The sequence below is a fragment of the Erythrobacter sp. genome (genome assembly GCF_040217515.1).
GTDB lineage: Bacteria > Pseudomonadota > Alphaproteobacteria > Sphingomonadales > Sphingomonadaceae > Erythrobacter.
The window spans coordinates 388382-442896 of record NZ_JAVJPT010000005.1; the positions used below are offsets into that span (position 1 = coordinate 388382).

A 54515-nucleotide genomic window follows, 5' to 3' on the forward strand; every position below is an offset into this window, starting at 1 on the left:
CCCGATACGCGCTCGGGCAAGGGCGAGGTCGACGAAGAGGCCGACGAGCAATTGCTCGCGCTGCGCAAGGCGGGCGAGCTGCGCCCCGAAATCCGCGCCCGGGCGCTGTCCGTTGTCGCGCTGTTATGGGCAGGCGCAATCGCGGTGGTGGTCACTTTCATGGTCATGTCGCTCGCCTTCCCGCCGGAGGAGCGCCCGAACCCGACCGAGTTCACGCTCAATTTCGGGCCGTGGATCATCGTGGCGACCGTGGTCATTCCCGCTCTGATCGCGGGCTGGCTGGCGGCGCAGAAGCGTGACGGGACGAACCTGCTCAGCCGCGACGAGCCGCCTTCGCAAGGGGCGGGTTTCGTGATGGACCACCTCTACCGGGCGCTCGTCCTGCCGCTGGTCGAATTCGTCGGGCGGATGGGGTGGAGCCTCGTGCTGATCCTCGCGCTGGTGCTGACCTATCGCATCTGCGACCAGATCTGGGGGACTTTCGCCTATCCCTTCTATCTCGGCGAGCTCGAATATTCGAACGACGAGGTCGCCTTCGCCTCGAAATTCTTCGGCGTTTTCGCGATCCTTGCAGGGCTTGCCCTCGGCGGTTTCCTGCTGACGCTGATCGGGCGCATGGCGACGCTGACGATCGGCGCGCTGCTCGCCGCGCTCACCAACCTGCTCTATGCCGATCTCGCCGTGGGCGGGGCGAACATGCAGGCGGTGAGCGATGCGGTCGGCTTCACCTGGGCGATTTCGCAGGTTCCCGCGATCGGCAGCGCGAGCCTTGCCAAGCTGACCTTCACGATCTTCTTCGAGAATCTCGCCATCGGCATCGCCGGGGCGGCCTTCGTCGCCTATCTCTCCTCGATCGTGAGCAAGCGATACAGTGCGGTGCAGTACGCGCTGCTGTCCTCGCTCACCCTGCTGGTGGGCACTCTGGGACGCGGGGCGCTGGGCGAGATGATCGAGGAGCGCGGCTATTTCGACGTTTTCGTGCTGACGACCTTCATCGGGCTGGTCGCGGTGGTGCTGTGCGTGGCCGAATGGTGGCGGCAGGCGCGGGCCGGGCGTGAAAGCGGGGTGGTCACGCCCGAGGTGCAGCCGGCGGAATAGCTCAGTCGGGGAGTTCGTCGTTGAGGCGCAGGGCTTCGCCCGCGAGGTAGAGCGATCCGGCAATCAGCACCGGCAGGCCGTCACCGGGGATCGCGGCGAGTGCATCGGCGAGGTCGGCGGCGGCCTTCGCGTCCTCGCCGAAAGCCTGCGGCGGATGCGCCTCGTGCCCCGGCACCGGGACAACGGTGAGCGAGGCGATGCTGTCCATTAGCGGCTCTATGAGCGCGCGGGGATTCTTGTTCGCCAGCATTCCGAGGACGAGGTGCACGCTGGCCCCGGCGAAATGCGCGGCCAGCATCGCCCCGGCGCTCGGGTTGTGGCCGCCGTCGAGCCATGTCTCGCGCCCGTTCGTGAGCGGCCCGGGGCCAAGCCTTTGCAGCCGTGCGGGCCATCTGGCGGTGCGCAGCCCTGCGGCCATCGCCTCCGCCGACACCGCGAGACGCCCCTGATGGCGCAGCATGGCGACGGCCAGCCCTGCATTATCGACCTGGTGCGCGCCGGGGAGCGCGGGAAGCGGCAGGTCGAGCGTCCCCGCCGTATCGCGATATGCCAGCCGCCCGCCTTCTGCGCGCGCCTCCCACTTTTCGCCCTGCGACACCAGCGGCGCCCCGAAACGCTGCGCCTGCGCGGCGACCGTGCCTGTGGGTTGCGGACCATGGGCCAGCGTCACCAGCGGCACTCCCGCCTTGGCAATCCCCGCCTTCTCGAACCCGATCCGCGCCATGGGCTCTTCCGGCGTGCCTTCCTCGGGGGCGAGGAGGAACTTCTCATGGTCGAGCCCCAGCGCCGCTATTCCGCAGGCGGCAAGCGCATCGGGCTCCAGCACGTTGGTCGCATCGAAGCGCCCGCCCATGCCGACCTCGACAACGCAGGCATCGGCGGGGACGCGCGAAAAGGCGGTGAAGGCGGCGGCGATGGTGACCTCGAAGAAGCTGGGGTGGAGATCCTCGCCCGCATCCAGCACTTCTTCGAGCAGGTCGGCCAGCATGCCATCCCCGATCAATTCCCCGGCCAGCCGGATGCGCTCGTTGTAGCGCACGAGGTGGGGGCTGGTGGTGACGTGGACGCGGTAACCTTGCGCCTCCAGCATCGCGCGCAGCAACGCGCAGACCGAACCCTTGCCATTGGTCCCGGCGACATGGAACACCGGCGGCAGGGCGCGGTGCGGGTTGCCGAGCCGCTCCATAAGCGCGCGGATCGTGTCGAGCCCCAACCGCCCCTGCGGGACGCTCAGCGCCGAGAGACGGTCGAGTTGAGCCTGGACGCGCGGATCGTCGGACCGCCCGAAATCGAGCATGGGCGCGCTACGCCGCTTTCACCGGCTGGAGGTAATCGAGTACGGTCGCCAGCTGCGCCTTCAGGTCGCGGCGAGGCACCACCATGTCGACCATGCCGTGCTTCAGGAGATATTCGGCGCGCTGGAATCCTTCGGGCAATTGTTCGCGGATCGTGTCCTGGATCACCCGCTGGCCGGCAAAGCCGATCAGCGCGCCGGGCTCTGCGATCTGCACGTCGCCGAGCATGGCATAGCTCGCGGTGACGCCGCCGGTCGTCGGATCGGTGAGGACGACGATATAAGGCAGCCCCGCCTGCTTCAGCCTGCGCGTCATCACGGTCGCGCGCGGCATCTGCATGAGGCTGAGGATCCCCTCCTGCATCCGTGCGCCGCCCGCTGCCGTCACGACGACATAGGCGCAGCCGCGATCGAGCGCCTTTTGCGCGCCATTGATGAAAGCCTGGCCCACCGCCATGCCCATCGATCCGCCCATGAAGGAGAAATCCTGCACACCGACGACGGCGGGCCGTTCCTCGATCGCGCCGGAGCCGACGACGAAGGCGTCGTCATGCGGGTTCGCCGCGCGTGCGGCCTTCAGCCGGTCGGTGTATTTCTTCGAATCGCGGAATTTGAGCGGGTCCTCCGTGACCTTCGGCAGGGGCAGGAGCTCGTATCCCTCGTCGAGCAGCAGGCGCAGTCGCGCATCCGCGCCGATCCGGCCGTGATGGTCGCAGCGGGGGCAGACTTTCAGGTTCTCCTCATACTCGGCGACAAAGAGCATTTCCTGGCAGTTGGAGCACTTGATCCACAGATCCTTCTCGGTGCTCTTCTTCTCGGCGGAAAAGCCAAGCGAATTGCGGACGCGGGTGAACCAGCTCATGTTTCTTGCCTCTCGCGCGCGGATTTGATCGCGCCCACCATTGCCGAAGTCAGCTCTTCTAGCCGCTTCGGCGCCTCCTTGCCAAATTCGCCGACCAGATCGACGAAGGCCGAGCCGACAACGACCCCGTCGGCGACCCGGGCGATTTCGGCGGCCTGCTCGGGCGTCCTCACGCCGAATCCGACCGCGACGGGCAGGTCGGTGGACTGCTTGATCCGCTCGACATTGGCCTCGATGCTTTCGATCTGGGCCTGTTGCTTGCCGGTGATGCCCGCGACCGAGACGTAATAGATGAAGCCTTCGCTGCCTGCGATCACCGCCGGCAGGCGCGCTGCATCGGTCGTCGGCGTGGCAAGGCGGATGGGCGCGATGCCCCGTTCGCGCAGGGCGGGGCCGAGCGCCTCGTCCTCTTCGGGCGGGATGTCGACGCAGATGACCCCGTCCACGCCTGCCTTTTCGCACTGGTCCGCGAACCATTCCGGCCCGCGCCGGATCATCGGATTGGCATAGCCCATCAGGACAAGCGGGATGTCGGGATGCCGCTCGCGGAACTCGGCGGCGATGCGCAGCACGTCGGCACTCGTGGTCCCCGCGCCCAGCGAGCGCAGGTTGGCGTTCTGGATCGCGGGGCCGTCGGCCATGGGATCGGTGAAGGGCATCCCCAGCTCGATCACGTCCGCGCCCCCGCGCGCGAGCGCGTCGAGATTGGCCGCGGTGTCGCCATCGCCAGCGGTGATGAAGGCGACGAAGGCGGGGTGGGGCTTGGAGAAGGCGTTGGAGAGGCGGGTCATTTCAGAATTTTGGTCTCAGGCGCGAAAGCGCGAAACAGGGTATCCGCGAAGCTGGCAGCGACACCCGCGCTTGCTCCGATGATGCCAGTCCAGACCAAACTGCGTGGCTCGATAGCGGTAAACGCAAGGAACTGAACAGCGATAAGGGCGGCGGGGATGGCGAGCGCTACCCGAATTGCGATCATTGAAAGTCGGCGTCTCACATCTCCACTCCCAGCTTCTCGGCCACGGTGAAGATGTCCTTGTCGCCGCGTCCGCACAGATTCATCAGGATGATATCGTCCTTGTTCATCTGTTTCGCGCGCTGTGCCACCGCCGAAATCGCGTGGCTCGGCTCGAGCGCAGGAATGATCCCCTCGGTACGGCAGAGCAGTTGGAAGCCTTCGATTGCCTCGTCGTCGGTGACGGCGGTGTATTCGACGCGGCCCGATTCCTTGAGCCAGGCGTGTTCTGGCCCGATGCCGGGATAATCGAGGCCGGCGCTGATCGAGTGGCCCTCGGTGATCTGGCCGTCCTCGTCCTGCAGGAGGTAGGTCTTGTTGCCGTGCAGCACGCCCGGCGCTCCGCCGAGCAGGGATGCGGCGTGTTCGTCCCCGTCGAGCCCGTGGCCCGCCGCCTCGACGCCGAGCATCTTCACATCGGCATCGTCGAGGAAGGGGTGGAACAACCCAAGCGCGTTCGACCCGCCGCCGATGCAGGCAACGAGGAGGTCAGGCAGGCGCCCGACCCGCTCGAGCATCTGCGCGCGGGCCTCGGTCCCGATCACGCTCTGGAAATTGCGCACCATCTCCGGATAGGGATGCGGGCCGGCCGCGGTGCCGATGATGTAGAAGGTGTCGTGGACGTTCGCGACCCAGTCGCGCAAGGCATCGTTCATCGCGTCCTTGAGCGTCCCGCGACCGCTGGTGACGGGGACGACTTCGGCGCCAAGCAGCTTCATGCGAAAGACATTGGGCGATTGCCGCCGCACGTCCTCGGCGCCCATGTAGATGACGCAGGGCAGGCCGAAACGCGCGCACACGGTTGCGGTCGCGACCCCGTGCTGGCCCGCGCCGGTCTCGGCGATGATGCGGGTCTTGCCCATGCGCTTCGCCAGCAGGATCTGGCCGATGCAATTGTTGATCTTGTGCGCGCCGGTGTGATTGAGCTCGTCGCGCTTGAACCACACCTGCGCCCCGCCAAGCGCTTCGGTGAGGCGCTGGGCGAAATAGAGCGGGGAGGGGCGGCCGACATAGTGTTTCATCAGGTCGTCGAATTCGGCGGCGAATTCCGGATCGGCCTGCGCGGCGCGGTATTCCCGCTCCAGATCGAGCACGAGCGGCATCAGCGTTTCGGCGACATAGCGCCCGCCATAATCGCCGAAATGGCCGCGTTCGTCGGGCAGCGTGCGGAAGGAATTGGGAATGGTTTCGTTCATCATGTCTCTCGTGCTGAACGCGCCGCGTGGCAGAAGGCCGCGATTCTGTCCACGTCCTTGACCCCGGGCGCGCTTTCGAGGCCGGAGGAGGCATCGACCAGCGGCGCGCCGGTCGCGCGGATCGCCTCGGCGACGTTATCGGGGTTGAGCCCGCCCGCGAGGCCCCAGGCCACGGCGTGATCGTGGCGTGCAAGCAAGGTCCAGTCGAAGCCCACGCCATTGCCGCCGGGCAGCGCGCCCGCGGCCTCGGGCGGAGGCGCGTCGAACAGCAGGCGGTCGACCGCGCCTTTGTAGCGCGCCGATTTTTCCAGCGTCTCGGCGCTCCTTACCCCGATCGCGCGCCATGTCTCCACCCCCGTCTTTTCGCGCACGAGGGCGATCCATTCGGGCGTTTCCTTGCCGTGAAACTGGATCACGTCGGGCCGCACCGTCTCGATCGCTTTTGCGGTCGTCTCGATATCGGCGTTCACCAGCAGGAGCACCGCTTTGACCCCGGCAGGCAGGTCCGCGCGCAGCGAGGCGGCCTGTTCGAGGGTGACGTGGCGCGGGCTCGGCTCGAAATGGACGAAGCCGACATGGCTCGCGCCCGCCTCCACCGCGGCGGCGACGGTTTCAGGGGTGGAAAGCCCGCAAATCTTGATATTGGTGGTCATGCAAACAGCGTCAGTCGTTCTCGATCAGGCGGATGAGCGTTCCGTCCTTATCGACCATGTAGGCGATCGTCAGCCCGCTCGCTTCGGTTTTCGGCGCATGGAAGCGCGGAATGCCCCTCCCCGCCCGTGGCACGTCGCTCGCCTCGAGCAAGGTGACCATGGCCGCAAGGTCGTCGAGCCGGATGCAGCACGAAAACCAGCTCTCCTCGGGCACCAGGTCGGGGTGCGGGAAGAATTCGAGCACGGCGCGGCTGCCCTTCGGCCCACGATGGAGGATCATCCAGCCTGCGTCGCGATAGCCGCATTCGAAGCCGAACTGGGCGTAGAAGGCCCGTGTCGCGTCGAAATCGTGCGAGGGCAGGTTGGGGGTGGCGAAGTCGGGCATGGAGATCTCCTATCGCCCGGACTGAGCCACCGCCGCACCGGGTTACAGCTCGATTCGCCCGGCGCCGGATCGCTTTCGACCGGCGATGCACGGCGCGGTGCCTACAACGTCGCCTCGATCGCCCGCGCCGCTGCCACGGGGTCCTCGGCGCGGCTGATCGGGCGGCCGATCACCAGCACGCTCGCCCCCGCATCGCGCGCCGCGCGCGGGGTGACGACGCGTTTCTGGTCGCCCGTGCCGCTGCCCGGCAGGCGCAGGCCGGGCACGACGAAGAAGCCGTCCTTCCACGCCTTCCTCACCCGGCCGACCTCGTGGCCCGAGCACACGATCCCGTCGAGGCCGGCTTCGTGCGCGAGTTCGGCAAGGCGCATGACCTGCGTCTCCTCGCTGCCGTAAATGCCGGTCTTGGCAAGGTCGTTCGTATCGAGGCTGGTGAGCATGGTCACGCCCACGACCTTGCAGCCTTCGGCCGCCGCGGCCTTGGCATCCTCCATCATCGCTCGCCCGCCCGATGCGTGAACCGTGACGATGGCGGGTTCGTAGACATGGATCGCCTGCATCGCGGCTGCGACCGTGTTGGGGATGTCGTGGAATTTGAGGTCGAGAAAGATCGGCAGGCCCATGTGAGCGATCTCATGGACTCCGTGCGCTCCGTGCGCGCAGAAGAATTCGAGGCCGAGCTTGACCCCACCGATATGCGCTTTCACTCTCGAAAGCAGCGCCTTGGCCGGTTCGACCTGGGGTACGTCGAGAGCGAGATAGACCGGATTGCTCACATTCCCTCCGCCGGTTTTCCCGAGGCAGGATCGCGCCCCGCCGGGGTCAGCGTGTCGCCGCTCGCCGCCTCGCTGTCCACGGTTTCCGGCGTGGAGGCCGGGGCGGGAGCGGGCGTGCCGTCGTCCTCCTTGCCCGGTTCATGCCGGCGCGAGAGCGCATTCGACTTGATCGAGTTCTCGAGGCTGCGGATGCGGCGGTGCAGGCTCCACTTCACGCTGCGGTGATAGAGCCACATCGGCACGAGCCCGAGCAGGAAGGCGATGATGACAAGCGCGGGGACTTTCGTCTCGAGCACGAGATTGTCCCACAAGGTCACCTCGACCGGGTTCCAGTTGAAGAACGAAAAGGTGAGGATCGCGAACAGGATCAGCACCCAGGCGATGGTTCTCACGATCTGCATGGGGCTTTCCTCCTGTCCCTGGTGCGTCCGGCATCGCAAAGCCTAGGCGATTGCGCGGCAAGGTCCACCCCCGGCCGCCCGGTTCGGCCGAAAGAGCCTAGCCGAAGACCCGTGCGAAGATCGTGTCTACGTGGCGGAAGTGGTAATCGAGGTCGAACTTCTCCTCCAGCTCGGCTTCGGACAGCGCCGCCGTCACCTGCTCGTCGGCCTTGAGCAGGTCGAGCAGGGAGAGCGCACCCGACGATTCCCACACTTTCATCGCATTGCGCTGGACGATGGCATAGGCGTCCTCGCGGCTCACCCCCGCCTGCGTCAGCGCCAGCAGGACGCGCTGCGAGTGGACGAGCCCGCCCATCGCATCGAGATTGCGCTGCATGCGGTCGGGATAGACCAGCAGCTTGTCGACGACACCGGTGAGTCGCGCGAGTGCGAAATCGAGCGTGATCGTCGCATCCGGCCCGATGAACCGCTCGACCGAGGAATGGGAGATGTCGCGTTCGTGCCACAGCGCCACGTTTTCGAGCGCGGGCAGGGCGTAGCTGCGGATCATGCGCGCCTGGCCGGTGAGATTTTCGGTCAGGACCGGATTGCGCTTGTGCGGCATTGCGGAAGACCCCTTCTGGCCGGGCGAGAAATATTCCTCCGCCTCGAGCACTTCGGTGCGCTGGAGGTGGCGGATTTCCACTGCGAGCCGTTCGATCGATCCTGCGATCACCGCGAGCGTGGCGAAATACATTGCGTGCCGGTCGCGCGGGATGACCTGCGTGCTGATGGGTTCGGGCGAGAGGCCCATTTTCTCCGCGACATGCGCCTCGACCGCGGGGTCGATATTGGCGAAAGTCCCGACCGCGCCCGAGATCGCGCAGGTCGCGATTTCCGCCCGCGCGGCGACGAGGCGGGCGCGGCAGCGGTCGAATTCGGCATGGGCCTGGGCCAGTTTCAGCCCGAAAGTGACAGGCTCGGCATGGATCCCGTGGCTGCGGCCGATGGTCGGGGTGTATTTGTGCTCTTCCGCACGCCGTTTCAGCGCGGCGAGCAGCGCATCGAGATCTTCCAGCAGGATATCCGAGGCGCGCGCCAATTGCACCGCAAGCGTCGTGTCGAGAACGTCGCTCGACGTCATGCCCTGGTGCATGAACCGCGCTTCCTCGCCGACCTGCTCGGCGACCCAGGTGAGGAAGGCGATCACGTCATGCTTGGTTACCGCCTCGATCGCGTCGATCGCGGCGACGTCGATTTCGGGGTCGGTCGCCCACCAGTCCCACAGCGCCTTCGCGGCCGATTCCGGCACGACGCCGAGCGCGCCCAGCTTTTCGGTCGCATGGGCTTCGATCTCGAACCAGATGCGGTATTTCGCCTCCGGCTCCCACAGGGCGGTCATGGCGGGGCGGGCATAGCGGGGGACCATCGCAGGGCTCCGGTGAAGGTGAACGGGTGAGCGGCGGCTAGGCCGCGTGCCGTCTCATGGCAAGCCCCGGCTAGATGAGCCCCTTGGCCCTCAGCGAGACATGCCCTTCGCGCCCGACGATGACGTGGTCGTGCACCGTCACGCCCAATAGCCGCCCGGCCTCGGCGATGCGCCGGGTGATATCGATATCGGCGCGGCTCGGCTCGGGATTGCCGGATGGGTGGTTATGCACGAGGATCAGCGCAGCTGCGCCCACGTCCATCGCCCGGCGGATCACCTCGCGCGGGTGCAGGCTCGCCTCGTCGATCGTTCCGTCGGCGAGGTGGTGGTCGTCGATCAGGCGATTCTTCGTATCGAGATAGAGGATGCGCACCCGCTCGACCGTCAGGTGCGCCATGTCGATGGCGAGATAGTCGATCAGCGCCTGCCAGCTGCCCAGAACCGGCTTCGAGCCGACCTCGCTGCGCGCCATGCGCCGCGCGGCCACGGCCACCGACTTGAGCGCGGCGGCGCTGGTTTCGCCCACGCCCTTGACCCGCTGAAGCGCCTTGGGATCGGCGTTGAGAACCGCCGAGAGCGAGCCGAAGACCCTGAGCAGCTCCTTCGCCACCGGCTTGGTGTCGCCCTGCCGCATCCCGGCAAACAGGAGATATTCGAGCACTTCGTAATCGGCCAGCGCCTCGGCCCCGCCCTTGAGCAGACGCTCGCGCAGCCTTGCGCGGTGGCCGGTCCCGGCGTTCTTGCCGCTGTCCGATCCGGACGGTTCGGCCCGAGAGCGCGAGGAGGGGGAGGCAGCGACCCGGCCCGGCTTGCCGTCCTCCTCGCCGAAATCGAAGCTGTCGTCGCTGTCCGGCAATGCCCTTCGCGCCCCTGCTGCCTTCGTGCTTCATTGCCTTTGCCGCGCTTGTGGCGCAAGTGGGCGCTACGATGGCGAGCGCCCGCGACACAGGCACCGACGGCGAGGAAGACAGCGTGCGGCGCGCGCGCCGGGGAGTGTGGATCGGCGCGTTCTTGCTCGGCCTGCTGCTGCTTGCGCTTCTTGCCGTGTGGGGCGCGCGGGAGGATATCGCGGGCAGCGCGATGGATGACCGACTCGCCGCGCTGGACATTCCTGCGCAATACGAGATCGTCTCGCTCACCGCGCGCGAAGCGGTGCTCGCCGATATCAGGCTCGGCGATCCCGACCGGCCCGATCTCACGGCAAAGCGGGCGGTTGTCGGCCTGCGTTACCGCCTCGGCCTGCCGCGTATCGGCCGCGTGCGGCTCGAAGGCGCGCGCCTTTATGCAAGCTGGCAGGACGGCGCGCTCAGCCTAGGCGCGCTCGACCCGCTGCTGGAGCCGGGCGAGGGCGAGCCGGGCCTGCCCGATATCGACCTCGAACTGGTCGATGCGCGCGCGCTGGTGCTGACCGATTACGGCAGGGTGGGGATCAAGGCGCAGGGGTCGGGGCGGCTCGATGACGGGTTCTCGGGCGAACTCGCCGCGAGTGCGCCGGGTCTGGGCAGCGAAGGCTGCCGGGCCGGCGGCGCGACGCTCTATGGCGATGTGACAAGCGAGGCGGGTGCGCTTTCCTTTGCCGGTCCGGTGCGGCTGCGCGAGGCGCAGTGCGGGGGATTGCGCCTTGCCCGCGCCGATATCGCCGCGCGGCTGGTCGTCCCGGCGAGCTTCGACGCGCTCGATGCGCGCTTCGACCTCGCGGCCGAGCGAATCGCGGGCGGCGGGGGCGCGGCCGCGCGGCTCACGGGAAGCGGGCGCGCCGGCTGGGCGGAGGGCGTATTCAACCTGCGCCACGATCTCGCAGTGGAAGGGGTCGATGCCGGGTTCGGCCGGTTTGCCCGGATCGAGGCGGACGGGGCGCTGCGCAGCGTCGATGGCTTTGCGCGCAGCGAATGGGACGGGGAGGTCACGGGCGAGGGGCTCGGCCTTGCAGCGTTCGATGGCGACGGCGCGGCGCAGCTGGAGAGCGCGGTGCAGGGCACGCCGATCGCCCCCCTGGCCGCCAGATTCGCGCGCAATTTCCGCGCTGCGAGCAGAGACGGCCGCGTCCGCGCCGATCTGACCGCCCGGATCGAGGACGGGGCGTTGTCGCTGGTCATTCCCGAGGCGCGGCTCGAAAGCGGTGCGGGCGAGGCGATCCTCGCCGCCTCGCGGGTCAGCTGGTCGGCCGGCGCGCTGCGCGGCAACCTGATGACCGGCGGCGCAGGGCTACCCCGCATCACCGGGCGAATGGAGCAGGCCGAAGGCGGCGGCGATCTCGTCTTCCGCCTTGCCATGGCACCTTACGAGGCGTCCTCGCAGGACGGCGCAGCTGCATCCGGGGCGCGCCTTGCCGTGCCCCGGATGGAGCTGCGCCGGACTGGTGCTGGCTTTGCCTTTGCCGGCCTCGTCGAGACGAGCGGGCCGATCCCCGGCGGGCGGGTCGAAGGCCTGCGCCTGCCGCTTTCGGGGACTTATGGCAACGGCACGCTCGCGATCGGGCGGCGCTGCGCCGCGATTGCCTTCGAGGGGCTTTCCTATGCCGCGCTCGAACTCGGGCGCGAGAGCATCACCGTGTGCCCCGACAGCGCGCGGGCCATGCTGGTTTACGACCGGGCCTTGCGCCTTTCGCTTGCCGCCGAGGACCTTGCGCTCGCCGGGACGCTCGGCGGGGCGCGCCTGCGGCTCGGGGCGGCGCGGGCGGGCCTTGCAAGCGAAGGTTTTGCGGTCGACGATGCGCGCATCGTGCTGGGCGAGGACGAGGCCGCCATCCGCCTGTCGGCGGCTACGCTGACGGGGGAGATAGCGGGCGGCCTGTCCGGGCGGTTCGCGGGCGGAGCGGCGGGGCTCGATGCGGTGCCGCTGGACCTGGCCGCGCTATCGGGCGACTGGCGCTACGAGGACGACATGCTGCGGATCGAACGCGGCGGCTTCCTGCTGTCCGAACGCAACGGCGACGAGGCCCGGTTCGAGCCGCTCGTCGCGCGCGATGCGCTGCTTACGCTCGATGAAGACACGATCCGCGCCGAGGCGACCTTGCGCAACCCGGCCTCCGACGCAGCGGTTACGCGGGTCCTCGTCCGCCACGATCTCGACACGGCCCGCGGCAGCGCGCGGCTCGACGTGCCCGGCGTGGCGTTCGGCGACGCGCTCGCGCCGGAAGACCTGACCTATCTCGTCAAAGGCGTCGTCGCCGATGTCGAGGGCACGGTGAGCGGCGAGGGGCTGATCGAATGGGACGGCGAGGACGTGACAAGCTCCGGCCGGTTCCGCAGCGATTCGCTCGACCTCGCCGCCGCCTTCGGCCCGCTCACCGGCCTTTCCGGCGAGATCGTGTTCACCGACCTTTTGAACCTGACCACGGTGCCCGGGCAGGTGGTGACGATCGAGACGATCAATCCCGGCATCGAAGTTCTCGCCGGGCGGGTCGCCTTTTCGCTCGAAGGCGGGCAGGTCGTGAAGGTGGAGGATGCGCGCTGGCCCTTCATGGGCGGGACCCTGATCATGCGCCCGGTCGTGCTCGATTATGGCCGGTCGGGCGACAAGGCCTATGTCTTCGAGGTCGTCGGGCTGGAAGCGGAGCGCTTCGTTGCCGAGATGGAGCTGACCAACCTTTCCGCTACCGGGACATTCGACGGGGCGGTCCCGATCGTGTTCGACGGCGAGGGGAATGGCCGGATCGAAGGCGGCCTGCTGATATCGCGCCCGCCAGGCGGCAATGTCTCCTATATCGGCGAGCTGACCTATGAGGACATGGGCGCGATGGCGAATTTCGCGTTCCAGGCGCTGCGCTCGCTCGATTACACGCAGATGGCGGTCGCACTCGAAGGGAATCTCGCGGGCGAGATCATCACCCGTTTCACATTCGACGGCGTGCGCCAGGGCGAGGGGGCGAGCCGCAATTTTCTGACCCGCCGCCTGTCGCGCCTGCCGATCCGTTTCAAGGTCAATGTCCGCTCCGAGAACTTCCACGAACTCGCCACTATGGTGCGCTCGTTCTGGGATGCGGACTATGTCCGCAATCCGGTCGATCGCGGCCTGATGACGACCGGGGATGGCCGTTTCGTGCCGCGCGACCCGCCACCCGGCGAAGCGCCGACCGTCGCCCCGGAAGCGACCCGCCCCGAAGACCCGCCCGTTCAACCGCCAGAAAGCGAAGAAACCCTATGATCCTTGCGAAATTGACCGGACCCGCCGGCCCTGCCAAGACCTTCGGCCTGATCGAGGCGGGAGCGAATGCGGCGATGGCGGGGCGATGGAGGAATGGGCGTTGCGCGGCATTGCTGCTGGCGATCATGCTCGGCGGGTGCATCAACGTGAACGCGCCCGACAAGCCGATCGTGATCGAGCTCAACATCAATATCCGGCAGGAAGTGATCTACCGGCTGGCCGAGGACGCGGCCGACACGATCGAGGAAAATGCGGATATCTTCTGAAGCACGGAAGGGTTCGCGGGCTTGGAGAAACGTGATGCGCGATATTGTTCGAGGCGGAATGCTGGCGGCGGCTGCGGGCGCGGCGCTGGCCGCGGGGTTCGCGGCGCCCGCGATGGCCCAGCGCGACCCGGCCTATGCCGCCGCGCGGGCCGAGGGCAAGGTGGGTGAGGGCAGGGACGGCTATCTCGCCATAGTCGGCCAGCCCACTCCTGCGCTCCAGCGGCTGGTCGACGACATCAACATCAAGCGCCGCGCGGTCTATGCGAAAAAGGCGCGGGAAAACAACGCGACGATCGAGGAATTCGCCTTTACCGCCGGCTGCCAGGCGATCGCGCGGACCGTGCCGGGGGAAAAGTACCAGGGCCCCGATGGCTCGTGGAAAACCCGCACCAGCGCGCCGCCCGATCGCGACCCGCGGTGTCCCTGATTTTTCGCGGGCGATGAAGGAAGGAATCCTTGAAGGCGTGCCGTCGCGCCCGGGGCATCTTTGCCGCCGGCAAAGCGCATTCCCTCCTCGACCTTGCGAGGTCGGTGCGCCGCCTTGCGCGGTCTTGTGCAGCGCAAGATAATCGCGCGGCGCGCCGGGTCCTACGGTTGACTTGGGTTTGGCCCCCTTCTAAGGGGTCCGCGCCCTCGGCGGGCACCTCCTAGACCGTGCCAGGCGGACCAATCGGGAAAGCAGGCATGAGCGACGAGAAACCCGCCCGAGAATCCAATGCCGAGGATGCGCGGATCGACGCGCTCGAAGCGCGGCTCGAAGCCGCACGCGAGCGTGAGGAAAAGCGCAACCGGCCAAAGGTGCAGGGGACCGATGCGAATTACCGCGCCGGGAACCGTGCATTGGCGGACCTGATCGGCGGGATACTTGGAGGCGCTGTGATCGGCTGGGCCATAGATGCCCTTGCCGGGACCACGCCCTGGGGTCTGTTGGCCTTCCTGTTCCTCGGAACGGCGGCGGCTTTCAGGAACATTATTGTTTCGGCGAACAAGCGCCCCGAGGTGAAGCCCGACGATCCCAACGAGGATGGGCCGGATCCGGGGCGCGGTTCATAAAGGGATCGAAGGACCGACAACGTGGCAGCCGAAGAAGGCAAAGTCGATCCGATGAAGCAGTTCATGCTCGAGCCCCTGTTCGGCTCGGAAGGCTGGGAACTGGCGGGTTTCAACATCGCGTTCACCAATTCCGCGCTGTGGATGGCGATCACCGTCGTCCTGCTGTGGGCTTTCGTCGCCGGCGGGATGAAGCGCGAGCTCGTGCCCGGACGCTGGCAGATGGCGGTGGAAAGCTTCACCGGCTTCATCGACGACATGCTCGAAGCGAATGTGGGCAAGGCGGGGCGCAAATACGTGCCCTACATCTTCTCGCTGTTCATGTTCATCCTCTTCGCCAACCTGCTCGGCCTGCTGCCGATCGGCGTGTTCGGGGTCCATCCCTTTACCTTCACCAGCCATTTCACCGTGACCGGCGTGCTCGCGATCCTGAGTTTCTCGATCGTCCTCATCGTCGGTTTCTCGAAGCATGGCCTGCATTTCTTCTCGCTGTTCGTGCCGCACGGAACGCCGCTCTGGCTGATCTGGCTCATCCCGGTGATCGAGCTGATTTCCTTCCTCGTGCGCCCCTTCAGCCTGGCGCTGCGCCTGTTCGTGGCGATGATGGCGGGGCACGTCCTGCTCAAGGTCCTCTCGAGCTTCGTCATCGACAGCGTCAATGCCGGCGCACTGTTCGGCGGGTTCATCGGCGTGCCGAGCTTCCTGCTCATGATCGCCATCAGCGCGCTGGAAATCCTCGTCGCGGGGATCCAGGCCTATGTTTTCGCGCTCCTCACGTCGCTTTACATCAACGACGCCGAGAACCTTCACTAAGTCACCCTTTTTCCCAGCAAACAGTTTTGAATCCAAAGGAGTTTTGAAATGGATCCTGAAGCAGCCAAGCTCGTCGGTGCCGGCCTCGCAGCGATCGGTGCCGGTATGGCCGCCATCGGCGTGGGCAATGTCTTCGGCTCGTTCCTCGAAAGCGCACTGCGCAATCCGGGCGCGGCCGACGGCCAGCAGGGCCGCCTGTTCATCGGCTTCGCCGCGGCGGAACTTCTCGGCCTGCTGGCCTTCGTCGTCGCGATGATCCTGATCTTCGTCGCCTGACACCTGTCGGGGGCGCGAGGCGCACCAGCGCCGAGCGCCCCCTCACATTCCTAAGCTGACCGGGACCGCTCAATGCCCCAGATAGCCCAGCTCGCCGAATTCTACTCCAGCCAGATCCTCTGGACGCTGGTGTTCTTCGGCATCACCTTCTTCCTGATCGGGCGCGGCATGGTGCCCAAGGTGATGGACACCGTCCAGCTGCGCGATCGGCAGATCTCGGACGACCTTGCCGCGGCGCAGTCCGCGCGCGATGCCGCCCATGAGCAGGAAGAGGCGTGGAAGGCGCGCGAGGCGGAGAACCGGGCGAAGGCGCAAGGCCTCATCGCCGAGGCCAAGGCGCAAGCCGCCGCCGAAACCGAGGCAAAGCTGGCTGCGGCGCAGGAGCGGCTCGACGCCCGCCTCGCCGAGGCCGAAACCACTATCGAGACGGCCCGCGCGGGCGCGCTGGCCGAACTCGAGGACGTCGCCACCGAGGCGAGCCAGGATATCGTCGCCCGCCTGACGGGGGCGAAGGTGGACAAGCGCTCGGCCCGATCGGCGGTCAAGAAGGCGCTGACCAATGCGTGACACTCTCGCCATCCTCGCCAGCGGCTCCGAATATGCCGAGCCGGCCGCGATCGGGCTCGATTCCTATCAGTGGGTCGGGCTCGCCATGCTGGTCCTGCTCGCCATCTTCGTGTGGAAGAAGGTGCCCGGCATCGTCACCGGCGGGCTCGATGCGCGCATCGCCGAGATTCGCCAGCAACTGGACGAGGCGAAAAACCTGCGCGCCGAGGCCGAGGCGCTGCGCGACGAATACGCCGCCAAGATCGCCAATGCCGAAAAGGACGCCGAGGCGATGATGGATGGCGCCAGGCGGGAAGCCGATGCGATCCTCGCCAAGGCGGAAGAGGACAGCGCCGCCATGGTCGCCCGCCGCGAGCGGATGGCCGAGGACAAGATCGCCGCTGCCGAACGCGAGGCGGTGGAGGACGTGCGCGCCCGCGCAGTCGAGGCTGCCACCGCCGCTTCGGGCCGGCTGATCGCGGCGAAGCACGACAGCGAAGCCGATGCGAAGCTGGCGGACGAAGTGATCGGCTCGCTGTAAGTGCGAGTCCCTGCGCAGGCGGGGACCTCGTGTGATCAAGCGCCCTTCGGCCCGGGTTCCCCGCCTGCGCAAGGACACGGCATCTTCACACCTCGAACACCACCTTTCCGACCAGTTCGCGCCGCGCCATCGCGTCGAAGCCTCCCCGCCATTCCTCCAGCGGCAGGACCCGGTCGATCGCGGGCGATATGCGGCCCGCCTCGGCGAGGTCGCGCACGGCGGCGGTGATCGCAGCGCCGCGTTCGGGAAAGCGGCGGGCATATTCGCCCGCGCGCAGGCCGACGACCGAGAATCCCTTGATGAGCGGGATGTTGGTCGCGATTTCGGCGATCCGCCCGCTGGTAAAGCCGACCACGACGAGCTTGCCGCCGAAAGCGGTGCAGCGGGTCGATTCGTCGAACACGTCCCCGCCGACCGGATCGAAAACGATATCGGCAAGCGCGCCGCCGGTAATCTCGGACACCGCCTCGCGAAAGCGTCCTTCGGCAAGGATCACGCGATCGGGAGCGGCCTTGGCGGCGATGCCCTCGCGCTTGTGCCCGATCCCCGTCGCCGCGATGACGCGCGCGCCCAGCGCCCTTGCCAGATCGCACGCGGCAAGCCCCACGCCGCCGCTCGCGCCGTGGATGAGGACCCATTGGCCCTCCTGCAAGCCGCACAATTCGACCAGGCCGGTGTAAGCCGTCGAATAGGCCGCGCCCATTGCCGCGCCCTGCGCAAAGGAAAAGCCGTCGGGCAGCGGCGAAAGAGCGCGCGCGGGGATGCTGGCGATTTCGGCAAAGGCGCCGGTCTTGTTGCCGCCGATCACTCGGTCGCCGGGCGCAAAACCGCTATCCGCATCGGCCTCGATCACTTCGCCGGCGCATTCGAGCCCGGAGGTGAAAGGCGGCTCGGGCTTGAACTGGTATTGCCCCCGCGTCATCAGCAGGTCGGGATAATTCAGCGAGGCCGCGTGCACACGGACCAGGACTTCGCCGGGAGCGCGTTCGGGTGCGGGGAGGTCGGACAGGGCGACGCCCGACAGGTCGCCTGACAGGCGATCGACGCGCAGGGCCTTCATGGTCGGCTAGAAGCTGTCCTTGGCGGCCCGCAGAGCCGCGAACGTCTCGGACGGTTTGCTACCGCCCCAGCGTGCGGCAAGGACCGGATCGTCGGCGCGCAGGAAGGGATTGGTCGCCAGCTCGCGTTCGAGCACGGTCGGGACCGTCGGCTCGCCCCGCGCGCGCTTGGCCGCGATCTCTTTGGCGTAGCTTTGAAGCGCGTCATTGTCTGGATCGGCATGGAGCGCGAATTTCGCATTGGCCGCAGTGTATTCGTGCGCGCAGTAAAGCGTGGTCTGCGTCGGCAGGCGGCGGATGCGATCGAGGCTGGCCCAGAATTGCTCCGGCTCGCCCTCGAACATCCGCCCGCAGCCGAGCGCGAAAACCGCATCGCCGACGAAGGCTATGCCCTCTTCGGGGATGAAATAGGCGATGTGACCGTTGGTGTGGCCCGAAACGTCGATCACGTTGGCCTCGTGCTCGCCAAGGTGGACCGTGCCGCCATGTCCCACCACCTCGTCGATATTCGAGAGCCGCTCGACTTCTCTCGGCGCGACGACTTTAGCGCCGGTCGCCTCGACGATCTCGGCGTTGCCGCCGGCGTGATCGGGGTGCCAGTGGGTGTTCCAGATATGGGTGATCGTCCAGCCCTTGGCCTCGGCCTGTTTGAGATACTCCCTGGCATCGGGCGTATCGATGGCGGCGGTCTCCTCGCTGACGGGATCGTGCAGCAGGAAGCCGTAATTGTCGGACAGGCAGGGGAACTGGTGGACTTGCAGCATGGCGCACACCTTACAGGGCGCGCGCGCAATGGAAAAGGCCCGCCTGCCGATGGGGCAAGCGGGCCTTTTTACCTTTCGCGTGTCCCCGCGCAGGCGAGGACCTCGTTCGGCTTGATGCCAGGGGGCCTGAGGCCCCTGCCTTCGCAGGGGCGCACGCTTCGGCTCAGTCGCCTTTCTTGAGCGCTTCGCCGAGGATGTCGCCGAGCGACGCGCCGCTGTCGGACGAACCGAACTGCGCGACGGCTTCCTTCTCTTCGGCGATCTGGCGCGCCTTGATCGAGAAGTTGGGCTTTTTCGAGCGGTCGAAACCGGTGACCATCGCATCGACCTTGCCGCCGACCTGGAAGCGGTCGGGGCGCTGTTCGTCGCGGTCACGGCCGAGATCGGAGCGCTTGATGAAGCCGGTCGCGCCGTCTTCGCCGACCTGCACTTCGAGCCCGCCATCGCGAACCTCGAGCACGCTGACGGTGACGACCTGGCCCTTGCGCAGCGTGCTCGGATCGGCGCCTTCCGCGCTCGGTGCGCCCTTTTCGAGCTGCTTCATGCCGAGGCTGATGCGCTCCTTGTCGACATCGACGTCGAGCACGACCGCCTTGACCATTTCGCCCTTGCGGTGAAGCGCCAGCGCATCTTCGCCCGAAATGCCCCAGGCGATGTCCGACATGTGGACCATGCCGTCGACATCGCCGTCGAGCCCGACGAACAGGCCGAATTCGGTGGCGTTCTTGACCTCGCCCTCGACTTCGGAGCCGATCGGGTGCTTCTCGGCGAATTCGTCCCACGGATTGCGCTGGGCCTGCTTGAGGCCGAGGCTGATCCGGCGCTTTTCGCTGTCCACCTCGAGGATCATGACTTCGACTTCCTGCGAGGTCGATACGATCTTGCCCGGATGGATGTTCTTCTTGGTCCAGCTCATCTCGGAGACATGGACGAGGCCTTCGATCCCCGGCTCGAGCTCGACGAAGGCACCGTATTCGGTGATGTTCGTGACCGTGCCGGTGATCTTCATGCCGACCGGATACTTGGCCGAAACGCCGTCCCACGGATCGCTTTCGAGCTGCTTCATGCCGAGGCTGATGCGCTGCGTTTCGGTGTTGATGCGCACGATCTGCACGGTGACGGTGTCGCCGATATTGATGATCTCGCTGGGGTGGTTGACCCGCTTGTAGCTCATGTCGGTGACGTGGAGGAGGCCGTCAATGCCGCCAAGATCGACGAAGGCGCCGTAATCGGTGATGTTCTTGACCACGCCGTCGATCACCTGGCCCTCGGCCAGCTTGTCGATCAGTTCGCTGCGCTGTTCGGCGCGCGTTTCCTCGAGCACGGCGCGGCGCGAGACGACGATATTGCCGCGGCGACGGTCCATCTTGAGGATCTGGAAGGGCTGCGGCATGTCCATCAGCGGGGTGACGTCGCGCACCGGGCGGATATCGACCTGGCTGCCGGGAAGGAAGGCGACGGCGCCGTCGAGGTCGACGGTGAAACCGCCCTTGACCCGGCCGAAGATGCGGCCTTCGACGCGCTTGCCTTCGCCGAATTCGTTTTCGAGCTTGTCCCAGGCGGCTTCGCGGCGGGCGCGATCGCGCGACAGCATCGCTTCGCCGTCAGCGTTTTCGACCCGGTCGACATAGACTTCGACCTCGTCGCCGACCGACAGGTTGTGGTCGTCTTCGCCGCGGGCGAATTCCTTGAGGTTGACGCGGCCTTCGGACTTGAGGCCGACATCGATCACGGCCATGCCGGCTTCGATCGAGGTGACGGTGCCCTTGACGACGCGGCCTTCGAAACCGCCATCGTCGGCGCCGCCGAGTTGTTCGTTGAGGAGCGCTTCGAAATCGTCGCGCGTGGGATTGGGCGAAGTCGCCATAGGTGTGAGGTTCCTGACTTTCGTTTGCTACCGGCCGCCGGTTTTTCCGGGGTCTTTACCGCCGCCTGGCGCACCATTGCGCTGGCCTTGCGGGCAAGAGGCCGACTTCTCCGCGCCGCCGGATGCGAGCGCGAAGGTCCACTCAACCGCGATGGATTGGGAGAACGGCCGCGCCCCTATGCGAAACGGGTGTGAAAGGCAAGACTCTTGACCCCCCGAACCGCGCGTCCGCGCCCGCGCTCATCGCCGGGCGAGCGCCCGTTCGACCACGTCGAGCACCGTGTCGAAGGCCTCGTCCGGGTTGAAACTGGTCGTGTCGATGACGAAGGCGTCGGGCGCGGCCTTGAGCGGTGCATCCGCGCGGTTGATGTCGCGCGCGTCGCGCTTGACGATGTCGCGCTCGATCTCGGCAAGGGGGATCTCGTCCTCGCGCCCGATATGGGTGCGCGTCATTTCCAGCCAGCGCCGCCGCGCGCGCTCCTGGACGCTGGCGGTGATGAACAGCTTCACGTCGGCATCGGGCGCGATCACCGTGCCGATGTCGCGCCCGTCGAGCACCGCGCCGCCGGGCGCCCTGGCAAAGTCGCGCTGGCGCTTGAACAGGGCGGTGCGCACCGCCGGATGGATCGAGACGCGGCTTGCCAGCCCGCCGACCTCCTCGGAGCGCAGGACCGGGTCCTCCAGCAATACGTCGGGAAAGGCGCAGGCGGCGAGCGCATCCGCCTCGCTGTCGGGGTCACCCCCATCGAGCGAGACCTGCCGCCCGACGGCGCGGTAGAGCAGGCCGGTGTCGAGATGCGGCACGCCGAAATGCGCGGCGAGCCGCTTGGCGATGGTGCCCTTGCCGCTGGCCGTGGGTCCGTCGACGGCGATGATCATCGAAAAGTGTCCTTTATCCGGCGCGGGGTCAGCGCGCGCGTCTCGCGCCTGCGCCAGCGGTAATGAAGAAAGACGAAAGCCGCGATCGCGGCAACCAGGTTGAAGGCGAGGTCGACCCAGCCCGGATTTCCGCCCGAACGCAGCACCGTCGCCGCCATGGCAGCGCCGATCAGAAGGAGCGCCGCGACAATCCGGCGGGCCCGCGGCGTACGTCCGAGCAGGAGGAGTGTGCGCTTCACGTCTCCTCCACCTCGACCGCCTCGCCGGCCGCATCTGCACCGCGTCGCCGAAGCGCCTTGATCAGCCCGGTGATCGCGATCGCGGCCCAGAACCCTTCGAGCACGAGGCTAGGCCAGTTGGTGTGGACGATAAGGCTGACGGTCAGCAGCGCCGCGCCGGTAAGGTTCGTCCCGTGCAGGAGGAACGGATTGGCCCGCTCGCTAAGGGTCAGATAGGCATAGGCACCGATGATGCAGGCCGTGCCGAGGAAACCGACGAATGCATAGATGTCGAGCGCTTCGCTCACGCGCTGTCCCGCCCCGCCTCAGCCGTAGCGGGCGAAGACGAAGCGGCTGCCGTCCGCGCGAAAGGCGATGACAGCGTAGGGCTGGGTGCGCTCGCCCATTTCCATCCCCGGCGAGCCCACCGGCATGCCCGGCACGGCGAGGCCCACCACGCCTTCGGGCCGCTCGGCCAGCAGGCGCTCGATCTCGGCGGCGGGGACGTGACCCTCGATCACGTAGCCCTCGACGAGGAGCGTATGGCAGCTGCGCAGGTCCTGCGGCACGCCGTGGGTATCCTTGACGCGGGCCATGTCGCGAGTGACCGTTTCCTCGACCTCGGCCTCGCCATGCTCGCGCACATGCTCGGCCCATTTGCCGCAGCAGCCGCAGTCCGGGTCGCGGAACATTTCATGGCTCGCGGCCTGCACCGCGCTCGAACAGGCGGCGATCGCAAGCAGGGCGGGGGCGAGGAGCGGGCGGGTCATGCGGGATTCTCCTGGGTCGGGTATGCCCATTACAATGGGGTCTCGAGGGCGGCCTGTTCAAGCAGGTTCATGAAACCGGGAAAGCTCGTCGCGATCGGCGCGGCATCGTCGAGCGTCACGCCTTCGCGGCTCGCAAGGCCGGCCACCGCCATGCTCATGGCGATGCGATGGTCGAGCCGGGTCGCCACGGCTGCGCCTTTCGGCGTGCCGGGCAACGGGTCGCCGCCGGTGCCGTGGATCACCAGCCCGTCCTCGCGCTCCGTCACCCGCGCCCCGGCCAGAGTGAGCGCCGCGGCCATGGCGGCGAGCCGGTCGCTTTCCTTGACCCTGAGCTCCTCCAGCCCGGCGGTGGTCGTCGTGCCCTGCGCGAAAGCGGCCGCGACGAAGAGTGCGGGGAATTCATCGATCATGGCAGGCGCAAGGGCGGGGTCGATGTCCGCCCCGCTGAGCGCGGCGTGGCGCACGCGCAGGTCGGCGACCGGTTCGCCGCCCACCTCGCGCGGGTTTGTCTCGGTGATGTCGGCGCCCATCGCACGCAGGGCCTCGACCAGCCCGGCGCGGGTCGGGTTCATGCCGACATTCTCGATCGCAAGGTCGCTTCCCGGCACGATGCTGGCTGCGACCATGAAGAAGGCCGCAGCGGACGGATCGCCGGGCACGGTCACGTCGAGCGGGGCGAGGTCGGCCTCGCCATGCACGCCGATGACGCGTTCCTTCCCGCCCGCGCCGTCCTCCTCGTCGATCTCGAGCCGCGCCCCGAACCCTTCGAGCATGCGTTCGGTGTGATCGCGCGTGGCGACCGGTTCGATGACCTGCGTGATGCCCGGCGTGTTCAGCCCGGCGAGGAGCACCGCGCTTTTTACCTGTGCGCTCGGCACGGGCAGGCGGTAGCGAATCGGCACGGCGGGCAAGGCGCCGCGCATCATGAGCGGGAGCGTGCCGCCCGGCGAAGCGGAGATGTCCGCGCCCATCCGCGCCAGCGGGGTCATGACGCGTTCCATCGGGCGGCGCGACAGGCTCGCATCGCCGATGAAGGTGGCATGGATGCCGTGGCTCGCAACCAGCCCCATCAGCAGCCGTGTCGACGTGCCCGAATTGCCCATGTCGAGCGCGCCTGCAGGATCCAGCAGGCTGCCCAGCCCGGCGCCCTCGACGATCCATGTCCCCTCGTCGCCGCGCTCGACATGCGCGCCGAAAGCCCGCATCGCCGCGGCGGTGGCAAGCACGTCCTCGCCTTCGAGCAGGCCGCTGATCGTGCTGCGTCCCACGGCGAGCCCGGCGAACATCAGCGCGCGGTGGCTGATCGACTTGTCGCCCGGCACGGCGATGCGCCCGGTCAACGGGGCGCTCGCGGGGTGGATGGTGTGGGCGGGCATTGCGGCTTCCTCATTGGTTCGCGCAAGCGCCGCCCTCGCGGTGCCGCGCGATTTTCCCGCAGTGCTTTGACAGCGCCTCCCCCTTCTGGCAAGGCGCGCTCCGCTGTCGGCCCGATGCTTGATTCCCATGCAAGGCGGGTCCACCTTCCACGATCGACTTGACGGATTAAACGGCACTCGCAAGGAAGCTGCGCGAGGCCATTTCGAGGACTATTCAAGCATGGCGAAGCCAGAATGGGGTACCAAGCGTACCTGCCCCAAATGCGGAGAACGCTTTTACGACCTGGGCAAGGACGATCCCGTTACCTGCATCGAATGCGGGGAACAGTGGTCGCCCGAGCCGGTGCTCAAGTCCAAGCAGCCGATTCCCTTCGAGGAAACCGAGAAGAAGGAGAAGGAAACCGAATCCGACTCCGACCTGTCGGGCGATAACGAGCTCGAGGACATCGACATCGACGACGATAACGATTCGCCCGACAACGATGTCGACTTGGGTGGCGACGACGATCTCGGCGTGTCGAAGGGCAAGGGCGACGACGAAGAGGAAGATGCCTGATGACGACGCGCCCCGGGCCTTGGGCGCGCTTCGAGCGGGCTTGATCGGCCCGGCTTCCTTCCCAAATACCTCTTGCAAATGGCGGGGCGTCCTTATAATGGCCGCCTCCCGCGAGCGGCTCCACCCGGGGCGGTTCGCCTTCTGACTGGTTCGGGGCCTTAGCTCAGCTGGGAGAGCGCAACACTGGCAGTGTTGAGGTCAGCGGTTCGATCCCGCTAGGCTCCACCAGTCGAAGATATTCGTGATGACAGCCGCCCTGAAAAGGCGGCGGTGATCCGCACGCTGGCCGACGAGGTTTCGTCCGCCGGCGTTTTTCGCGTTTACATCCCCGGATCGGCCTCGCAGGCCGACCGCGGGGCGAGGAGAAGAGACGAGTGTTCGACAATCTGTCCGATCGCCTCGGCGGCGTATTCGACCGTCTCAAGGGGCGCGGCGCGCTGAAAGAGCAGGACGTGCGCGACGCCATGCGCGAAGTGCGCGTGGCCCTGCTCGAAGCCGATGTCGCGCTGCCCGTTGCGCGTCGCTTCATCGATTCGGTCACCGAAAAGGCGATCGGACAGGACGTGCTCAAATCGGTTTCGCCCGGCCAGCAAGTGGTCAAGATCGTCCATGACGAGCTCGTCGAAACGCTCGGCGGGGCGGAGGTCGAGGGACTGAAGCTCGATGCCAAGCCCCCGGTCGTCATCATGATGGTCGGCCTGCAGGGTTCGGGCAAGACGACGAGCACGGCCAAGCTCGCCAAGCTGATCCGCGAACGCCACGGCAAGAAAGCGATGATGGCCTCGCTCGACGTCAATCGCCCGGCGGCCCAGGAACAGCTGGCGGTCCTGGGCGAGCAGGCGGACGTCGCCACGCTGCCGATCGTCGCGGGCCAGCAGCCGGTCGATATCGCCCGCCGGGCGATGGAATCGGCGCGGCTGCAGAATGTCGACGTGCTGCTGCTCGATACGGCCGGTCGCCTGCATGTCGATGAAGCCCTGATGGCCGAGATGAAGGCGGTCTCGACCGTCTCCGCGCCGAACGAAGTGCTGCTCGTCGTCGACTCGCTGACGGGTCAGGACGCGGTCAATGTCGCGCAGAGTTTCTCCGGCGAAGTCCCGCTGACCGGCGTGGTGCTCACCCGGATGGACGGCGATGCGCGCGGCGGCGCGGCGCTTTCGATGCGCGCGGTCACGGGCAAGCCGATCAAGTTCGCCGGCACGGGCGAAAAGCTCGATGCGATCGAGACGTTCCGCCCCTCCAGCGTTGCCGACCGCATCCTCGGCATGGGCGATGTCGTCAGCCTCGTCGAAAAGGCGGCGGCGACGATCAAGGAGGAAGAGGCCGAGCAGCTCCAGCGCAATTTCGAAAAGGGCAAGTTCGACCTCAACGACCTGCGCATGCAGCTTCGCCAGATGCAGAACATGGGCGGGCTTGGAATGCTCGCCGGAATGCTGCCGGGCATGAAGAAGGCCAAGGCCGCGATGGCCGCGTCGAACATGGACGACAAGGTCCTGGTTCACATGGACGCGATCATCTCCTCGATGACGCCTAAGGAGCGCGCCAATCCCGCGCTGATGAACGCCAAGCGCAAGAAGCGCGTCGCCGCAGGCAGCGGCACCGACGTGCAGACCGTGAACAAGCTCCTGAAAATGCATCAGGAGATGAGCAAGGCGATGAAGCAGATCAAGAAGATGGGCGGCCTCAAGGGCCTTGCGTCGATGTTCGGCGGCGGGGGCGGCCCGGGCGGCATGCCCCCAATGGGCGGTCCCGGCGGCGTCGGCGGGCAGGGCGGTCTTCCCGGTCTTGGCGGACCGGGCGGACCGGGCGGTCTCCCCGGCCTCGGCGGGCCCAAGAAGAAATAGTTTCAGTTCACGATTACATATAATTCCATTCGAAAGGTAAGACATAATGGCAATTGCACTCAGGCTTTCGCGCGGCGGCGCCAAGAAGCGTCCCTATTACCGCATCGTGGCCGCCGACAGCCGTGCCCCGCGCGACGGCAAGTATCTCGAGCAGATCGGCACCTACAACCCGCTGCTGGCCAAGGATGACCCCGCGCGCATCAAGCTCGACGAGGACCGTGCGCGTCACTGGCTCTCGGTCGGCGCGCAGCCGTCCGACCGCGTCGCCCGCTTCCTCGATGCCGCCGGCGTGATGGAGCGCACCCCGCGCAACAACCCGCAGAAGGCCGAGCCGGGCGAGAAGGCCAAGGAGCGCGCCGAGGAGAAGGCCGAGAAGGCCCGCGAGGCCGAGGAAGCCGCCAAGGCCGCAGCAGCCGAAGCGCCGGCCGAAGAGGAGGCGCCGGCTGAAGAGGCTCCGGCTGAAGAGGCTGCTGCTGAAGAAGCTCCGGCCGAGGAAACTCCCGCAGAGGATTCCGGCGAGGAAAAGGCCGAGGGCTGATCCCTCTCCGATCGCCTGCCCCGGTGCGTGACATCGCACCGGGGCGGGCCGGGAGCGCGGCGTGCCAGCAGACACAATCGAACTCGCCGCAATCACCGGCGCGCATGGCGTGGCAGGCGACGTGCGGCTCAAGCTGCTGGGCGAAGGCGTCGACGCTCTTTCGGCGCATGACAGCTTCAATGACGGCGCCCTCACTCTTAAGGCGATTCGCTCCGACAACAAGGGCGGGGCCATCGCACGCTTTGCCGAGATCGCGAACCGCAGCGAGGCGGAGAAGCTGCGCGGCACCGTCCTGACCGTGCCGCGCGCCGCGCTCCCGCCGCTTGGTGAAGGCGAATATTACCATGCCGACCTGATCGGCCTTCGCGTCGAGACCGATGCGGGAAAATGGGTGGGCGAAGTGGTCGCCCTCGCCAATTTCGGCGCGACCGATATCGTCGAGATCCGGCGCGAGCCGCCGCCCGCGAAAGGACAGACGACTTTCATGGTGCCGATGACGCGGCAGGCGGTGCTGTCCTGGGACGAGAGGCGCATGGTGATCGCCCGCGCTTTCGCCGAATGAAGCGGCAAATCCGCCTCACCCTGCCTTGCGTGTGCCCGACGACAGGCGTTGACTTGGAGTATTCGCGCTCACCGCAGGGAACCTCGCTATGGGCTGGCGGGTTGCACATTTTGTGACGCGGGACCGCGATGTCGTCGGCCGTTCAGGCGGCGGGAAATTTGACTGGCTGCCGGAGCGATTCTGCTCATTTCAAAGACTTAAGATTTGTTACAAGGCGCAATTGTGCTTCGCCAGAGGCCGATTGTGCCCATGATGCTTGCGACACAGGCTAATCTGATTGCGTGAGACGCAATTATCTTGCGTTTTTGCCGAAACGCCCCGCTTCGGTTGAGATAAGCGGCGGGCCATGTTCTAATCGATGCACTCGATAATATGAGATCAACGCTTCGCGAGGCCACCCTCCGGCGGAGGGGCTTTTTGCGCGCCTGCGGGGCATCATCAGAACGGGGAATCGACAGTGGACAAGACCACCACGAACACCTTCGCACCGACAGACGAGCAGGATTACGGCGACGATCCGCATGCCGTGCGCGAATCCGATGTCTATGTGAACGAATATGTCCGCGGCTTCGTGGAGAAGTGGGACGAGCTCATCGACTGGGACGCGCGCGCCGAAAGCGAAGGCCAGTTCTTCATCGACCTGCTGCGCGCGCGCGGCAAGAAATCGGTGCTCGATGTCGCGACCGGCACGGGATTCCATTCGGTGCAACTGCTCAAGGCCGGGTTCGACGTGTTCTCCGCCGACGGGTCTGCCGAAATGCTCGCCATGGCGTTCCAGAATGCGGCCGATCACGATTTCGTGCTCAAGACCGTCCATGCCGACTGGCGCTGGCTGAACAAGGACGTGCACGGCAAGTTCGACGCGATCATATGCCTCGGCAACAGCTTCACCCACCTCCACGACGAAGCCGACCGGCGCCGTACGCTGGCCGAATTCTACGCCGCGCTGAAGCATGACGGCGTGCTGATCCTCGACCAGCGCAATTACGACGAGATCCTCGATCACGGCTTCAGCTCGAAGCACAAATATTACTATTGCGGCGACCAGGTCACGGCCGAGCCCGATTATGTCGACGACAGCCTCGCCCGGTTCAAGTATTCGTTCCCGGATGGTTCTGACTACTTCCTGAACATGTTCCCCATTCGCAAGGAATATGTCCGCGGCCTCATGGCCGATGTCGGCTTCCAGCGCATCCACACCTATGGCGATTTCCAGGACGACCACGAGGACGCCTCGCCCGACTTCTTCATCCACGTGGCGGAAAAGGAATATATTGAGGACGACGATGGCAAGTGAGACGATGACGGACGAAGCCGGTGTCGCGGTCGCGCGGGATTATTACGACAGCAGCGACGCGATCGAGTTCTATTCCACCATCTGGGGCGGGGAGGACATCCATGTCGGCATCTATGACGACACGCGCGACATCCGCGAGGCGAGCGCGACGACGGTCGACACGATGGCAGGGCTGCTCGGCGATCTGGGTGACCTGCACGTGCTCGATATCGGTTCGGGCTATGGCGGCGGCGCGCGGCGGCTGGTGGCGAAACACGGCGCGGCCCACGTCACCTGCCTGAACATCGCCGAGGAAGAGAACGCCCGCAATCGCAAGCTGACCGGCGAAGCGGGTCTGTCGGACCGGATCGAGGTCTTCGACGGGTCGTTCGACGCTCTGCCTTTCGACGGCGAGGCGTTCGACGTGGTGTGGAGCCAGGACGCGATTCTCCACGCGCCCGACCGCGATGCGGTGCTGGACGAGGTCGCGCGGGTGCTGAAGCCCGGCGGGCGGTTCATCTTCACCGATCCGATGCAGGCGGACGGGCTCGCCGATACCAGCGCGCTGCAGCCGATCTATGACCGCATCCACCTCCAGAACCTTGCGAGCTTCGGCTTCTATCGCGAGGGATTGAAGGCGCGCGGCTTCGAGGAAGTCGAAGTGCAGGACCGCTCGAACCAGCTGCGCAACCACTATGCCCGCGTCGCCGAGGAGCTCGATGCGCGCCGGGGCGAGCTTTCGGCGAGCGATGCCTTCGTCGACCGTATGATCGCAGGTCTCGGCCACTGGGTGCGCGGCGCGGACGAGGGTCGGCTGACCTGGGGGATCATGATTTTCCGCAAGCGGTGAGCGGGCTGGAGATACGCTTCACGCAAGGCTAAGGAGCGGGCGGGGCAGCGCATCGGCGCGCCCCGCCTGTTTCGCTTGCCGTGGAGGGAAAACGTGTTCGAAGCGCCCGAATGGCTGTGGTGGGTGATGCTCGTCTCGCCGCTCATCCTGACGCCGATTATCGCCAATATCGCGCTCGCCCGCGCGAAAGAACGGCCCGGCTTCGGCGCGATGATGGGCATCGGCGCTCTCGGCGCGGTCCCGCTCGCCGTGTTCATGGCCGCGACCCGCGATGGCGGGCTGGGCGGCGCTATCGCCTTCGCGCTCATCGTGCTCGTCGTGTGGGGCAGCACGATCGGGGCTGCGCTGGCAAGCTATGTCGACTGGCTGCGGCGCGAGGATGCAAAGCGGCGGACGGGGCGCGACCTGACCGGCGCCGAATGAGTTTCGCCGCCACCATCCTGACACTCTATCCCGAGATGTTTCCGGGTCCGCTCGGCTTGTCGCTCGCCGGCAAGGCGCTCGAGCGCGGCGACTGGTCCTGCGCGGCGTTGCAGATCCGCGATTTCGCCACCGACAAGCACCGCACGGTCGACGATACGCCCGCAGGGGGCGGGGCGGGCATGGTCCTGAAATGCGACGTGGTGGCGCGGGCGGTCGATCATGCCGCCGCGCTCCAGCCCGAAGCGCCGATCCTCGCCATGACACCGCGCGGGAAACCGATCACGCAGGCACGCATCCGGGAACTCGCGAGCGGGCCGGGCGTGACCCTGCTGTGCGGCCGGTTCGAAGGCTTTGACGAACGCCTGTTCGAGGCTCGCCCGCAAATCGAGCAGGTCAGCCTTGCCGACATTGTCCTCTCCGGCGGAGAACCCGCCGCGCTCGCCATACTCGACGCTTGCATTCGGCTGCTTCCCGGCGTAATGGGCGCGGCCTGTAGCGGCGAGGAGGAATCCTTCGAGGACGGCCTCATCGAATATCCGCATTACACCCGACCGCAAGAGTGGGAAGGGCGCACGATCCCCGAAGTGCTGCGATCGGGGGATCATGCGAAGATCGCCGCCTGGCGCAAGGCCAAGGCGCGCGAGACGACACGGTTACGCAGGCCCGATCTATGGGAGCGTCACGGGGATGCTCCGGGCGGGTCTGCCTCTGGCGCGCAGCGGAAACAGAAGGATACGGACCAGTGAACCTGATCCAGCAAATCGAAGCCGAGGAAATCGGCAAGGTCGAACGAACCATTCCCGAATTCCGGGCCGGTGACACCGTGCGTGTCGGCGTCAAGGTCAAGGAAGGCAACCGCGAGCGTGTGCAGAATTTCGAAGGCGTGGTGATCGCGCGTTCGAACCGCGGCATGGGTAGCAACTTCACCGTGCGCAAGATCAGCTTCGGCGAAGGCGTGGAACGCGTCTTCCCGCTCTATTCGCCGATCATCGACGACATCACCGTGGTCCGCCGCGGCGTCGTGCGCCGGGCCAAGCTCTATTACCTGCGCGGCCGCACCGGCAAGCGCGCGCGCATCGCCGAACGCCGCGAGAACGCTCCCAAGGCGTAAGGCTCGCTCAACGCGAATTCCACACAGGGCGGCTCCACGAGGAGCCGCCTTTTTGTGTTCGCGCCCGATTTTGCGGGTCTGCTGTTCTCTCCCCCTTTGCAATTCGCGCGCCGTTTCGTCATGTCGGCGGCCAGCCATGACGAAACGAAGGGGCCGTCCTTGAAATGCGCTTGCCGATCCTTGCCGCACTTGTCGCTGCACTCCTGTCTCCTGCACCCGCCTTTGCCGATACTGCCATGAGCGAACAGGGCGAACTGACCTTCGAGCGGGTCTTCGCTTCGCCGTCGCTGAACGGCCCCGCGCCGCGCCAGGCGAAGCTTTCGCCGGATGGGAAATATCTCACCCTGCTGAAGAACCGCGAGGACGAGCGCGAGCGCTACGACCTGTGGGGCTACGACATCGCCACGCGCGAATGGCGCATGCTGGTCGACAGCGAGGCGTTGGGCACGGGCCGCGAATTGTCCGAGGACGAGAAGATGCAGCGCGAACGCGCGCGCGTCGGCAACCTGAAAGGCATCATTACCTATCAGTGGGCGAACGACGGGTCGGGTGTGCTCGTGCCGCTCGACGGCGATCTCTATTTCGCCAATCTCGACGGGAGCGTGACGCGCCTCACCGATACCGAGGGCAGCGAACTCAACCCCAAGCTGTCGAGCAAGGGCGGCTATGTCTCCTTCGTGCGCGAGAGGCAGCTATGGGTTGGCCCGTTCGGCGAGGAAGCGCGCCCGATCACGCCGAAGGAAGGCGAAACGATCCGCTGGGGCGAGGCCGAATTCGTCGCGCAGGAGGAAATGGGTCGCCTCACCGGTTACTGGTGGTCGCCCAACGACCTCAGAATCGCCGTCCAGCGCACCGACGAAAGCCCGGTCGGCATCGTCACTCGCGCCGCGATAGGAGCGACCGGGACCAGGGTGTTCGACCAGCGCTACCCGGTGGCAGGCTCGGACAACGCCATCGTCGAGCTTTACGTGATGGACCCGGACGGCGGAAACCGGGTCGAGGTCGATCTCGGGCCGGAGACCGACATCTACCTTGCCCGTGTCGACTGGGGGCCGGACGATTACCTCTATGTCCAGCGGCAGGACCGCGCGCAGTCGCGGATCGACATGCTGAAGGTCGATCCGGCGACGGGGACAAGCGAAATCCTCTTCACCGAAAAGGCCGCGCGGCCCGATTACTGGATCAACCTGTCGGACAATTACCGTTTCCTGAAGGATGGCAGCCTGCTGTGGTGGTCCGAGCGTTCGGGCTACGGCCAGTTCTACCGTCTCGACGCCGGCGAATGGACGCAGCTTACCGAAGGCACGCAGCCCGCAGTCAGCCTTGTCGGGGTGAACGAGGAGGAAGGCAGTTTCTTCTTCACCCGGGTCGATGACGTGCTGACCACGCAGGTCTATCGCGCGGATTTATCGGGTGAGGGCGAGCCCGAGCGCCTGACCGATCCCGATTACACCAACAGCGCCAGCATGGACGGCAAGGGCCGCGCGCTGCTCGTCAGCCGGTCGAAACCCGATCAGCCCCCGCAGTCCTACCTCGCAGGGCGCGAAGGGCAGCGCATCACCTGGATCGAGGAGAACGCGCTGGACGCAGAGCACCCCTACACACCTTACCTGATGAGCCATGTCATGCCCGAATACGGCACGATTGCGGCCGAGGACGGGACGGAGCTTCACTACATGATGCTCAAACCCGACATGGAGCCGGGCAAGAAATACCCCGTGCTCTACTACCACTATGGCGGGCCGGGGCCGCAGCTGGTGGACAAGGGCTGGACCGGCGCGCTCGCGCAGGCGGTCGTGGACAGGGGCTATATCTGGTTCGCGCTCGACAATCGTGGCTCGGCCAACCGGGGCGTCGATTTCGAACAGCCGATCTACCGCGCGATGGGCGGGGTCGAGGTGCGCGACCAGAAGGCCGGGGCCGAATGGCTGGGGCAGCAGGCTTACGTCGATCCCGACAAGATCGCGATCTATGGCTGGTCCTATGGCGGCTACATGACGCTGAAGCAGCTCGAAGCCGACCCGGGCCTGTATGCGGCGGGCATATCGGGCGCGCCGGTGACCAAGTGGGAGCTTTACGACACCCACTACACCGAACGCTACATGGGGAACCCGCGCGAAGTGCCGGAAGCTTACGAGAGGGCGAGCGCGATCCCGCAGGCGACCGGGATCAGCGACCCGCTGCTCATCGTCCACGGCATGGCCGACGACAACGTGGTGTTCGAGAATTCCTCGGAAATCATCGCCGCGCTGCAGGAAGGCAACGTGCCGTTCGAGATGATGCTCTATCCCGGCTACACGCACCGCGTGGGGGGCGAGAACATCTCGCCGCACCTGTGGAACACGATTTTCCGCTTCCTCGAAAGCCACGGGGTGACGCCGCCCGAATAAGCAGGGCTGGGTGGTTGTGCGGGCCGCGCGAGGCGCTATCTCGCGAGGCGGCAGTAAACAGGAGAATGCGAATTGGGCTATCGGGTGGCCATCGTCGGGGCGACCGGCAATGTCGGGCGCGAAATGATGCAGATTCTCGCCGAGCGCGAGTTTCCCGTGGACGAGGTTGCAGCCGTCGCATCGGGCCGTTCGACCGGGACCGAGGTCGAATACGGCGACACGGGCCGTATGCTGAAATGCCGCAACATCGAGCATTTCGACTGGGCCGGCTGGGACATCGCCCTGTTCGCGGCCGGATCCGGCCCGGCGAAGGAATATGCGCCCAAGGCCGCCGCGGCGGGCTGCGTGGTGATCGACAATTCCTCGCTCTACCGGATGGACCCGGACGTGCCGCTGATCGTGCCGGAAGTGAACCCGGACGCGATCGACGGTTACACAAAGCGCAATATCATCGCCAATCCCAACTGCTCGACCGCGCAGCTCGTCGTCGCGCTCAAGCCGCTTCACGATGCCGCGACGATCAAGCGGGTGGTGGTGTCGACCTACCAGTCGGTTTCCGGCGCGGGCAAGGCGGGCATGGACGAATTGTTCGAGCAGAGCCGCGCGATCTTCGTCGGCGATCCGGTCGAGCCGGCCAAGTTCACCAAGCAGATCGCCTTCAATGTGATCCCTCACATAGACGTGTTCCTCGAAGACGGATCGACCAAGGAGGAATGGAAGATGGTGGTCGAGACCAAGAAGATCCTCGATCCCAAAGTGAAGCTCACGGCGACCTGCGTGCGCGTGCCCGTTTTCGTCGGCCATTCCGAAGCGGTGAACATCGAGTTCGAGCGGGAAATCACCGCCGAGCAGGCGCAGGACATCCTGCGCGAGGCGCCGGGCATCATGCTCGTCGACAAGCGCGAGGACGAGGGATACGTCACCCCTGTCGAAAGCGCGGGCGACAGCGCGACCTATATCTCCCGCGTGCGCGAGGACCCGACGGTGGAGAACGGGCTGGCCCTGTGGTGCGTGTCCGACAACCTGCGCAAAGGTGCTGCGCTCAATGCGGTGCAGATTGCCGAACTGCTGGGTCGGCGACACCTGAAGAAAGGTTGAGTTCCATGCGCAAAGCCCTGCCGTTCGCCGCCGTTCTGGCCCTTGCCGCCTGCGATTCCGGGGGCGACCCGTCCGAGGGCGCCCGCAAAACCGGGCCCGATGCCGATTCGATCGTGGAGGACGCGGTGCGCCTCGAGGGCGAGGGGCTGGCCGTGGGAGGCGAGGCTTTCCGCTTCAATGCGGGCCGCAACGAGGTCGAGACCGCCCTGGCAAAAGCGCTCGGCGAACCGGTTCGCCGCGCGACCAACACCGACTGCGAGGCGGGCGCGGTCGATTTCACCGATTACGAGGGCGGGCTCACGCTGCATTTCACCGAGGGACAGCTGGTCGGCTGGAACTGGCACCTGCCCTATGAAGGCGATGCGCCGATTGCCGAGGAGGTCGCGGTCGCGGGCGACGTCGCGCTGGGCATCGCCGCCGGTGCGATGCGGGACATGGAGGGCTTCGAAATGCTCGCGGACAGCACGCTGGGCCGGGAATTCCGCCTCGGCGCGATCGGCGGCTTCATCGAAGCGGACGAGGTCGCCACGCTGTTCGCCGGGACGCAATGCTTCATTCGCGGCGAAGAGGCGGCGCGATGACGCTGGCGGCGGATCTCTATTTCAGCTTTCGCTCGCCCTATTCCTATCTTGCCGTCGGCCGCTACCGGCAGATGTGCGAGGACCATGATCTCGATATCGCGCTCAAGCCGGTCTGGCCGCTCGCTGTGCGCCAGCCCGATTTTTTCGAGCGCAACCACCCGAACTGGCTCGGCTACACCATGCGCGACATGATCCGCGTCGCGCAGTTCCATGGCATTCCTTTCGGCCCGCCAAGCCCCGACCCGATCGTGCAGGATGTCAACACCCGCCAGATCAGCGCCGACCAGCCGCATATCAAGCGAATCACGCGATTGGGCCAGGTTGCGGCGCGGCGCAGGCGGGGCCTTGCCTTCGCGCATGAGGCGGGAAGGCTCATCTGGGGCGGGGCCAGGGGCTGGAACGAGGGCGAGCACCTGAAAGGCGCGGCGGAACGGGCCGGGCTCGATTTCGCGCAGATCGAAGCGGAAGCAGTGGACGATGCCGGGGCGCTCGATATCGAGATTGCCGCCAACCAGGCCGATCTCGAGGCGGCGGGCCATTGGGGTGTGCCCACGCTGGTGTTCGAGGGCGAGCCCTTCTTCGGGCAGGATCGGATCGAGATGGTCAAATGGCGGATGGAGCAGAAAGGGCTGCAGCCGCGCGAGGGCTGTGCGTGAGGGATCACACGACTACATTCTTCGCCTCTTTCGACGGCACGCGCCTCGCTGTCCACCGGCAGGGCGAGGGGCGGCCCGTATTGCTGCTGCACGGCCTGTTCTCGAGCGCGCAGATGAACTGGATCAAATGGGGCCATTCCGCGCGACTTGCCGAGGCAGGGTTCGAGGCGATCATGCCCGATTTCCGGGTCCACGGCGAAAGCGAGGCCCCACGCGATCCGGAGAGCTACCCCGCCGGCGTGCTGGTGCGCGACGTGGCGGCTCTGGCTGCGCATTTGGAGCTGGAGGAAGAAAGCTTCGATCTCGTCGGCTTCTCGCTCGGCGCGCGTACCGCGCTGCATCTCGCCGCCCGCGGCGTCCTCGCGCCGCGCCGTCTGGTCGCCTGCGGGATGGGCGTCTCCGGCCTTTCGCAATGGCAGCAGCGCTCCGCTTTCTTCAAGCGGGTGATCGACGAATTCGACACCATCGAGCGCGGCGACCCGGCCTGGCAATCGCGCCAGTTCCTGAAATCGCAAGGCGTGGACAGGGTCGCAGCGCGCCTGCTGCTCGATGCGATGGGCGATCTCGAGATCGATGCCCTTTCGGGTGTCGTCTGCCCCGCATTGGTGGTGAGCGGCGCGGACGACCGCGACAACGGCTCGGCCAGCCATCTGGCGCAATTGCTCCCCGATGCGCGTTACGAGGAAGTGCCGGGCGGCCATCTCGACAGTGCGACCCGGCCCGAGCTTGGCGAATCGATTGTGCGCTTCCTGCAGGAGTGAGCGGCGAGCGAAACAGCCGGCCAGAACACGTAGGGAGGCCCGAAAAGTAGTGGGCCCCCGCCGCAGACGGATCGGCGGGGGCCCAGGCTCACGGGCCTCACGGGGGCTATGGCCGGTGAGCATACCGATCGTCGCAAGGATCGGTATCGGTTTTCCGTGTCAAAGCTGCGCTACATTATCTCATGTCATTCGTAAAATCCAGAAGAATGCGACGGTGATTCATTACCAAATCAATCAGTCCCTTTTTCCGGGCACGCTTTGACGCAAGGGCTCGGACCGTTATGCTGCATGCCATGCAATCGCGCGATCCGATGGCCAGGCTGACGCTGCCCGGAGCGGTCCTGCTCGCATCCGCCTGCGCGCCGACGCAGCAAAGCGGTTCGGGCGAGGGCTGGACGGTCTATGCACCGTCCGCAGGTATGCAGGTTTCTGCGCAGACCCTTTTCGTTGCGAACAAGCGCGGCGATACCCTGTCTAAGATCGATCTCGAAACCGGCGAGGAGGTGCTCCGCAAGGATAGCTGCACCAACCCGCATGAGCTTGCGACATCGCCCGACGGCCGTCACGTCGCGCTCGCCTGTTACGGTGGGACGAGCGTCGACATTTTCGCCGCCGACACCCTCGATCGGGTCAAAAGCGTCGATCTCGGCGAGAATGCCCGCCCGCACGGTATCGTATGGCATGAAAACGGCGATATCTATGCAACCGCCGAAGGTCGCCGGTCGGTATTCGTCGTAACCGGGCCGCTCACCGACGCGACGACGACGCTCGAATTCGCAACCGGGCAGGAAGGCAGCCACATGCTTGCCGTTGCTCCCGATGGCGCCACCGCCTGGACCACCGATCTCGGTTCGCGCACCGTGACGCGGATCGCGCTCAAATCCCGCATCGCGCCGATTTCGGTGGCGGTGGGGGAGGAGCCCGAGGGAATCGCGCTGTCCCCCGATGGCGCAACGCTGTGGGTCTCGGCGCGCGGGTCGAACCGGGCTTTCGCGCTCGATCCGGTGACGATGGAGGTTCGCGAAACCGTTGCCACCGGGCGTTTCCCCCTGCGCATCGCCATAAGGCCGCAGGGCGATGTCGCGCTGACCTCGGACCTGATGGATGGTTCGCTTTCGGTCATCGACCTCGAAACCGCCGAAGTCATCCGCACGCTCAGCGTCTCCGGGCCAGACGCGGCTCAGGAACGTTTCCAGGTCACCATCCTGTGGTCCGGTGACGGTAGCCGCATCTATGTCGCCGAGACGGCCAGCGACACCATTGCCGAGATCGACTATGCCAGTGGCAAGGTCCTGCGTCGGCTGAGAGCGGGCAAGGGCGGGGACGGGCTCGCGATCCTGCCGTGAAATCCTTCGCCGATCCCCCCCGCGCGCTTCCGGTCGTCGGCTGGCGCGAAATGGTCAACCTGCCCGATCTCGGCCTCTTGCGCATCCCGGCCAAGATCGACACCGGCGCGCGCACCTCCTCGCTCCACGGCGAGGTGGTCGAGGAATTCACCCGCGACGGCGAGCAATATGTCCGTTTCGCGGTCGACTGGGACGGCGTGCGGCACGAATGCGAGGCGGTTCATGTCGACATACGCGGCGTTACCAGTTCCAATGGCGAGACGCAGCGGCGCTATGTCATCAAGACCCCGCTGCTGATCGGCAAGGTCCGTTTCCGCGCCGAGATCAGCCTGGCCGACCGGTCGGACATGAAATTTCCCATGCTGATCGGTCGTTCGTCGCTGCGTCGCCGCTTTGTCGTCGACAGCGGATATTCATGGCTGCAATCGCGCGGCATGGAGGCGGTAAGGGGCCATCGGCCCTGAACGCCCCCGCACCCGATTCGCGGCCCCTTTCGCCACCCGTTCACGTTCAAGAGGTTTGACCCCATGAAAATCGCGATGCTCGCCCGCAATCCGAACCTCTATTCGCACAAGCGGCTGAAGGAGGCCGCCGAAGCGCGCGGGCACGAATTCGACATTCTCAATACGACGCGCTGCACGGTCCACATCGCGAGCCACAGGCCCGAGGTCTATTACAATGGCGAGCCCATGATCGGATACGACGCGGTGATCCCGCGGATCGGGGCCTCGATCACCAATTACGGCCTTTCCATCCTGCGCCAGTTCGAAATGCGCGGATGCTGGCCTCTGAATGAAAGCGTCGCGATCGGGCGCAGCCGCGACAAGCTGCGCTCCCTGCAGATCCTCGCCAAGCACGGGCTCGGCCTGCCGCTCACCGCCTATGCCAATGATCCCAAGCAGGCCGAGGAGATCATCAAGGCGGTGAAGGGGCCGCCGGTCGTGATCAAACTGCTCGAGGGTACGCAGGGCATCGGCGTGGTGCTCGCGGAAACCATGTCGAGCGCAAAGTCGGTGATCGAGGCGTTTCGCGGGGCGAACGTCAACATCCTCGTGCAGGAATTCATCAAGGAGGCGGGCGGGACCGACATCCGCGCGCTGGTGGTCGGCGGCAAGGTCGTCGCGGCGATGAAGCGCACCGGGGCGGCGGACGATTTCCGCTCCAACCTCCATCGCGGCGGCAGCGCCGATGTTATCAAGATCACGCCGGAGGAACGCTCCACTGCCGCGCGCGCTGCGCGGCGCATGGGGCTGAACGTGTGCGGGGTCGACATGTTGCGGTCGAACCATGGGCCGGTGATCATGGAGGTCAATTCCTCTCCCGGCCTCGAAGGCATCGAAAGCGCGACGGGCAAGGATGTGGCTGGACAGATCATCGCGTACATGGAAGCGAATGCAAAGATCGGAAAGACCAAGACCAAGGGGCAGGGGTGATGCATAAAATCGTGCTGGCGGTGGCTTTTTTCCTCGTATGGGCGGCGTCCCCGGTGGCGGCGCAGGACCAGCGCGCGATCGTCGCCCGGTTCGACGATTCGACCATTTCGCGCCTGCTGCTCGACGTGAATGCCCAGTTCCAGATCCAGCCGGGGGCCGAGGGGGTGAACGTCTATCGCGCAAGGGCGGGCGAGGGGATCGCCTTCACCGTCTCGCCCGGGGCCTGCAGCGACAAGAGCGGATGTCTCGGCCTGGTTCTGGTTGCCGTGTTCACGCTTGATGACGGATCGCGACCGCCCGACCTCGACCAGCGGCTGCACCGCTACAACGACGTCAATCCCAATGCGAAGGTCTATCGTGCGGATCGCAATGTCGTCGTCCTGCAGGGCTATATCAACGCCGCCTACGGGATCAGCTATCGCAACGCGCAGGCACAATTGCTGGTCTTCGGGCAGGAAATCGGCAAGCTGCGCGACACGCTGGGCGCGATGGGCGAGGCGGGTGAGAGCCGCTGACGCTCCCCGGGCGAGCTTTGCCGATCGCCGCGTCGGCTGCAGCCTTGCGCATCCCATTTCCTTGCAAGAAAGGAGACTGCGATGATGCTGCGTTTCCTCCCTGCCCTTGCCGCGCTTGTCGCCCCCCTTTCGCTCGCCGCACAGGAGGCGGAGCCGCGCACCGTCTCCGCCGAACGGCCCGAGGAGATGATGTTCGCCCTGCTCAATGCCGGGTACGATCCCGAATTGACCACGGACGGGATCGGCGACCCGCTGATCCGCTTTTCGCGCAAGAGCGGATATCCCCTGATGGTCCTGTTCTACGATTGCGACGAGGAGACCCATGACAAGTGCAGCTCGATCCAGCTGCGCGGCGCGCTCGACCGGGCCCAGCCGTGGACTCCGGCGGAGGCGATGCAGCTCTCCGCGCGCTTCCGCTTTCTTCAGGTCACTCTCGACGAGGAAGGCGATCCGTCGCTGTTCTGGGATATCCTGACCGGCAGCGGCATACCCGAAAGCCTGTTCATCGATGCGGTCGAGCGGTTCGAGAAGAACGTCTCGTATGCCGCCGAACTGGTCTTTGCCGAAGAACGTCGGGCCCAAGAACGCGGGGCCGAAGAGCAGGGGGCCGAAGAACAGGGGGCCGAAGAACAGGGGCCGCAGGCGGGCCCGGGATGATCCCGGCGGCGCGCACCCGTCAGGACGCGCGCAATTGCTCGACGAACCGGCGGGTCGATCCCTCCAGCCCCTCGACATGGCCGAGCAGCGCGGCGGCCGCGCGGTCGAGTTCGCCGGCAAGCTCGCGAGTCGTTTCGGCCGTTTGCGCGAGCGAGCGGCTGCGCGCTGCCATTGCGCCGATTTCTTCGGCGGCGCGGCTGGCATGGCTCTCGATGGTGTCGGCGCACTTGCGCTGGCTCTCTACATCCCAGCGGATCGCGCGGGCGGCCTGGTCGAGTTCGGCGATGGCTTGTGCGATCGCGTCGAAGCTGGTCTGCGCGTCCATCGTGCCCGCACGGATCCCGGAGAGGAAGGCGTCGATGTCTGTCGCGGCGGCACCTGCCTGCCGGGCGAGCGATTTCACTTCCTGAGCGACCACGGTGAAACCCTTGCCCTGCGGCCCGGCCGATGCCGCCTCGATGGCGGCGTTGAGGGCGAGCAGGTTGGTGCGTTCGGCGATGCGGGCAATGGCGCGGGTCGCCTCGCCGATCGTGTCCGAATGTTCGGCGAGCGAGCTGACCGCCTTGCCGCCCGAAGAGGAGCGTTCGGCAGCGCGCGCGGTGAGTTCCTTGTGCTGGCCCGTATTACCCGCAATGCTGGCGATCGCACCCGACAGGTCGCCGACCCCGCGCGCGACGATGCCGGCCGCCTTGCTCGCCTTTTCCGCCGCGCCTGCGACTTCGCCCGCGCGCGTTCCCGCCTCGCTCGCCACCTGGTCCAGCGCCTTGGTCGTGCGCTCGAGCAATTGGGCGGTCGTGAGCAGCGAATGGGTCAGCCCGCCGACACTGTTTTCGAATTCGCGCGCGATCCGGTCTAGCTCGCCGCGGCGCGCGTCCTCTGCCGCGCGCGCCTGCGCGGCATGCGCCTCGCGCTCGCGCAGCGCATCGCTCCGCGCCTGCTCCAGCGCCGTTTCGCTTTCAGCGAGCCTTGCGTCGAGATCGTTGCATCGCGCGCGCGTCTGGCCGAGCAGGCCGAGCCACCGGCCGAGCCCGCCTGCGATGAGAGCGAGCGTGATCGAGGCGGCGGCAAGCGCGATCAGGTGGACCGCGACATCGCCCATATGGACCGCGCGTCCATAGCTCCATTCCGGCGCGAGCAGGCCGAGCACGACATGCTGGAGCGCGATCAACCCGCCCGCCAGCAGGACAGCGCGCGGATCGCATAGCCATACGAGCGCGGCGAGGGCGGGGAAGAAAAAGAGATGCATCTCCATCTGCAGCCCGCCTGCATCCATCACGAGGATCAGCAGGGCGGGCTGGACCGCAGGAACCATCGCAATCCCCGCGCGGGCGGCGGCATCGCGGCGGCCCCGGCGGTAATGGAGCGTCGGCAGGGCATTGGCGAGCGCACTGATAAGAGCAGCCACCATCGCCTGCTGCCCCAGCGGCAGGGCGAGGGCGGCGAGCATCGCGGTGACCGTCCAGCCCGCGACGATGATCGCGGCAAAGCCCCGCTGCCTGACGCGTTCGACTTCGCTGCACATGGGTTTATCGCCTCCCGCCTGTCCGCTCGTGCTCTGGCCCGAGCGCCGGGGCGGGCGCACCGCCAGGGAGATCGAACGGCCCGCCCGTAGCTCCGGACAGGGCCCTTGTGCCGCGACTTGGTTAGCGCGGGCGCTTGCGCGACCTGCGTAATGTCCCGGTGCAGATGTTCGAAGGGGGCTGGGTCGCCCCGGTTCTCATCTGAAGGGCGGTTCGTTGAACGCGCGCAGCTTGCGGCTGTGCAGCCGGTCGCCTTCGTCGCGCAGGCGCTTGCACGTCTCCAGGCCGATCTGCAGGTGCGCCGCGATCGCTTCCTCGTAGAACTTGTTGGCCTGCCCGGGCAGCTTGATCTCGCCATGCAGGGGCTTGTCCGACACGCATAGCAGCGTGCCGTAGGGCACGCGGAAACGATAGCCCTGCGTTGCGATGGTGGCGCTTTCCATCTCGATCGCAATCGCCCGGCTCTGCGAGAAACGGAAGGCCGAGGACGAATAGCGCAGTTCCCAGTTGCGATCGTCGGTGGTGACGACCGTGCCTGTCCTCATGCGCTGTTTCAGGTTCGCGCCCTGCACGCCTGACACCTCTTCGGCCGCGCCGGCCAAGGCCTGCTGCACCTCCGCGATGGGGGGGATGGGAATTTCGGGCGGGAGCACGTCGTCGAGCACGTGATCGTCGCGCAGATAGGCATGGGCAAGGACGAAGTCGCCGATCTTCTGGCTCGAGCGAAGGCCGCCGCAATGGCCGATCATCAGCCAGGCATGGGGGCGCAGCACGGCGAGGTGATCGCAGATCGTCTTGGCATTGGACGGCCCGACGCCGATATTGACCAGCGTGATGCCGCGCCGATCCTCCCGCACGAGGTGATAGGCGGGCATCTGGTGACGCCGCCAGGCGGTGTCGGACAGCTGCTCGCGCGCATTGTCGGCCGGATCGGTGATGTGCAGCCCCCCCGCACCGGTCAGCGCGGTGTAGCCGTCTTTCCCGATCTGCTTCGCGCCCCAGTTCACGAATTCATCGACATAGCGGTGATAGTTCGTGAACAGGATGAACTCCTGGAAATCCTCCACCCGCGTGCCGGTGTAATGGGCCAGCCGGGCGAGCGAATAATCGGTGCGCAGCGCGTCGAACAGCGACAGGGGCATGTCGCGTTCCTCGTCGAACTCGATCCCGTCGGCGAGCTCGTCGCCGATGAGGGCGAGGTCGGTCGAGGGGAAGTACTGCCCGATTTCCTGTGGTGCTATGCCGACCATGGCCGCCCCGGCCTCGCCGTCGAGGACATAGGGAAAGGGGATTTCCTGGCGCGAGCGGCCGACCGTCACGTTGATCTCGTATTCGGCCGCAATCAGTTCGAGCTGTTCGGCGAGATAGGGCGCAAACAGGTCGGGGCGGGTGATCGTGGTGGTATAGGTTCCCGCCATTTCGAGCCGCCCGAAAGCGCGCGTGCGGTCATCCGCTTCGCCGCCGCTCGAATCCCGTCCCGAATAGCGCAGCGTGAGCTCGGGATAGGCATAGCTGCCGTCCTGTCGCTTGCGCGCCGGGGGGATCGTCCCGTCGCGTCCGAAGGCGATCACGTCCTCGCGCAGGGTTTTCACCGCGTCGGCATAATGCTGCTGCAATTGCTCGAGAATGCTTGGAATGGGGGTCATGGGCGTTCAGCCTAATGCGCAAATGTGAAGGTTCGAAGGGAAGCGGACCGGCTGCCTTTACAAGAAGGGCGCGGAAGCCGTCACGACCTCCGCGCCCGTCTTGTTGATGCCGTGAAGCGAGGAGGCTTACCGCTCTTCGCTGTCCGTGTCCGGATCGGTCGCTTCGATCTTGGCCTCGGCCTCGCTCATGCCTTCCGGCGTGTCGACGCCGTCTTCGAGCAGTTCGGCCGGGATCTCGCCGGGTTCGAGGTTCGGGTCGACGCGGTTCGCTTCGGCCTGTTCCTCGATCTCGCGCTGCTCTTCCTCGAACAGCTGGGCGAGCACGTCGACGCCCTGCGACTGCAATTCGGCCTCGTCGTCGCTGCGGGCGACGTTGGCCTTGACGGTGACGTGGACCTCGGGGTGGAGCGCGACGGTCACCTCGTGCATCCCGATCGACTTGATCGGGGCGCCCATGATGACCTGCTTCTTGTCGATCTCGTGGCCCTGCGCGGCCAACCCGGCGACCATGTCGCGGACATTGACCGAACCGTAGAGCTGGCCGGCGTTCGACGCCGCGCGGATCAGCACGACCTCGGCCCCGGCGATCGTCTCGCCCTGCTTTTCGGCTTCGCTGCGGCGCTCGGCGTTTTCCTTCTCGAGCCGCTCGCGGTTCGCTTCGAAAACGCGCTTGTTGGCCTCGTTCGCGCGCAGCGCCTTCTTCTGTGGGAGCAGGAAGTTGCGGGCATAGCCATCGCGCACGGTTACGACGTCGCCGATCGAACCGAGTTTCTCGATGCGTTCGAGGAGAATGATATCCATGATTGTCTCTCCTCTTACTTCACGATGTAGGGAAGCAGGCCGATATGGCGCGCGCGCTTGATCGCCTTGGCGAGTTCACGCTGCTTCTTCGCGGAAACGGCGGTGATGCGGCTGGGCACGATCTTGCCCCGCTCGGACATGAAGCCCTGCAGCAGGCGCACGTCCTTGTAATCGATCTTGGGGGCGTCCTTGCCGGAGAAGGGGCAGGACTTGCGGCGGCGGAAAAACGGGCGTGCCATCAGTCGCGATCCTCCTTGTCGCCGCGACGCTTACGGTCGCGCTCGTTCTTGCGCATCATCACGCTGGGGCCTTCCTCGTGCTCGTCGACGCGGATGGTCATGTAGCGGATGACGTCTTCGTTGATGCGGGTCTGGCGCTCGAGCTCCTCGACCACCGAACCCGGCCCGTCGATGTTGAGCATGACGAAATGCGCCTTGCGGTTGCGGTCGATCTTGTAGGCGAGCGACTTGAGACCCCAGGTCTCGGTCTTGGTGACCTTGCCATCATTCGCTTCGACGATTTCGGTCGCCGTGGCCGCCAGCGCGTCGACCTGGGCCTGGGAGAGGTCCTGACGCGCGAGGAACACATGCTCGTAAAGAGCCATGCCTCATTCCTTTCACTTCCATGCCGATCGCTGGCTGATCCGTCCGGATGACGGGGCCCCTCCGGCTTTCTTCGAGAGTTCGCACCGGCGATAGCCGCCACGAAGCCCGCGCACATACAGGGTCTGGAGGCAAATGCAAGACTTGCCCGCGCGGTCGGGGCAGTGCAGTTGCGCGGGCCAGATGTTTTTCCGTCGGTGAAAGGTCCTGCGTGCCCTCAGGTCTCGTCGCGCTGCTTGACGATGTGTCGGTGATCGCCCGCGCGGCGGCCGCCTCCGTCGACGATATCTCGGTCGCCGCAAGCAAGGCGGGGACCAAGACCGCGGGCGTGGTGATCGACGATGCCGCGGTCACGCCGAGCTATGTCACCGGCCTGTCGCCAGCGCGCGAATTGCCGATCATCTGGTCGATCACCAAGGGGAGCCTGTTCAACAAGCTCATCCTGCTTTTGCCGGGCGCGATTCTCCTGTCCGAATTCCTGCCCGGCGCGATCATCTGGATCCTCATGCTCGGCGGGGCCTTCCTGTCCTACGAGGGCGCGGAAAAGGTGATGGAGAAGCTGGGCGGGGCGAAACACGGCAAGACCGTGAAGGACGAGATCCGCGATCCGGTCGAATTCGAGACAAAGCGCGTCGCCGGCGCGATCCGCACCGACCTCATCCTGTCGGCCGAGATCATGGCGATCACCCTCAATGAACTCGACCTGCCGACTTGGTGGGAGCGCGCGCTGGCGCTGGCGCTGGTGGGTGTCGCGGTGACGGTGGTGGTCTATGGCGCAGTGGCGGTGATCGTGAAGTTGGACGATATCGGCCTCCATCTGAGCAAGCGGGACAACCCGGCTTCGCAGCGTTTCGGCCGTTTCCTCGTCGATTCCGTGCCCAAGCTGCTCACTCTCCTCTCGGTCGTCGGGACGGTTGCGATGCTCTGGGTCGGCGGGGGGATCATCCTCCATGGCACGCACGAGGTCGGCTTCGATGCGCTCTACGATGCCGCGCACGGGATCGAATATGCCGTGAAGGGCGCAACCGGCGCGCTTTCGGGCGTTCTCGGCTGGGCGAGCTATGCCGCGGTTTCGGCGCTGGTCGGGCTGGTGCTGGGCGCGATCATCGCCTTCGTCCTGCATAAAATGCTGGGTGTGGGCGCGGGCGAGGCGCACTAGGAGACATCCCATGACCAAGCCGATCCTCTACACCTGCGCCCGGTCTCGCGGGCTTCGCGCCACCTGGGCCGCCGAGGAGGCGGGGGTGGATATCGACCTTCGCGTGCTGCCGTTCCCGCCGCGCCACATGGCGCCCGATTATCTGCAGGAAAACCCGCTCGGCACGGTGCCGCTGCTGATCGACCAGCTCGGCGACGAAATGGGGCCTTACGAATCGCGCATGACCGAAAGCTGCGCGATCGCGCATTACCTTTGCTCGCGCGGCGGGCCGAGCGATTTCATCGTCCTGCCGGGTGAACGGGACTATGCCGAATATCTCGATTTCACCTATCACGCCGATGCCACGATCACCTTTCCGCAGACGGTCTTCATGCGCTTCGCCATCTTCGAGAAGGACAAGGGGCTGGAAGAGGCGGGCCACGCCTACGCCAAGTGGTTCCACAAGCGCCTCGTCAAGGTCGAGCAGCGGCTCGAGGGGCGCGAATATCTGTGCGCCGACCGCTTCACCGTGGCCGACATCTGCGTCGGCTACGCGCTGATCCTCGCGCAGAACGTCGGGCTGGACGAAGGCGTGCCCGACAGCCTCAAGGCCTATCGCGAACGCCTGACCGCGCGGCCGGCCTACAAGCGCGCGTTCGAGCGGGAAGAGACGCAGCGCAAGGCGCTGGAGACGAGCAACTAGGAAACTTCGCCCGGTTCGGCACGCGCTCGCCGCCTCAGGCGGGTTGGAAAGACGCGATCCGCCGCACGCCTTCAAGCGCGCTTCATCACGATCCGGCCAGTCGCTGGATATGGGCCTTGACCTCATTGAGAGCGAGGCCGGGCCCGGTGAACAATATGCCTCTCTTCGGCGCTCCTTCTCCGGACACGTAAAGGGTCTGGGTGCTTTCGAGCGTCTTGCTTGCATGGTTGATGGCCTCCGAGCCGAGAAAGACGTTCTCGATCGCGCCAAGCCGCATCCGATTGGTGATTTCCCGGCCCGTTTCGGTGTCGCGTCCCGAAATCAGCAGGCCCTTGCGCCGGTCGACCTCGATGAACTCGAACGACTTCTTCTCACCGGCGGCGCCGAGGATCAGGACGACAGCGAGAAGGGCGAGACCGCCGCACAACGCGACCCTGAGCCAGAAGACCTCTTCGGGATTGGCGACAGGCATGAACCAGAAAAGCACTGCTGCAGCGATGAATATGGCTGCGAAACCAAATCCCGCGACCCTGTCCGACAGGGGCCGGGGATCGCGCGTTTCCTGCACGCGCAGGAAATCGTGATCCGCGACAAGCTCGACGGTCCCGGCTTTGAAATTATGCTGCTGCGAATTCATTGCCACCCCCAGTGCGGTCGCGTGACGGACTCGACCGCTGCCTGTCCTAGCAAGGCGGGCTTGATCAAACGTCAACGCAGGAGATCCCGGCCTGGGCGACGGGCGACGGGCGACGGGCGACGGGCACTCGTTTCCTACATGCGGCGAGCGCGCTAGATTTCACATTGCTCTTTCCCATCGTCAGCCATCCAGCGCACACGCATTTGCGCCGAAAAGGCCCCGCTTCCCCTGTCCGTCCGGGCGGCGGGATCGCTGCCAAGCCTCTGTCCTGAAGGGATAATACGGATGCCTGCAAAGGTGACAGGGTGTCACCTTTGTCACCTTTACCCTGCGCCTACGCCGCCTGGTCCTCGCTCACGGGGCGCGCCGACAATTCGCGGCGCAGCAGCTTGCCGATCGGGTCGCGCGGCAGCTTGTCCACGAATTCGATGTAGCGTGGCCGCTTGTAGCCCGCGATCCGGCCCTTGAAGCGCGCGGTGATTTCCTCGCGGCTCAGTTCGGCTCCGGGCTTCAGCACGACGAAGGCCTTGACCGCCTCGCCCCATTGCCGGTCGGGCACGCCGCAGCAGCCGACGTCGGCGACCTCGGGCATTTCGGCGAAGACCGCGTCGACCTCGGCCGGGTAGACGTTTTCGCCGCCGGTCTTGATCAGCTCCTTGGCGCGGCCCAGCAGGTAGCCGAGCCCGGCCGAGTCCATCGTGCCGAGATCGCCGGTGCGCAGCCAGCCGTGGCCGAGTGCGGCCTCGGTGGCCTCCTCGTTGCGCCAGTAGCCGAGCATGACCGAGGGGCCGCGAAGGCAAATCTCGCCTTCCTCGCCGGGGGGCAGCTGGTTGCCTTCGGCATCGAGGATGGTCATTGCGACATGGGGCATGGGCCAGCCGATCGAGCGCGGGTGCTCGACCATGTCGGGATAGTCGATGAAGGTCGCAAAACCGCATACCTCGGTCTGGCCGTAGCCGCCGACGACGCGCACGTCCCAGTCGGCTTCCATGAATTCGTAAATCTGCGGGCGGCCCATGCCCGAACCGCCGGTGTAATTGGTGAGCGGCATCACCCCGTCCCGGATCGGCTCCATCGCCTGCCACGGAAAGGAAATCTGCGGGAAGGCGCTGGTGGTGGTGCAGCTCTCGCGGTGGAGTAGGTCGAGAATGGCCGCGCTGTCGTCGTCGCGGCCCGCAAAAACGCTCGTCCCCCCGCAGGCGAGCATGGCGGCGACCTGCTGCATGCCGACCACGTGAAACAAGGGGTTGACGGAAAGCAGCCTTTCGGAGGGCGAAAATCCGCGCCGCAGGCAAAAGCCCATGGCAGAGGAGGCGACCGCGCTGCCCGCCTGCAGGCAGCCCTTCGGCCGACCGGTCGTGCCGCTCGTATACATCATGTAGAGCGGCCGTTCGGGGGCAAGGTCGGGCCATGTCGGAAGATCGTGGGTGCCGGTGACGATTGTCTCGAAGAGCCCCTGCGGATCGTGGCGTTCATCGACCTCGATCACCTCGCCCGCCCCTGCCTCGGCCAGCAAGGGCGTGAAGCGGGGATTGGCGAAGGTCATGGCGGGCTCGGCATTGCCCGCGATCCAGGCGATCTCGCCGGGGGCGAGCCGCCAGTTGAGCAGCACCGCGATCGCCCCGATCCGCCCGCAGGCGAGCAGCACGGTGAGGAAGGGCGCGCCGTCGGTCATGAGGATCGCGACCCTCTCGCCGGGGCCGATCCCCTTCGCCAGCAGCCAGCGGGCCAGCGCCTCGACCCGCGCCTCGAGCGCGGCATAGGTGAGCCGCTGCGAGCCGTCGACCGTCGCCTCGCGGCCCGCAAGCCGGGCGGCGCAGCCGCGCAGCAGCGTATCCATCGAGAAATCGCGCGGGTAGGAAGCGGGGACGTGGGGCATCGTTGGCATGGCGGCTCGCATCTCCTTCGCCGCTAGCGATAGGCCGGAACGGCACGCCGCTTCCATTCGCGGTTTTGCTGATTTCCGTTCGCCGCCTCAGTCGAGCCGCGCCCCGCATTTCCCGCAGGTCCGGTTGGGCCAGGGCACGACGAACAGGCCGCGAAAGAACAGGTTCTTGCCGCAATGCGGGCAGTTGAAAGCGAGCATGTGACGGTTGGCGACCAGCAGCCCGACGATCGCTGCTGCAAAGGCGAGGGTGGAATGGCCGTAGAAGCGGTCGACCACCGCGACGAACAGCACCGCGACGGTCAGCGCGCCGAGCATCCACCAGGCATGGCGGCGCGCATGGTCGTAAACGGTCACGAAAGCCGTCCCAGCACGTCCCTTGCGAAAGTGCTCAGCGTGTCGTCGCGCGCGCCCATGATGACGATGCGGTCGCCCGGCCGGGCCAGATCGGCGATGCGGCGGCCGCAATCCTCGCGCTGGGCGATATGCTCGGCGGTCCCGCCGGCCTCTTCGATCAGGGCGACGATCCGTTCGGTCCCGACGCTGCGATCGACCGTGCCGCCGAAATAGACGGGGTCGCACATGATGGTCACGTCCTCCTCGTCCAGCTCGCGGGCGAAGGTCTGTGCGAGTTCCGCGCCCATCTGCTTGAGCGGCCCGAAGCCGTGGGGCTGGAAGAAGGCGATCACGCGCCCCGGCGTTGCCTTCAACGTTCGCAGCGTAGCGGCGCATTTTTCCGGATTGTGGCCGAAATCGTCGATCACCGTGATGCCGCTCTCGCTCGTTCCCACGACATCGAACCGGCGGGCGAGCCCCTCGAACGAGCGCAGCGCATAGACCGAGCGCCTGACATCGATCCCCGCCGCGCTGGCTGCGGCGATCGCGGCGAGCGCATTGGAAAGGTTGTGCAGCCCGGGCATCGGCAAAATCAGCGGAAAGACCTCGCGGCTGCGGTTGTCGATCACCGCGGCGCGAATGCCGAAGGCGCTCTGGTCGATCGAATCGGGTTCGACCGTAATGTCCGCTTCGGCGTCGCGCAGGCCGAACGTCACGCGGTCCGGAACCTTCTCGGCGAGAAAGCGAGTCTCCTCATCATCGGTGTTGACGACGCCGCGGGCCGAGGTTGTCAGGAAATTGCCGAAGAGGACGCGCAGTTCTTCGATGCTCTTGTGGTCGAGACTGACATTGAGCAGCACGCCGATGGTCGGGCGATAGAGCGCGATCGATCCGTCACTTTCGTCGACCTCGCTGACGAACAGGCCCGCAGCGCCGACACGTGCGCTGGCGAATGGGTTTTCGTCTTGCGCGAAGTTCTTCATCACTGCGCCGTTCATGACGGTGGGATCGTGGCGACCCTCGTGGAGGATCCACGCGATCATGCCCGTCACGGTCGACTTGCCGCTCGTGCCTGCCACCGCGATCGAATATTCGGCCGCATTGAAAAGCTCGGAGAGCAGCTCGGCCCTGCTCATCCGTTCGCAGCCCAGTTCCCTGGCGCGGGCGACTTCGGGGACGGTGTCCTCGATCGCCGCCGATGCGATCAGCACCTGCTCGCTGGAGGCAATGCCGCTGCCGTCCTGCGGGAAGAGGTCGAAGCCATGACCCGCGAGCCAGGCGAATTTTTCGGGTGTGCGGCCCTGATCGCGGCTGCGGTCGGAGCCTGCGACCGGGTGGCCGCGGCCCTTTGCGATCTGGGCAAGCGGGAGCATCCCGGACCCGCCGATCCCGCAGAAGAACAGCGGACGCCTGGCCAGCGATCCGGCATCGATCCCATCATTCATAGAGGGCATGGTTATTGGCTTGCACAGGCCAAGACAAGCGGCATAGGGTCGCGGGCGTGACGAATATCGCGATCTGCGCCCCGGCCACCCCGATCACCCGCGACCACGCCCGGACGCTGGAGGAGCTGGTGGCGGCCGAATTCCCCCAGCACCGGGTGAGCTTCCATGACCAATGCTTCTTGCGCGCGGGGCATTTCGCGGGCGACGATCTCGCCCGGCTCACCGCCTTCGTCGAATGCGCCAACGATCCCGCTTTCGACGTGGTCTGGTTCGCCAAGGGAGGCTACGGCTCGAACCGCATCGCCGAGGCTGCGGTGATGCGGATGAACGCGGCGGCGCGGGCAAAGACCTTTGTCGGCTTTTCGGATTGCGGATACCTGCTCGCCGCGCTGTACAAGGCGGGCGTGGGACAATGCGTCCACGGCTCGATGCCGGTGAGCGCCAGGTCGGAACGCGGGCGCGAGGCGGTGCGCCGGGTGCTGCGCTGGATCGGCGGCGATACGAGCGGCGTGGAGCCAAGCCTCGACGGGACGACGCCGGCGGTCGCCTTCAATCTCATCACGCTTGCCATGGTCGCGGGCACGCCGATGATGCCCGACCTTTCCGGCCACGTCGTGATGGTCGAGGAGGTGAGCGAGCATCTCTATGCCGTCGATCGCCTGTTCTTCCACCTTGCAGGCACGCTGCCGCGTGTCGCGGGGCTCAGGTTAGGCGCGGTGACGGCCGTTCCGGAAAACTACGTCGAATTCGGCCAGAGCCCCGAGGAAATCGCGCGCTATTGGTGCGATCGCACCGGGATCCGTTATCTCGGGCGGGCCGAAATCGGGCACAGCCCGGCGAACAGGGTCGTGCCCTTCGGGCTTGCCAGCCCGCCCAGCGCCTCCTAACCCGCGCGGGTTTTCATTGGGATGGTGCCGCGCCGCCCGCGCTCCCGCCCCTTTTCGCCCTTGAGGATACCGTTCCGGGTGGAAGGGCGCGGACGCAATCGGCCCGGCGAAGCAAGGACAAAAGATGCGCGCATTCGTTTTTCCGGGGCAGGGCAGCCAGAAGGTCGGCATGGGAAAGCAGCTCGCCGAAGCGTCTTCCGCCGCGCGCGAGGTGTTCGAGGAAGTGAACGACGCGCTGTTGCAGAACTTGTCCGGCCTCATGGCGGAAGGGCCCGAGGACGAGCTGACTCTGACCCAGAACGCGCAGCCCGCAATCATGGCCCATTCGATCGCTGTCCTGCGTGTGCTGGAGCGGGAATTCGGGATGACCTTCGCCGGTCACGGCACGTGCGCGGCGGGCCATTCGCTCGGCGAGTATTCGGCGCTGTGCGCGGTCGGCGCGTTCGATCTTTCGACCACGGCGCGGCTGCTCAAGCTGCGCGGGCGCTCGATGCAGGCGGCGGTCCCGGTGGGCGAAGGGGCGATGGCGGCGCTGCTCGGGGCGGACGTGGAGAGCGCGAATGCGCTGGCCGAGGCTGCCGCGGGCGAAGGCGAGGTGTGCGAGATCGCGAATGACAACGATCCGACACAGGTCGTGATCTCGGGCCATCGCAGGGCGGTCGAGCGGGCGATCGGCATGGTCAAGGACCACGGGATCAAGCGCGGCGTGCTGCTGCCGGTTTCCGCGCCTTTCCACTGCTCGCTCATGCAGCCCGCCGCCGACCGCATGGCCGACGCGCTCGCGCGCACGCCGCCCGCCGAAATGGCGTTGCCGGTCTACGCCAATGTCACCGCGGCAAAAGTCGAGGATGCCGAGGCGGAGCGCGCGCTGCTGGTCGAGCAGGTGACGGGCCGCGTGCGCTGGCGCGAAAGCGTGCTGGCCATGCGCGCGGATGGGGTGGAACACTTTGTCGAGCTGGGCGGCAAGGTGCTTGTCCCCATGATCGGCAGGATCGACAAGGAGGCCGAGACCGTCAGCCTCGTCACCATGGAAGACTGCGAGAATTACGCGAAGGAGAGGCTGTGATGTTTTCGCTCGAGGGAATGAACGCGCTGGTGACCGGTGCGAGCGGGGGGATCGGCTCGGCCATCGCGACCGCTTTGGCAGGGCAGGGCGCGCGGGTCGCGCTGTCGGGCTCGAACGGGCAGAAGCTGCGCGCCTTCCGCGAACAATTGCAGGAGGAGGTCGGCGGTGACCATGTCGAGATCACCTGCGACCTGTCGAATGCAACGCAGGTCGATGAACTGGTCCCGGCGACGATGGACACGCTGGGCGGGATCGACATCCTCGTCAACAATGCCGGGATCACGCGCGACAATCTCGCCATGCGGATGAAGGACGAGGAATGGGACGATGTGATCCGCATCGATCTCGAGGCCGCCTTTCGCCTGATGCGCGCCGCCGCCCGCCCGATGATGAAGGCGCGTTTCGGCCGGGTCGTCAACATCACCAGCGTGGTGGGCACGACGGGTAATCCGGGCCAGATGAACTATTGCGCCGCCAAGGCGGGGCTCACCGGCATGACCAAGAGCTTCGCGCAGGAAGTTGCCTCGCGCGGGATCACGGCCAATTGCCTCGCGCCGGGCTTCATCCGTTCGGCCATGACCGCCGCGCTCGATGAAAAGCAGGCGGAGGCGATCAATGCGCGCATTCCGATGGGCAAGATGGGCGAAGGCTCCGATATCGGTGCGGCCTGCGTCTACCTTGCCAGCCGCGAGGCGGGTTATGTCACGGGCCAGACGCTGCATGTGAACGGCGGGATGGCCATGACGGGCTAGATGGAGCCCGCACCGGGCCCTTATCCCCAAGCGAATCGGTCCGCGTGAAGGCATTGATCTTGCCCGGCACACTGACCGCGCTAAGGTTTTGGCGACTGTTCCGGCGCTGGAGGGGCGATTCCGGCTCTTTCCCTGCCACCACGTAAGAAGCGATAGGTTCCACTAATGAAGGCTAGGGGCACATGAAGGCTACGATCGAACGCGCGACGCTCCTGCGTTGCCTGTCCCACGTCCAGTCGGTGGTCGAACGGCGCAACACGATCCCGATCCTGTCCAACGTCTTGATCGAGGCCAGCGATGGCGGTGCGGTCAAGGTCATGGCGACCGATCTCGACCTGCAAGTAGTCGAGACGATGTCCGCCGCTGCGGTCGACAGCCCGGGCGCGATCACGGTGTCGGCGCACCTCCTGTTCGACATCGCCCGCAAGCTGCCCGACGGCAGCCAGGTCAGCCTCGAAACCGCCGACAACCGGATGGAGGTCAAGGCCGGGCGCAGCCGGTTCAAGCTGCCGACACTGCCCCGCGACGATTTCCCCGTCATCGTCGAAGGCGACCTGCCAACCTCTTTCGAACTGCCCGCTCGCACGCTCGCCGAATTGATCGACCGCACCCGCTTCGCCATTTCGACCGAGGAAACGCGCTATTACTTGAACGGCATCTTCCTTCACGTGACGGACGAGGACGAGCCGGTTCTGAAAGCCGCCGCGACCGACGGCCACCGCCTCGCGCGTTTCACCCTCGCCCGGCCCGAAGGCGCGGCGGGCATGCCCGACGTCATCGTCCCGCGAAAGGCGGTGGGCGAACTGCGCAAGCTGCTCGACGAGGCATTGGACGGCAATGTCCTG

Annotated in this window: 61 protein-coding genes and 1 tRNA gene (2 of these 62 running past the window's edge); 35 read left to right on the forward strand and 27 right to left on the reverse strand. The window is 66.3% G+C overall.

Going from position 1 to position 54515, the window contains the following annotated elements:
• A protein-coding gene (locus tag RIB52_RS07850) for an AmpG family muropeptide MFS transporter (protein WP_350174645.1) crosses the window boundary here: on the forward strand, positions 1–1098 show its 3' portion. Its footprint begins 618 nt before the window's first position; 1098 of the gene's 1716 nt are visible here — the last part of the coding sequence; the start codon falls outside the window, past its left edge; the stop codon is at positions 1096–1098.
• A gap of 1 nt (position 1099) precedes the next feature.
• On the opposite strand, the gene RIB52_RS07855 is transcribed toward RIB52_RS07850, so the two are convergent.
• The 10 genes from RIB52_RS07855 to radC form a co-directional block, all read right to left on the reverse strand.
• Positions 1100–2395 (reverse strand): bifunctional folylpolyglutamate synthase/dihydrofolate synthase, encoded by a 1296-nt coding sequence (locus RIB52_RS07855; protein WP_350174647.1) that lies wholly within the window; start codon positions 2393–2395, stop codon positions 1100–1102.
• Positions 2396–2402: 7 nt separating this feature from the next.
• Positions 2403–3254: an acetyl-CoA carboxylase, carboxyltransferase subunit beta gene (gene accD / locus RIB52_RS07860; RefSeq protein ID WP_350174649.1), complete on the reverse strand. Its 852-nt coding sequence runs from the start codon at positions 3252–3254 to the stop codon at positions 2403–2405.
• Positions 3251–4045, reverse strand: coding sequence for a tryptophan synthase subunit alpha (gene trpA / locus RIB52_RS07865; RefSeq protein WP_350174651.1), 795 nt, complete (start codon positions 4043–4045; stop codon positions 3251–3253). The genes accD and trpA overlap by 4 nt, the downstream gene beginning before the upstream one ends.
• A gap of 199 nt (positions 4046–4244) precedes the next feature.
• Positions 4245–5462 carry a tryptophan synthase subunit beta gene (trpB, locus tag RIB52_RS07870; protein ID WP_350174785.1) on the reverse strand — a complete coding sequence of 406 codons (1218 nt, stop codon included), beginning with the start codon at positions 5460–5462 and terminating at the stop codon, positions 4245–4247.
• Positions 5462–6115, reverse strand: a complete 654-nt coding sequence (locus RIB52_RS07875; protein ID WP_350174653.1) for a phosphoribosylanthranilate isomerase — start codon at positions 6113–6115, stop codon at positions 5462–5464. Before RIB52_RS07875 ends, trpB begins: the two co-directional genes overlap by 1 nt.
• 10 nt (positions 6116–6125) lie before the next feature.
• On the reverse strand, positions 6126–6500 hold the full coding sequence (locus RIB52_RS07880; RefSeq protein WP_350174655.1) for a bleomycin resistance protein: 375 nt from the start codon (positions 6498–6500) through the stop codon (positions 6126–6128).
• 101 nt (positions 6501–6601) lie between these two features.
• Positions 6602–7276 (reverse strand): orotidine-5'-phosphate decarboxylase, encoded by a 675-nt coding sequence (gene pyrF, locus RIB52_RS07885; protein ID WP_350174657.1) that lies wholly within the window; start codon positions 7274–7276, stop codon positions 6602–6604.
• Entirely contained in the window at positions 7273–7677 is a 405-nt protein-coding gene (locus tag RIB52_RS07890) for a LapA family protein (protein ID WP_350174659.1), read from the reverse strand. Before RIB52_RS07890 ends, pyrF begins: the two co-directional genes overlap by 4 nt.
• Positions 7678–7774: 97 nt before the next feature.
• On the reverse strand, positions 7775–9085 hold the full coding sequence (purB, locus tag RIB52_RS07895) for an adenylosuccinate lyase (RefSeq protein ID WP_350174661.1): 1311 nt from the start codon (positions 9083–9085) through the stop codon (positions 7775–7777).
• A 70-nt stretch (positions 9086–9155) separates the two neighbouring features.
• Positions 9156–9941: a RadC family protein gene (gene radC, locus RIB52_RS07900; protein ID WP_502879492.1), complete on the reverse strand. Its 786-nt coding sequence runs from the start codon at positions 9939–9941 to the stop codon at positions 9156–9158.
• Positions 9942–10012: 71 nt separating this feature from the next.
• Here radC and RIB52_RS07905 point away from each other — a divergent pair, with 71 nt between their 5' ends.
• The 8 genes from RIB52_RS07905 (at position 10013) to RIB52_RS07940 (ending at position 16723) form a co-directional block, all read left to right on the forward strand.
• Positions 10013–13231: an intermembrane phospholipid transport protein YdbH family protein gene (locus RIB52_RS07905; protein WP_350174663.1), complete on the forward strand. Its 3219-nt coding sequence runs from the start codon at positions 10013–10015 to the stop codon at positions 13229–13231.
• Positions 13228–13497, forward strand: a complete 270-nt coding sequence (locus RIB52_RS07910) for a YnbE family lipoprotein (protein ID WP_350174665.1) — start codon at positions 13228–13230, stop codon at positions 13495–13497. The genes RIB52_RS07905 and RIB52_RS07910 overlap by 4 nt, the downstream gene beginning before the upstream one ends.
• A gap of 34 nt (positions 13498–13531) precedes the next feature.
• On the forward strand, positions 13532–13924 hold the full coding sequence (locus RIB52_RS07915) for a YdbL family probable chaperone protein (protein WP_350174667.1): 393 nt from the start codon (positions 13532–13534) through the stop codon (positions 13922–13924).
• 257 nt (positions 13925–14181) lie between these two features.
• A complete protein-coding gene (locus RIB52_RS07920) occupies positions 14182–14550 on the forward strand; it encodes an AtpZ/AtpI family protein (protein ID WP_350174669.1) in 369 nt (122 codons plus the stop codon).
• A 51-nt stretch (positions 14551–14601) separates the two neighbouring features.
• Positions 14602–15360, forward strand: a complete 759-nt coding sequence (locus RIB52_RS07925) for a F0F1 ATP synthase subunit A (RefSeq protein ID WP_350174789.1) — start codon at positions 14602–14604, stop codon at positions 15358–15360.
• Between the two features lie 48 nt (positions 15361–15408).
• Positions 15409–15636 carry a F0F1 ATP synthase subunit C gene (locus RIB52_RS07930; protein WP_069310461.1) on the forward strand — a complete coding sequence of 76 codons (228 nt, stop codon included), beginning with the start codon at positions 15409–15411 and terminating at the stop codon, positions 15634–15636.
• Positions 15637–15708: 72 nt separating this feature from the next.
• Positions 15709–16203: a F0F1 ATP synthase subunit B family protein gene (locus RIB52_RS07935; RefSeq protein WP_350174671.1), complete on the forward strand. Its 495-nt coding sequence runs from the start codon at positions 15709–15711 to the stop codon at positions 16201–16203.
• Complete coding sequence (locus RIB52_RS07940) at positions 16196–16723, forward strand: F0F1 ATP synthase subunit B family protein (protein ID WP_350174673.1); 528 nt, start codon at positions 16196–16198, stop codon at positions 16721–16723. The genes RIB52_RS07935 and RIB52_RS07940 overlap by 8 nt, the downstream gene beginning before the upstream one ends.
• Before the next feature lie 85 nt (positions 16724–16808).
• On the opposite strand, the gene RIB52_RS07945 is transcribed toward RIB52_RS07940, so the two are convergent.
• The 8 genes from RIB52_RS07945 to aroA form a co-directional block, all read right to left on the reverse strand.
• On the reverse strand, positions 16809–17783 hold the full coding sequence (locus RIB52_RS07945; RefSeq protein WP_350174675.1) for an NADPH:quinone oxidoreductase family protein: 975 nt from the start codon (positions 17781–17783) through the stop codon (positions 16809–16811).
• Between the two features lie 6 nt (positions 17784–17789).
• Complete coding sequence (gene gloB / locus RIB52_RS07950; RefSeq protein WP_350174677.1) at positions 17790–18545, reverse strand: hydroxyacylglutathione hydrolase; 756 nt, start codon at positions 18543–18545, stop codon at positions 17790–17792.
• Between the two features lie 163 nt (positions 18546–18708).
• Positions 18709–20412, reverse strand: coding sequence for a 30S ribosomal protein S1 (gene rpsA, locus RIB52_RS07955; protein WP_350174679.1), 1704 nt, complete (start codon positions 20410–20412; stop codon positions 18709–18711).
• Between the two features lie 240 nt (positions 20413–20652).
• Positions 20653–21291, reverse strand: coding sequence for a (d)CMP kinase (cmk, locus tag RIB52_RS07960; RefSeq protein WP_350174681.1), 639 nt, complete (start codon positions 21289–21291; stop codon positions 20653–20655).
• Positions 21288–21530, reverse strand: coding sequence for a hypothetical protein (locus tag RIB52_RS07965; RefSeq protein WP_350174683.1), 243 nt, complete (start codon positions 21528–21530; stop codon positions 21288–21290). Before RIB52_RS07965 ends, cmk begins: the two co-directional genes overlap by 4 nt.
• Entirely contained in the window at positions 21527–21817 is a 291-nt protein-coding gene (locus tag RIB52_RS07970) for a CBU_0592 family membrane protein (RefSeq protein WP_350174685.1), read from the reverse strand. Before RIB52_RS07970 ends, RIB52_RS07965 begins: the two co-directional genes overlap by 4 nt.
• An 18-nt stretch (positions 21818–21835) precedes the next feature.
• Positions 21836–22279 carry a DUF411 domain-containing protein gene (locus RIB52_RS07975; protein ID WP_350174687.1) on the reverse strand — a complete coding sequence of 148 codons (444 nt, stop codon included), beginning with the start codon at positions 22277–22279 and terminating at the stop codon, positions 21836–21838.
• 29 nt (positions 22280–22308) lie between these two features.
• Positions 22309–23655 carry a 3-phosphoshikimate 1-carboxyvinyltransferase gene (gene aroA, locus RIB52_RS07980; protein ID WP_350174689.1) on the reverse strand — a complete coding sequence of 449 codons (1347 nt, stop codon included), beginning with the start codon at positions 23653–23655 and terminating at the stop codon, positions 22309–22311.
• A 220-nt stretch (positions 23656–23875) separates the two neighbouring features.
• Here aroA and RIB52_RS07985 point away from each other — a divergent pair, with 220 nt between their 5' ends.
• The 20 genes from RIB52_RS07985 to RIB52_RS08080 all read left to right on the forward strand — a co-directional run bounded on the left by RIB52_RS07985 (position 23876) and on the right by RIB52_RS08080 (position 40252).
• On the forward strand, positions 23876–24211 hold the full coding sequence (locus RIB52_RS07985; RefSeq protein ID WP_350174691.1) for a TIGR02300 family protein: 336 nt from the start codon (positions 23876–23878) through the stop codon (positions 24209–24211).
• Positions 24212–24363: 152 nt separating this feature from the next.
• Positions 24364–24439: transfer RNA gene (locus RIB52_RS07990), tRNA-Ala, on the forward strand.
• Between the two features lie 146 nt (positions 24440–24585).
• Positions 24586–26055: a signal recognition particle protein gene (ffh, locus tag RIB52_RS07995; protein ID WP_350174693.1), complete on the forward strand. Its 1470-nt coding sequence runs from the start codon at positions 24586–24588 to the stop codon at positions 26053–26055.
• Positions 26056–26101: 46 nt separating this feature from the next.
• On the forward strand, positions 26102–26593 hold the full coding sequence (gene rpsP / locus RIB52_RS08000) for a 30S ribosomal protein S16 (RefSeq protein WP_350174695.1): 492 nt from the start codon (positions 26102–26104) through the stop codon (positions 26591–26593).
• A 61-nt stretch (positions 26594–26654) separates the two neighbouring features.
• Positions 26655–27155 carry a ribosome maturation factor RimM gene (gene rimM / locus RIB52_RS08005; protein WP_350174697.1) on the forward strand — a complete coding sequence of 167 codons (501 nt, stop codon included), beginning with the start codon at positions 26655–26657 and terminating at the stop codon, positions 27153–27155.
• Positions 27156–27612: 457 nt separating this feature from the next.
• Complete coding sequence (locus RIB52_RS08010) at positions 27613–28452, forward strand: glycine/sarcosine N-methyltransferase (RefSeq protein ID WP_350174699.1); 840 nt, start codon at positions 27613–27615, stop codon at positions 28450–28452.
• The gene (locus tag RIB52_RS08015) at positions 28442–29281 is read left to right on the forward strand and encodes a methyltransferase domain-containing protein (RefSeq protein WP_350174701.1); all 840 of its coding nucleotides are present in this window, start codon (positions 28442–28444) and stop codon (positions 29279–29281) included. Before RIB52_RS08010 ends, RIB52_RS08015 begins: the two co-directional genes overlap by 11 nt.
• A 93-nt stretch (positions 29282–29374) precedes the next feature.
• Entirely contained in the window at positions 29375–29704 is a 330-nt protein-coding gene (locus RIB52_RS08020; RefSeq protein WP_350174703.1) for a hypothetical protein, read from the forward strand.
• Complete coding sequence (gene trmD, locus RIB52_RS08025) at positions 29701–30450, forward strand: tRNA (guanosine(37)-N1)-methyltransferase TrmD (RefSeq protein WP_350174705.1); 750 nt, start codon at positions 29701–29703, stop codon at positions 30448–30450. Before RIB52_RS08020 ends, trmD begins: the two co-directional genes overlap by 4 nt.
• Positions 30447–30815 (forward strand): 50S ribosomal protein L19, encoded by a 369-nt coding sequence (gene rplS / locus RIB52_RS08030; protein ID WP_350174707.1) that lies wholly within the window; start codon positions 30447–30449, stop codon positions 30813–30815. The genes trmD and rplS overlap by 4 nt, the downstream gene beginning before the upstream one ends.
• A 164-nt stretch (positions 30816–30979) precedes the next feature.
• On the forward strand, positions 30980–33205 hold the full coding sequence (locus RIB52_RS08035; RefSeq protein WP_350174709.1) for a S9 family peptidase: 2226 nt from the start codon (positions 30980–30982) through the stop codon (positions 33203–33205).
• A gap of 72 nt (positions 33206–33277) precedes the next feature.
• Positions 33278–34303, forward strand: coding sequence for an aspartate-semialdehyde dehydrogenase (locus RIB52_RS08040; RefSeq protein ID WP_350174711.1), 1026 nt, complete (start codon positions 33278–33280; stop codon positions 34301–34303).
• Positions 34304–34308: 5 nt separating this feature from the next.
• Positions 34309–34884: an aspartate-semialdehyde dehydrogenase gene (locus RIB52_RS08045; RefSeq protein ID WP_350174713.1), complete on the forward strand. Its 576-nt coding sequence runs from the start codon at positions 34309–34311 to the stop codon at positions 34882–34884.
• On the forward strand, positions 34881–35540 hold the full coding sequence (locus tag RIB52_RS08050; RefSeq protein WP_350174715.1) for a 2-hydroxychromene-2-carboxylate isomerase: 660 nt from the start codon (positions 34881–34883) through the stop codon (positions 35538–35540). Before RIB52_RS08045 ends, RIB52_RS08050 begins: the two co-directional genes overlap by 4 nt.
• Entirely contained in the window at positions 35492–36301 is an 810-nt protein-coding gene (locus RIB52_RS08055; RefSeq protein WP_502879493.1) for an alpha/beta fold hydrolase, read from the forward strand. Before RIB52_RS08050 ends, RIB52_RS08055 begins: the two co-directional genes overlap by 49 nt.
• Positions 36302–36594: 293 nt before the next feature.
• Entirely contained in the window at positions 36595–37647 is a 1053-nt protein-coding gene (locus RIB52_RS08060; RefSeq protein WP_350174719.1) for a YncE family protein, read from the forward strand.
• On the forward strand, positions 37644–38111 hold the full coding sequence (locus RIB52_RS08065; protein WP_350174721.1) for an ATP-dependent zinc protease family protein: 468 nt from the start codon (positions 37644–37646) through the stop codon (positions 38109–38111). The genes RIB52_RS08060 and RIB52_RS08065 overlap by 4 nt, the downstream gene beginning before the upstream one ends.
• A 63-nt stretch (positions 38112–38174) precedes the next feature.
• Positions 38175–39080, forward strand: a complete 906-nt coding sequence (gene rimK / locus RIB52_RS08070; protein WP_350174723.1) for a 30S ribosomal protein S6--L-glutamate ligase — start codon at positions 38175–38177, stop codon at positions 39078–39080.
• The gene (locus RIB52_RS08075; RefSeq protein ID WP_350174725.1) at positions 39080–39595 is read left to right on the forward strand and encodes a type III secretion system chaperone family protein; all 516 of its coding nucleotides are present in this window, start codon (positions 39080–39082) and stop codon (positions 39593–39595) included. Before rimK ends, RIB52_RS08075 begins: the two co-directional genes overlap by 1 nt.
• 81 nt (positions 39596–39676) lie before the next feature.
• Positions 39677–40252 (forward strand): YbjN domain-containing protein, encoded by a 576-nt coding sequence (locus RIB52_RS08080; protein WP_350174727.1) that lies wholly within the window; start codon positions 39677–39679, stop codon positions 40250–40252.
• Positions 40253–40271: 19 nt separating this feature from the next.
• Here the strand turns inward: RIB52_RS08080 and RIB52_RS08085 are convergent, their stop codons facing one another.
• From RIB52_RS08085 to rpsF, 5 genes are all read right to left on the reverse strand, one after another.
• Positions 40272–41774, reverse strand: coding sequence for a methyl-accepting chemotaxis protein (locus RIB52_RS08085; protein WP_350174729.1), 1503 nt, complete (start codon positions 41772–41774; stop codon positions 40272–40274).
• Between the two features lie 195 nt (positions 41775–41969).
• Positions 41970–43418, reverse strand: a complete 1449-nt coding sequence (locus RIB52_RS08090) for an AMP nucleosidase (protein WP_350174731.1) — start codon at positions 43416–43418, stop codon at positions 41970–41972.
• Between the two features lie 126 nt (positions 43419–43544).
• Complete coding sequence (gene rplI / locus RIB52_RS08095) at positions 43545–44219, reverse strand: 50S ribosomal protein L9 (RefSeq protein ID WP_350174733.1); 675 nt, start codon at positions 44217–44219, stop codon at positions 43545–43547.
• Positions 44220–44233: 14 nt separating this feature from the next.
• Positions 44234–44458, reverse strand: a complete 225-nt coding sequence (rpsR, locus tag RIB52_RS08100; protein ID WP_007164455.1) for a 30S ribosomal protein S18 — start codon at positions 44456–44458, stop codon at positions 44234–44236.
• Complete coding sequence (gene rpsF, locus RIB52_RS08105) at positions 44458–44823, reverse strand: 30S ribosomal protein S6 (RefSeq protein WP_350174735.1); 366 nt, start codon at positions 44821–44823, stop codon at positions 44458–44460. Before rpsF ends, rpsR begins: the two co-directional genes overlap by 1 nt.
• Positions 44824–45032: 209 nt before the next feature.
• On the opposite strand from rpsF, the gene RIB52_RS08110 reads away from it, so the two are divergent.
• Both RIB52_RS08110 and RIB52_RS08115 read left to right on the forward strand, forming a co-directional pair.
• Entirely contained in the window at positions 45033–45980 is a 948-nt protein-coding gene (locus RIB52_RS08110; protein ID WP_350174737.1) for a DUF808 domain-containing protein, read from the forward strand.
• Between the two features lie 10 nt (positions 45981–45990).
• Positions 45991–46662 carry a glutathione S-transferase family protein gene (locus tag RIB52_RS08115; protein WP_350174739.1) on the forward strand — a complete coding sequence of 224 codons (672 nt, stop codon included), beginning with the start codon at positions 45991–45993 and terminating at the stop codon, positions 46660–46662.
• A gap of 85 nt (positions 46663–46747) precedes the next feature.
• Here RIB52_RS08115 and RIB52_RS08120 read toward each other — a convergent pair whose 3' ends face one another.
• The 4 genes from RIB52_RS08120 to RIB52_RS08135 all read right to left on the reverse strand — a co-directional run bounded on the left by RIB52_RS08120 (position 46748) and on the right by RIB52_RS08135 (position 50965).
• Positions 46748–47299, reverse strand: a complete 552-nt coding sequence (locus RIB52_RS08120; protein ID WP_350174741.1) for a hypothetical protein — start codon at positions 47297–47299, stop codon at positions 46748–46750.
• A gap of 334 nt (positions 47300–47633) precedes the next feature.
• Positions 47634–49187 carry a class I adenylate-forming enzyme family protein gene (locus RIB52_RS08125; RefSeq protein WP_350174743.1) on the reverse strand — a complete coding sequence of 518 codons (1554 nt, stop codon included), beginning with the start codon at positions 49185–49187 and terminating at the stop codon, positions 47634–47636.
• An 87-nt stretch (positions 49188–49274) separates the two neighbouring features.
• Complete coding sequence (locus RIB52_RS08130) at positions 49275–49541, reverse strand: hypothetical protein (protein WP_350174745.1); 267 nt, start codon at positions 49539–49541, stop codon at positions 49275–49277.
• Positions 49538–50965, reverse strand: a complete 1428-nt coding sequence (locus RIB52_RS08135) for a glutamate ligase domain-containing protein (protein ID WP_350174747.1) — start codon at positions 50963–50965, stop codon at positions 49538–49540. Before RIB52_RS08135 ends, RIB52_RS08130 begins: the two co-directional genes overlap by 4 nt.
• 56 nt (positions 50966–51021) lie before the next feature.
• Between RIB52_RS08135 and RIB52_RS08140 the strand changes: the two genes are divergently transcribed.
• From RIB52_RS08140 to dnaN, 4 genes are all read left to right on the forward strand, one after another.
• Entirely contained in the window at positions 51022–51852 is an 831-nt protein-coding gene (locus RIB52_RS08140) for an LD-carboxypeptidase (protein ID WP_350174749.1), read from the forward strand.
• A 124-nt stretch (positions 51853–51976) separates the two neighbouring features.
• Entirely contained in the window at positions 51977–52918 is a 942-nt protein-coding gene (fabD, locus tag RIB52_RS08145) for an ACP S-malonyltransferase (protein WP_350174751.1), read from the forward strand.
• Positions 52918–53670: a 3-oxoacyl-[acyl-carrier-protein] reductase gene (fabG, locus tag RIB52_RS08150; RefSeq protein ID WP_350174753.1), complete on the forward strand. Its 753-nt coding sequence runs from the start codon at positions 52918–52920 to the stop codon at positions 53668–53670. The genes fabD and fabG overlap by 1 nt, the downstream gene beginning before the upstream one ends.
• Before the next feature lie 182 nt (positions 53671–53852).
• Positions 53853–54515 carry the 5' portion of a DNA polymerase III subunit beta gene (gene dnaN / locus RIB52_RS08155; protein WP_350174755.1) on the forward strand. It continues 465 nt past the right edge of the window, so the window shows 663 of its 1128 coding nt (coding positions 1–663); the start codon lies at positions 53853–53855; the stop codon falls past the right edge of the window.

Bases quoted from the DNA above. Each gene is read 5' to 3' on its own strand.
- RIB52_RS07855 (WP_350174647.1), bottom strand. From the start codon at position 2,395: ATGCTCGATTTCGGGCGGTCCGACGATCCGCGCGTCCAGGCTCAACTC.
- accD (WP_350174649.1), bottom strand. From the start codon at position 3,254: ATGAGCTGGTTCACCCGCGTCCGCAATTCGCTTGGCTTTTCCGCCGAG.
- trpA (WP_350174651.1), bottom strand. From the start codon at position 4,045: ATGACCCGCCTCTCCAACGCCTTCTCCAAGCCCCACCCCGCCTTCGTC.
- trpB (WP_350174785.1), bottom strand. From the start codon at position 5,462: ATGAACGAAACCATTCCCAATTCCTTCCGCACGCTGCCCGACGAACGC.
- RIB52_RS07875 (WP_350174653.1), bottom strand. From the start codon at position 6,115: ATGACCACCAATATCAAGATTTGCGGGCTTTCCACCCCTGAAACCGTC.
- RIB52_RS07880 (WP_350174655.1), bottom strand. From the start codon at position 6,500: ATGCCCGACTTCGCCACCCCCAACCTGCCCTCGCACGATTTCGACGCG.
- RIB52_RS07890 (WP_350174659.1), bottom strand. From the start codon at position 7,677: ATGCAGATCGTGAGAACCATCGCCTGGGTGCTGATCCTGTTCGCGATC.
- purB (WP_350174661.1), bottom strand. From the start codon at position 9,085: ATGGTCCCCCGCTATGCCCGCCCCGCCATGACCGCCCTGTGGGAGCCG.
- RIB52_RS07905 (WP_350174663.1), top strand. From the start codon at position 10,013: ATGGCGAGCGCCCGCGACACAGGCACCGACGGCGAGGAAGACAGCGTG.
- RIB52_RS07910 (WP_350174665.1), top strand. From the start codon at position 13,228: ATGATCCTTGCGAAATTGACCGGACCCGCCGGCCCTGCCAAGACCTTC.
- RIB52_RS07915 (WP_350174667.1), top strand. From the start codon at position 13,532: ATGCGCGATATTGTTCGAGGCGGAATGCTGGCGGCGGCTGCGGGCGCG.
- RIB52_RS07920 (WP_350174669.1), top strand. From the start codon at position 14,182: ATGAGCGACGAGAAACCCGCCCGAGAATCCAATGCCGAGGATGCGCGG.
- RIB52_RS07925 (WP_350174789.1), top strand. From the start codon at position 14,602: ATGAAGCAGTTCATGCTCGAGCCCCTGTTCGGCTCGGAAGGCTGGGAA.
- RIB52_RS07930 (WP_069310461.1), top strand. From the start codon at position 15,409: ATGGATCCTGAAGCAGCCAAGCTCGTCGGTGCCGGCCTCGCAGCGATC.
- RIB52_RS07935 (WP_350174671.1), top strand. From the start codon at position 15,709: ATGCCCCAGATAGCCCAGCTCGCCGAATTCTACTCCAGCCAGATCCTC.
- RIB52_RS07940 (WP_350174673.1), top strand. From the start codon at position 16,196: ATGCGTGACACTCTCGCCATCCTCGCCAGCGGCTCCGAATATGCCGAG.
- RIB52_RS07945 (WP_350174675.1), bottom strand. From the start codon at position 17,783: ATGAAGGCCCTGCGCGTCGATCGCCTGTCAGGCGACCTGTCGGGCGTC.
- gloB (WP_350174677.1), bottom strand. From the start codon at position 18,545: ATGCTGCAAGTCCACCAGTTCCCCTGCCTGTCCGACAATTACGGCTTC.
- rpsA (WP_350174679.1), bottom strand. From the start codon at position 20,412: ATGGCGACTTCGCCCAATCCCACGCGCGACGATTTCGAAGCGCTCCTC.
- cmk (WP_350174681.1), bottom strand. From the start codon at position 21,291: ATGATCATCGCCGTCGACGGACCCACGGCCAGCGGCAAGGGCACCATC.
- RIB52_RS07975 (WP_350174687.1), bottom strand. From the start codon at position 22,279: ATGACCCGCCCGCTCCTCGCCCCCGCCCTGCTTGCGATCGCCGCCTGT.
- aroA (WP_350174689.1), bottom strand. From the start codon at position 23,655: ATGCCCGCCCACACCATCCACCCCGCGAGCGCCCCGTTGACCGGGCGC.
- RIB52_RS07985 (WP_350174691.1), top strand. From the start codon at position 23,876: ATGGCGAAGCCAGAATGGGGTACCAAGCGTACCTGCCCCAAATGCGGA.
- rpsP (WP_350174695.1), top strand. From the start codon at position 26,102: ATGGCAATTGCACTCAGGCTTTCGCGCGGCGGCGCCAAGAAGCGTCCC.
- RIB52_RS08015 (WP_350174701.1), top strand. From the start codon at position 28,442: ATGGCAAGTGAGACGATGACGGACGAAGCCGGTGTCGCGGTCGCGCGG.
- trmD (WP_350174705.1), top strand. From the start codon at position 29,701: ATGAGTTTCGCCGCCACCATCCTGACACTCTATCCCGAGATGTTTCCG.
- RIB52_RS08035 (WP_350174709.1), top strand. From the start codon at position 30,980: ATGCGCTTGCCGATCCTTGCCGCACTTGTCGCTGCACTCCTGTCTCCT.
- RIB52_RS08045 (WP_350174713.1), top strand. From the start codon at position 34,309: ATGCGCAAAGCCCTGCCGTTCGCCGCCGTTCTGGCCCTTGCCGCCTGC.
- RIB52_RS08050 (WP_350174715.1), top strand. From the start codon at position 34,881: ATGACGCTGGCGGCGGATCTCTATTTCAGCTTTCGCTCGCCCTATTCC.
- RIB52_RS08055 (WP_502879493.1), top strand. From the start codon at position 35,492: ATGGCGGATGGAGCAGAAAGGGCTGCAGCCGCGCGAGGGCTGTGCGTG.
- RIB52_RS08060 (WP_350174719.1), top strand. From the start codon at position 36,595: ATGCAATCGCGCGATCCGATGGCCAGGCTGACGCTGCCCGGAGCGGTC.
- rimK (WP_350174723.1), top strand. From the start codon at position 38,175: ATGAAAATCGCGATGCTCGCCCGCAATCCGAACCTCTATTCGCACAAG.
- RIB52_RS08075 (WP_350174725.1), top strand. From the start codon at position 39,080: ATGCATAAAATCGTGCTGGCGGTGGCTTTTTTCCTCGTATGGGCGGCG.
- RIB52_RS08080 (WP_350174727.1), top strand. From the start codon at position 39,677: ATGATGCTGCGTTTCCTCCCTGCCCTTGCCGCGCTTGTCGCCCCCCTT.
- RIB52_RS08085 (WP_350174729.1), bottom strand. From the start codon at position 41,774: ATGTGCAGCGAAGTCGAACGCGTCAGGCAGCGGGGCTTTGCCGCGATC.
- RIB52_RS08090 (WP_350174731.1), bottom strand. From the start codon at position 43,418: ATGACCCCCATTCCAAGCATTCTCGAGCAATTGCAGCAGCATTATGCC.
- rplI (WP_350174733.1), bottom strand. From the start codon at position 44,219: ATGGATATCATTCTCCTCGAACGCATCGAGAAACTCGGTTCGATCGGC.
- rpsR (WP_007164455.1), bottom strand. From the start codon at position 44,458: ATGGCACGCCCGTTTTTCCGCCGCCGCAAGTCCTGCCCCTTCTCCGGC.
- rpsF (WP_350174735.1), bottom strand. From the start codon at position 44,823: ATGGCTCTTTACGAGCATGTGTTCCTCGCGCGTCAGGACCTCTCCCAG.
- RIB52_RS08115 (WP_350174739.1), top strand. From the start codon at position 45,991: ATGACCAAGCCGATCCTCTACACCTGCGCCCGGTCTCGCGGGCTTCGC.
- RIB52_RS08120 (WP_350174741.1), bottom strand. From the start codon at position 47,299: ATGAATTCGCAGCAGCATAATTTCAAAGCCGGGACCGTCGAGCTTGTC.
- RIB52_RS08125 (WP_350174743.1), bottom strand. From the start codon at position 49,187: ATGCCAACGATGCCCCACGTCCCCGCTTCCTACCCGCGCGATTTCTCG.
- RIB52_RS08135 (WP_350174747.1), bottom strand. From the start codon at position 50,965: ATGAATGATGGGATCGATGCCGGATCGCTGGCCAGGCGTCCGCTGTTC.
- fabD (WP_350174751.1), top strand. From the start codon at position 51,977: ATGCGCGCATTCGTTTTTCCGGGGCAGGGCAGCCAGAAGGTCGGCATG.
- fabG (WP_350174753.1), top strand. From the start codon at position 52,918: ATGTTTTCGCTCGAGGGAATGAACGCGCTGGTGACCGGTGCGAGCGGG.